Consider the following 56,442-nt stretch of genomic DNA (forward strand, 5'->3'; position numbering starts at 1 on the left):
GGCACCGAGCTTGCACGGTTATGGCGCTATCGACGCGGGGCAGATGGGCCCGCTATCGGTGCCCGCACCGGTGGCGCTTCAGGGGCGCGGGTCACTGATGCCATTTCTGGTAAAGTGATATTAATATGATAAAGTACTCAGTATGTGATAACGTGCAGCCTGAAGTTGATTGTACAGGCATGTGGTCGAACGCGGCTGCGTGCGTTGGGATTGCCCCGCTTGGGGTGAGTTGTGTGGCGCGGTGTGCGCATTTGTGTTTTGTGGTTGTTCAACAAACGAGGAGTTTTCATCATGGCAATCCAAGTTCTGACCCAAGAAGAAATCTGCGAAGTAGCCGGTGGCCTGTCCGTCAGTGTTGACGCCAGCCCCGCTCTGACCCTGGATCTGGTGCTGTCGCCCACCGGCCTGCTGAGCCTGGTCGGTTCCCTGCTGACCGGCGTGCTGAGCCTGGTCACCGGCCTGCTCTGCAATCTGAAGCTGGGCTGCTAATTCAGCGCCTGTGAGGAGGCTGGGAGCAGGGTAGCGCTTCCGGCCTCCTTTTTTGTTTTCATTAAAACGGTGATAATAAAAAAACAACAGCCTGACCGGTGTAGGCCGGGCGGAAACTGACTGATATGGCCGATCAACCACTTTTCCGGTCCGCCGCCCTCGGCGCTCACAAAACCCAATGGTTGGGCGAGATCGTTCTGATACGCCCGTTCTCATACACCGTCCTGACCGGCGTCGCGGTGTTCCTGGCGTTCGTGGTCATCGCGTTCATGGCCTGGGGAACCTACACCAAGCGCAGCACCGTGGTCGGCCAACTGCTGCCGGATGTCGGCCTGGTCAAGGTCTACGTGCCGCAGGTCGGGGTCGTCCAGGAAAAGCGCGTTTCCGAGGGGCAGCAGGTCAACAAGGGCGATGTCCTGTACGTGCTGTCGAGCGAGCGGCAAAGCGGGATGCTCGGTTCCATACAGGCGTCCATCAGCCGGCAGGTCGAGTCGCGCCGGGATTCGCTGCGGGAAGAGATCGACAAGACCCGCCGCCTGCAGGAGGAGGAGCGCGAATCGCTCGTCCACCGCATCGAGGGCATCGATTCCGAGGTGCGCAAGCTCGACAATCTGCTCGAGAGCCAGCGCAGCCGGGTGGCGCTCAGCAAGGATACCGTCGCCCGCTACCAGGGTCTGCTGGACCAGGACTATATTTCCCGCGAACAACTGCAGCAGAAGCAGGAGGAACTGCTCGACCAGCAGACCCGTCTGCAGAGCGCCGAACGCGAGCGGATCAGCGTCATGCGCGAACTCGAGCTGCGCAAGAACGAACTTTCCGGACTTGCCTACAAACACCAGAACCAGCTGGCCCAGTTGCAGCGCGGCGTGTCCTCCGTAGATCAGGAATTGGCCGAGAGCGAGGGCAAGCGCCAGGTCTATATCACGGCCCCCGAGTCGGGCACGGTGACCGCGGTCGTCGCCGAGGTCGGCCAGGCCGTCGACGGCAGCCGTCCGCTGCTCAGCATCGTGCCGGTCGGCGCCAAGCTGCAGGCCCAGCTCTATGCGCCCAGCCGTGCCGTCGGCTTCGTCCATCTCGGCGACCAGGTGCTGTTGCGCTATCAGGCCTACCCGTATCAGAAGTTCGGTCACGCCCGCGGCAAGGTCGTCAGCGTCGCCAAGACCGCCCTGCCGACCAATGAAATCTCCAACCTGGGCGGCAATGCCGGCGGTGGCCAGGGTCAGCAGAGCGAACCGGTCTACCGGATCACCGTCGAGTTGGCGTCGCAGACCATCCAGGCGTACGGTAAGGCGCAGCCTCTGCAGGCCGGCATGTTGCTCGATGCGGATATCCTGCAGGACAAGCGGCGCCTGTACGAATGGGTGCTCGAACCCCTATACAGCCTGACCGGCAAGCTTTGATTTCGCTCACCGACCCAGCCCGGGGCAACACACGAACAACCGCGAGCACGTATGTCCTTCCTTGACAATCTATCCTTTGGCTTCGGCCGCAAGCTGCCGCTGATCCTGCAGACCGAAGCGGCCGAATGCGGCCTGGCCTCGCTGGCCATGGTGGCCGGCTACCACGGCTTCCGCACCGATCTCGCCAGCATGCGGCGCCTGTTCCTGGTGTCGATCAAGGGGACGACGCTGGGCCACCTGATCGGCATGGCCAACGCGATGCAGATGGCCACGCGGCCGGTGAAGCTCGAACTGGAGGACATGGCCCAGCTCAGGATGCCCTGCATCCTGCACTGGAACTTCAACCATTTCGTCGTCCTCAAGGAAGTCAACACCAAGGGCATCGTCATCCACGACCCGGCCTTCGGCATCCGCAAGCTGAACTGGGAGGAGGTGTCCGATTCCTTCACCGGCGTGGCGCTGGAGTTGTGGCCGAACACGGGCTTCAAGGCGGCCACGTTCAAGCAGCACATCAAGCTGCGCGAGCTGATGGGCAACGTCACCGGCCTGTACAAGTCGTTCGGGCAGGTGCTCCTGCTCGCCTTGTCGCTGGAAGTGTTCGCCTTGGTGTCGCCGTTCTTCCTGCAGTGGGTGATCGACAACGTCATCGTCACGGCGGACCGCGATCTGCTCACCACGCTGGCGCTCGGCTTCGGCCTGCTCATGCTCATGCAACAGGGCGTTTCCACCTTGCGCTCATGGGTGATCATGTACATGGCGACCACCCTGAACATACAGTGGCGCGCGAACGTGTTCACGCACCTGGTCAGCCTGCCGGTGCAGTACTTCGAGAAACGCCATATCGGCGACGTGGTGTCCCGTTTCAGCTCGGTCGACATCATCCAGCGCACCCTCACGACCTCTTTCGTCGAGGCCATCCTGGATGGCGTCATGACGGTCCTGACCCTGGTCATGATGTTCATCTACAGTCCGACCCTGGCCTGGATCGCGGTTGCCGCGATGGCCCTCTACGGCGTCGGGCGCTGGGGTTGGTACCGGCCGTTGCGCAATGCGACCGAGGAACAGATCATCCACGCGGCCAAGCAGCAGAGCCATTTCCTGGAGACGATCCGCGGGGTCAAGACCATCAAGCTGTTCCAGCGTCAGGACGAGCGGCGCTCGACTTGGCTGACGCTGCTGGTCGACCAGATCAACGCCGACCTGCGTACCCAGAAGCTGCACGTCCTGTACCGCCTGATGAACGGGGTCCTGTTCGGCCTCGAACGCGTCATCATCATCTGGTTCGGGGCCTCGCTGATCCTGGACGGCGAATTCACGGTCGGCGTGCTGATGGCCTTCCTCGCCTACAAGGACCAGTTCGACATGCGGGTCAGCGGCCTGATCGACAAGGTGGTCGAGGTCAAGATGCTGCGCCTGCAGGGCGAGCGCCTGGCCGACATCGTGCTCGCCGAGCCGGAGGATACCCATCGGCCGCTGCCGGCGATCGGCGAGGCCGATCTGCAGCCGAGCATCGACATCGTCGAACTCCGTTACCGCTACGCCGACCAGGAGCCATGGGTGCTGGACGGCGTCAACTTCCATATCGACGCCGGCGAATCGGTCGCGATCGTCGGCCCCTCGGGCTGCGGCAAGTCGACCCTGATCAACGCGATGCTGGGCATCCGGCCGCCCAACTCGGGCGATGTCATGATCGGCGGCACCAGCGTCAGCCAGATCGGCCTGGACACCCTGCGCCAGATGGTCGGCACCGTGATGCAGGACGACAACCTGTTCGCCGGTTCGATCGCCGACAACATCAGTTTCTTCGACCACAAGGCCGACCAGGCCTGGGTCGAGGAATGCGCCAAGATGGCGGCGATCCACGAGGAGATCATGGCCATGCCCATGGCCTACAGCACCCTCATCGGCGACATGGGTACGGCCCTGTCGGGCGGCCAGAAGCAGCGCATACTGCTCGCCCGCGCGCTCTACAAGCGGCCCAGCATCCTGTTCCTCGATGAAGCCACCAGCCACCTCGACCTGGCGCGTGAGACCATGGTCAACACGGCCATCAAGGCACTCAAGGTCACCCGCGTGATCGTCGCCCACCGTCCGGAAACCATCGCCTCGGCCGACCGGGTGATCGAGATGAGCGGTGGCAAGGTGGTCGTCGACAAGAAGGTCTAGGATGCCCCGATTCAACCGGGTTCGAGATTGCGACATGAAGGGTGCGCTGGCCGTCGCGGCGTTCACGATTGCCATCACCGGCGCCCCGCGCGCGCTGGCCGAAGGCTTCGACCCGTTCTCGGTGCACCTGCAGGTGTCCAAGTTCTGGGCCACCGCGAAAGGCACCGAGGAGCCGCTGGTCGATCCCTGCCAGTTCGATGCCGTCGGCGCCCGCGTCGGGCTCGTCGAGGTGGTCGAGCGGGCGCTCTGCCACAATCCCAAGACCCGGTATGCGTGGGCGAACGCCAAGGCCCAGGCGGGCGTGCTGGGGGTGCGTGAAGCGGCCTACCTGCCGACGATCAGCGCCGGTCTGGCGGTCGCCAAGCAGGACAACAAGACTGAATACGCGGATATTACCGGTTACCCCTATTCAGCCTTCAATACCGAGGCCAAGCCCAAGGTCCGCTCCGGTACGCTCAAGATGTCCTGGGTGCTGACCGACTTCGGCCTGCGCAGCTCCAACGTCTCCCAGGCCCGGGCCCTGCTCGATGCGGCCAACGCGACCCACGACGCGACCCTGCAGACCGCCTTCGTGGAGGCGGCCCAGAGCTACTTCGACACCTTGACCGCGATGGCCAGCCTGGAGGCCAAGCGGGAGGTTGAGAACGCCGCGCGGGAGAGCTTCCTGGCGGCCGAGGCCAAGTACAAGGCCGGCGTCGGCGGCCTCACCGACAAGCTGCAGGCGAGTACCGCCTACGGCCAGGCCAAGCTGGAGCGGGTGGGGGCGGAAGGCGACCTGAAGAACGCCAAGGGCAGCCTGGCCAGCGCCATGGGCCTCGAGGTCACCACCGACTTCGACCTGGTGCGCCCGGCCGACGAGTTGCCGGACACCACCTTCATCAAGCCGATCGACGAGCTCATCGCCGAGGCGCGCAAGGTCCATCCGGCGCTGAGCGCGGCCCAAGCGGAGGTCAAGGCGGCCCAGGCCAACGTCGAGGCGACCCGCGCGGAAGGCCGGCCGACGGTCACCCTGGCGTCCGAGTTCAGCAAGGGCGAGCAGCTCAACCAGCCGCCGTCGATCGGCTATCCGCCGACCGACATCACGAGTACCAACTTCAGCGTCGGCGTGCAGGTCAACATCCCGCTGTTCGAGGGCTTCGGCCGCACCTACCGGGTGCGCACGGCGCAGAGCCAGGTCGAGGCCAAGCAGGCGGACTACGCCCGCATCGAGCAGGAAGTGCTGCTCGACGTCTGGCGCAACTACCAGGTGTTCACGGCCGAGAACGAGGGCCTCAAGACCGCCGACGAGCTGGTCAAGAATGCCCGCGACTCCTACAAGATCGCCCGCGGCCGCTACAAGGCCGGGGTCGGCAACATCGTCGAGCTGCTCAACGTGCAGAGCGCCATGGCCAAGGCCGAACAGCAGCGCATCAAGTCGATCTCCAACTGGCATAGCGCCCGCCTGAAGGTCGCCGCCAGCGTCGGCCGCATCGGCATGTGGGCGATCGCCGGTCTGGCCGGCGACGGCGCCGGCAAGCCCTGATCCGGCGCCTCCCCCTCCGCGCCGGGGGCGCCCGCGCGGCCATGCCCGGCCGGGAGCGGCCAGACTATAGTTCTAGGGTAGCCACCGTCACTCGAGAGCAAGCATGGAAGACGTGCTCAAGCGCCTGCTGGACACGGAAACCCGGGCCGAGGCCATCATCACCGCCGCCGAGGCCGAGCGTAAGCGCCTGATCGACGCCGCCATGGAAGAGGCGCGCGGCAACGAGGCGCGCTTCCAGGCCGAGACCGCCGGACGCCGGCAGCCGATCATGCAGGAGGCGGAAGACCGGGCCGGGCAGCTGGTCGCCGACCTGACGCGCAAGTTCGAGGCTCGCCAGCGCGCCCTGCGCGAGCAGGCCGACCGCAACGAGACGGAAGCCATCGCCGCGGCCCTGGCCACCCTGCTCGATCCGGAGGCCTGATGCACGTCTACCTCGATACCCGGGTCAGCCTGTTCCGGTCGCGCCTGTGGCCGGCCGCGCAGGTCGCCGGGCTCATCGACGCCGCCGACGCGGAACTGCCCGGGCTGCTCGAGCAGGGCGGCCTCGCCCTCCTGGCCGGCGGCTACGCCGACGACGATCCGCGCTCGCTGGAGGCGCGCATCGTCGCCATCCTGCTCGACGAGACGCGCATCCTGCTGCGCCCGTTGGCCGGCCCGGCCCGCCAGTTCCTGGTCTATTGGACCGAGCGCTTCGAGGTCTCCAACGTCAAGTCGCTGATCCGCGCCAAGATGGCCGGCGACAGTGCCGCCGCCACGGCCGCCTGCCTGCTCGACCTCGGCTACTTCGCCCACCTCGACGCCGATGCCCTGATGCGCGCCGAGGACGTCACCGAACTGATGCGGCGCCTGGAACGCACCGACTACGCCGAGATCGTCCGCAACGCCCGCCAGGCCTTCGAGGAAAGCCACGACCCCTTCATCCTCGATGCGACCCTGGACCGGGCTTACTTCGACGGCCTGGTCCGGCGTGCCCGGGCCATCGAGGCGACGACCGGGCCTGGCCTGGCACGCCTGATGGCCGACCTCGTCGACCGCACCAACCTGGTCTGGCTGCTGCGCTACCGCTTCAACTACGGCCTGCCGCCGGCCCAGGTCTATTACCTGCTGCTGACGCCCGGCTACCGCCTGACACCCACCCTCCTGCGTCGTCTGGTCGGCGCCGAGGACATCGCCGGCGTACTGGCCGGCCTGCCCGACGAACTGGCGGCGCCGCTGGCCGGCGCCACGGCCATCCCGGAGATCGCCGACCGCCTGGAACGGCGGGCGCTGGAGCGCGCCTGGGCCGAGTTCTCCCGGCGCGGCGAAGCGCTGGCGCGCGCCCTGGCCTACCTGATCCTGCGCGAGGCCGGCCTGCGCGACCTGCGCGGCATCCTGCGCGGGCGCCGGCTGGGCCTGGCCCGGCAGGACATCCGCCTGGCGGCGGGAGTGGCCTGATGTTCCGCGCCAGCCCCATGCTTCGCATCGAACTGCTCTGCCTGGCCAGCGAGAGCCAGGAGATGGCCCTGCTGCTGGCGCGCCAGGGCGACTTCGGGCCGGCCGGGCCGGCCGGGGGGGCCGGAGCGGAGCGATACCGGGAGCTGTACCTGGAAGCCTGCGCGCGCCTGGACAAGATCATGGAGTACTGCGGCCAGCACGATACGGCACCCATCCCCGACGATGCCATCGCCCCCAACGAACGCGAGTTGGCCGGCATCAACCACCGCCTGCAAGCGATCTGGCAGGCCTGCTCCGGCTGCCACGAGCAGGAAGTGCGCATGGCGGAGGAAAAGTCGCGTCTGGAGATGTTGCGCGAGACCTACGCCCGCCTGGCCGCCCTGGACGTCGATCCGGCCCGTCTGCTCCGGCGCGACGGTCTTCTGGACAGCCGCCTGGGCCAGATACCGGTCGCCAACCTCAAGCGCCTGAGCGAGGCACTCTCGGTGGCCGGCTACTTGTTGACCGAGTTCGACCGGGCCGGCGACCAGGCCTTCGTCGTGGTCGCCGGCCCGCGTAGCGACGAAGGCCCGGCCGCCGATCGCCTGGGCGGGCTCCTGGCCCATGCCGGCTGGCGCGACCTGCCGGTGCCCCCGGAACTTCGCACCGACCCCTCGGTGGCGGCCGAGTACCTGGCCGCCGAGGGCCGCCGCCTGGAAGGCCGGGTCGCCGACCACTGCGAGCTGCGCGAGCGCCATTGGCTGCAGCACGCCGCCTGGCTGCGCCAGGCCCGCGTCCTCCTGGCCTTGGCCCGGCCGCTGGCCGAGTCGGCCCTGGTCGGCCTGTCCGGGAAAGGCCAGCTGGTGATCTTCTCGGGCTGGGTGCCCAAGCGTGCCCTGGCCGGGCTGCGGGCCGCCCTGGAGGTGCGCTTCCACGGCCGCTACCTGCTCACCAGCCACGAACCGGGGCCGGCGGATGCCGGCAAGGTCCCGTCGCTGCTCAGCTACCCGGCTTGGCTGCGGCCGTTCACGGCCCTGACCCGTGGCTATGGCGTGCCGCGCTACGGGGAGTTCGACCCGGCCCTGTTCGTGGCCGCCTGCTACGTCCTGCTGTTCGGTGCCATGTTCGGCGACGTCGGCCACGGTGCCGTCCTGCTGGTGGCCGGACTGGCCTTGCGCGGCGGCCTTGCCCGGCTGCGCTGGATCGTTGCCGCGGCCGGCCTGGCCTCGGTGGGGTTCGGCGTCCTTTATGGCAGCGTATTCGGCTACGAAGGCCTCATCGAACCGGTCTGGCAGTCGCCCCTGCACGATCCGGTACGCCTGCTCAAGCTGGCGGTCGGCTTCGGCGTCGGCTTCATCGCCGCCACCCTGCTGATCAACGCCTACAATCGATTGCGTGGCCACCGTTGGGGCGCCGCCTGCCTGGCCGGCGACGGCCTCGCCGGCCTGCTGTTCTATCTCGCCGCCATCGTCGGCTTGAACGGCTGGCTGGCCGGTACCGGCTTCGGCCTCGGCCCCGGCCTGCTCGCGGCGGCGGCCATGCTGGCGATGGCGGTGTGGACCGGCCTGGAAACCGCCGGCACGGTTGGCGAACGCCTGGTGGTCGTCCTGGTCGAGAGCCTGGAGTCGGCGACCAAGCTGTTCGCCAACACGCTGTCCTTCCTGCGCGTGGCGGCCTTCAGCCTCAACCACGTGGCCCTCGCCCTAGCGGTGTTCACCATCGCCGGCGGCCTGGGTACGCTCGGCCATGGCGTCGCGGTGGTACTGGGCAACGTCGTCATCGTCGTGCTGGAGGGCGGCATCGTCGCCATCCAGGCCCTGCGCCTGATGTATTACGAAGGCTTTTCCCGGTTCTTCGCCGGCGACGGCGTCGAGTTTCGGCCGTTGCGCCTGGTGGCGCCTGAAACGAGGAGTGGAACATGAGCATACTGGTTGCCCTGATGGGCCTGTGCGTGGCCGGCCTGATCGTCACGGGGGTGTATCTGGAACTCGCCCACAAGGCGCCGCCGGACTGGCTGAAGGGCGGCGTGCTCGCCAACCTGGCGCTCTTCGCCCTGGCCCTGGCGGGCCTGCTCTTCCTCGGCGTCGACCAGGTGATGGCGCAGGAGGCGGCCGCCCCGGCGCGCGAGATCACGGTCGGCTACGGCCTGGCCCTGCTCGGCATCGGCCTGCCGACCGGGCTGGCGGCCATCGCCGCCGGCATCGCCCTGGGGCCGGTCGGCTCCGCGGCCCTGGCGGTGATCGCCGAGAAGCCCGAGATGTTCGGCCGCACGCTGGTCTACCTGGGCCTGGCCGAAGGCGTGGCGATCTACGGCCTGGTGATGTCCATCCTGATGCTGGGCAAGCTATGAGCGACGCCGCCCGCCTGGTGATGCTGGGCAGCGCCGGCCTGGCCGAGGGTTTCAGCCTGATCGGCGCCGAGGTGCACGCCGATGCCGATCCGGCCCGGGTCGAGGCCGTGCTGGCCGACCTGTGGGCCTCGGGCGACGCCGCCCTAGTGCTGCTCGAAGCCCATCTGGCGCGTTCGGAGGGCGAGTGGCTGCGCCGCCTGCGCAACGAGGGCGGCCGCATCGTGGTCACCGAACTGCCGCCCCTGGCGGCGCCCGACAACTACGCGCCGGTGGTCGACGAGGTGGTGCAGGCGGTGCTCGGCCCGGAGGCCCTGCGCTGCCAGACCTGAGGGCAGGGCGACGGGAAACGCGACCATGGACGACGAAAGCCGCATCAGCCAGCTGGAAAAAGCCCTGCTCGACCAGGCCGAGACCCTCGCGCGGGAGCGCCTGGACAACGCCGAGGCGACCCGGCGCCACCTGCTCGACGAGGCCGGCCAGCGCCTGGCCGAGGCCGAGGCGCGCGAGCGCCAGGTGGTGCGCGCCTCGGCCGACCGCCTGGTGCGGCGCCGCGTCCAGGCCGCCGAGGGGCGCCTGACCGCGGACCTGGATCGCCTGCGCTGGGCGCTCACCCAGGCGGCGATCAGCAACGTGCGTCTGGCCCTGCTCGACCTGACCCAGGACCGCGCGCGCTACCTGGGCGTGCTGGCCGGCTTCCTCTCGGCCGCCGCGGCGCGGCTGCCGGCGGGCGACCTGGTCGCCGAGGTCAACAGCGCCGACCTCAACATGCTGGCGCCCGGCTGGGTCGACCTGTGCGCGCGCGCCGCGCCCGGGCGGTCCGTCGAACTGGCCGACCACGGCCGCGACAGCCTGGGCGGCGTGTCGGTCCGCCTGGCCGACAACCGGGCCCGCCTGGACCAGACCTTCGAGGCGCGCCTGGACCGCCTGGACGAGGCCCTGGCCGCCGCCGTCATGGCGCGCATGTTCGCCGGTCCGCCGGAGTTGGGAGGGCTATGAGCTCTTTTCAGTGGCAAAGGCACCCCGCGTCGGGGCGGGAATCGGACGGCCGCAAGGCACTCCGGGCTGGCCAGGGTCATGCCATGGCCAAACGGCCCAATGCGGCGGACGCCGATTCGGGCCTCCCCCCGAAGGGCAAGCTGCCCACAGGCGCATTGCCATGCCGGCGGCGGCTTGTGGAGAATGACTACACGGCGCCCCCCGCGCCTTGCGCCGCAGCCAGCGGCAAACGGCGCCGGGTGGCTGCCGGGATAGGCTCAAATGGCTAAGGTCCTGGAGATCAACGGTCCGCTGGTGCGCCTGGAACTGCCCGGCGCGGTACTCGGCGAGCAGGTCAGCGTCGGCGCCCTCGGGCTGGTCGGCGAGGTCATCGGGCGCGATGGCGACACCGCCCTGGCGCAGTTGTACGAGGACAGCGCCGGCCTGGCCCCGGGCGAGGCCGCCGCCGGGCTCGGCCACCCGCTCTCGGTGGAACTCGGGCCGGGCCTGCTGGGCGGCATCTTCGACGGCATCCAGCGGCCCCTGGAGGCGGTGCGCCAGGTCAGCGGCGACCGCATCAGCCGCGGCATCCGGGTCCCCTCGCTGGCGCGCGGCCGGCGCTGGGCCTTCGCGCCGGCGCCCGACCGCAGCGCCGAGATGGTCATCAACGCCGGCGACATACTCGGCAGCGTCCAGGAGACCGCCAGCATCGCGCACCGCATCCTGGTGCCGCCGGACGTCTCCGGCGAACTGCTGGAACTCGCCCCGGCCGGCGACTACGAGGTCGACGCCACCATCGCCCGGGTGCGCAGCCACGACGGCAGCATCCGCAAGCTGACGCTCTGCCAGCGCTGGCCTGTGCGCATACCGCGGCCGTTCCGGCGCCGCGACCACGCCGTCCAGCCGCTGGTCACCGGGCAGCGCATCCTGGACACCTTCTACCCCCTGCTGAAGGGCGGCAAGGCGGCCATCCCGGGGCCGTTCGGGGCCGGCAAGACCATGCTGCAGCACCAGATCGCGCGCTGGTGCAACGCCGAGATCGTCATCTACGTCGGCTGCGGCGAGCGCGGCAACGAACTGACCGACATCCTTGAGTCGCTGCCGAAGCTGACCGACCCGCACAGCGGCCGGCCCCTCATGGAGCGCACCCTGCTGATCGCCAACACCTCCAACATGCCGGTGGTGGCGCGCGAGGCCTCGGTCTACGTCGGCATCACCATCGCCGAGTACTTCCGCGACCAGGGCTACGACGTGGTCATGGTGGCCGATTCCACCAGCCGCTGGGCCGAGGCCCTGCGCGAGGTCGCCGGCCGCCTGGGCCAGATGCCGGTCGAGGAGGGCTACCCGGCCTACCTGGGCTCGCGCCTGGCGGCCTTCTACGAACGCGCCGGCCGGGTCGAGACCCTGGCCGGGGGCAGCGGCTCGGTGACCCTGATCGGCGCCGTCAGCCCGCCCGGCGGCGACTTCTCCGAACCGGTCACCAGCCACACCAAGGAGATCATCCAGACCTTCTGGGCGCTCTCCAAGGAATTGGCCGACGCCCGCCACTACCCGGCCATCGACTGGCTGGAGAGCTTCTCCGGCTACATCGGCCAGGCCGCCCGCTGGTGGGCCGACAACGTCGACCCGGGCTGGGCGCCGGCGCGCGCCCGGGCACTCGCCATGCTGTCGGAGAGCGAGGAATTGCGCCGGATCGTCAACCTGGTCGGGGTCGATGCCCTGTCCTCCGAGCAGCGCTGGTCGCTGGAGGCGGCCGAGCTGATCAAGGAGGCCCTGCTGCAGCAGTCGGCCACCGACGAAGTGGACAGCTACGCCTCGCCGGCCAAGCAGTACCTGCTCCTCGCCGGCCTGCTCGACATCTACGACCGCGGCATGCGCCTGGTCGGCCAGGGCGTGCCGGCCCGGCGCCTGCTCGAACTCCCCGTGCTGGGCGAGGCGCGGCGCTGGAAGACCCGTTATGGCGACGCCGACATCGCCGGCCTGCGCGAGCGCGTGGCCCGGCTGGTGGAGGATTTCATGCCCCTCGAGGCGGAGTATTTCCCCGCCGGGCCGGGAGAAGGCTAGATGAAGAACCTGGAGTTCCGTACCGCCGCTTCGGCCCGGGGCGGCCTGGTGGTGATGGCCAAGGTCCCGGGCGTGGCCGCCGGCACCCGGGTGAGCCTGCGCGACCACGCCGGCCGGGGCCGCAACGGCCTGGTCATCCGGACCTCGGACGACGCCGTCCTGGTCGAGGTCTTCGAGGGCACCGACGACCTCGACCTGGAGCGGACCTGGGTGCGCTTCCTGGACGAGCCCTACAGCCTGCCGGTCTCGCGCGACATCCTGGGCCGGGTGTTCAACGGCGTCGGCCAGCCGCGCGACGGTCGCCCGCCCATCGTCTCCGGGCAGCGCCGCGACATCAACGGCGCGCCGCTCAACCCGGCCGCGCGCGCCTATCCGCGCGAGTTCATCCAGACCGGCCTGTCCGCCGTCGACGGCATGAACAGCCTGACCCGGGGCCAGAAGCTGCCGATCTTTTCCGGCGGCGGCCTGCCGCACAACCGGGTGGCCGCCCAGATCGTCCGCCAGGCCCGCCTGCTCGGCGCGGCGACGACGGAATTCGTGGTGGTGTTCGCCGCCTTCGGGGTGAGCAGCCAGGACGCCCGCTACTTCCAGGAGAGCTTCGAGGAAAGCGGCGCCCTGGAGCGCCTGGTGATGTTCCTCAACCTGGCCGACGAGCCGGTCATCGAGCGCCTGCTGACGCCGCGCGCCGCCTTCACGGCGGCCGAGTACCTGGCCTACGAGCTGGACTACCACGTCCTGGTGGTGATGACCGACATGACCGCCTACGCCGAGGCCCTGCGCGAGGTTGCCGTGCTGCGCGGCGACGTGCCGGCGCGCAAGGGCTATCCCGGCTACCTCTACTCCGACCTGGCCGAGATCTACGAGCGGGCCGGGCGCATCCGCGACCGGCGCGGCTCGATCACCCTGATCCCGGTCCTGTCCATGCCTTCGGACGACATCACCCATCCGATCCCCGACCTGACCGGCTACATCACCGAGGGCCAGATCGTCCTGTCGCGGGAGCTGCACGCCCAGGGCGTCTACCCGCCGGTGGCCGTGCTGCCGTCGCTGTCGCGCCTGATGAAGGACGGCATCGGCGGCGACTTCACCCGGCCCGACCACCCGCACGTCGCCAGCCAGTTGTTCGCCAGCTACGCGCGCGCCCTGGAGGTGCGCGGCCTGGCCGCCATCATCGGGGCCGAGGACCTGTCCGAGAGCGACCGCCGCTACCTGGCCTTCGCCGAGGCCTTCGAGCACCGCTTCGTGGGCCAGGGCGAGGACGAGGAACGCGACGTCTACGCCTCCCTGGACCTGGCCTGGGAACTGCTGTCCATGTTGCCGGCCGGCACCCTGACCCGGGTCAGCGAGGACGAGCTGGCCAAGTACCACAAGCCGGCCGAGGCGGCCCGCTGAAGCCATGAAGGCGCGCCTGCACGTCCCCCCGACCAAGAGCTCGCTGCTGCGCGTCAGCCGCCAGGCGCGCTTCCTGGAGCAGGGCCAGACCATGCTGGAGAAGAAGCGCGACCTGCTCACCCGCCTGGTCTACGACCGCCTGGGCCAGTACCGCGAACTGCGCGCCCAGACCGCCGCCGAACTGGCCGAGGCCTACCGTTGGCTGGGCATCGTGCACATGCGCATGGGCGGCCAGATGCTGCGCCAGGCCGCGGTCGGCCTGCAGCCCGTGGTGGCCATCCGCATCCTGGCGCGTTCCAGCGTCGGGGTCGAATATCCCAGCGTCACCGTCGAGCCGCTGCCCCTGCAGCCGGTCGGCCTCATGTGGACCGATCCGTCCTTCGACGAGACCCGCCTGCGCCTGCAGCGCCTGACCCTCACCCTGGCGCGCCTGGGCGAGGCGGAGAACGCCCTCTGGCGCCTGCTCGCGGCCAGCCGCAAGACCCGCATGCGGGTGAACGCCCTGCGCCACAACATCATCCCGCGCTACCACGCGACGGTCCGTTACATCCGCGCTATGCTGGAGGAGGACGAGCGCAACACATTGTTCCAGGTGAAGAAACTGGCGGAGATGGGATAGCGGCATGGCTGGCTTGACCATGAGGGCGCGTGGGGCGCTCATCCTCACCCTGGCCGGGGCGGCAGCCGGCGTCGGCGGCGCCTGGTGGTGGTACCACCGGCCGGCGGCCGGCGAGGCCGGCGTACCCGAGCCGGTACCGGTGGCGACGATCGTCGACCTCAGCCCCGTGCAACCCCTGCCGCGCAGCGTCAGCCTCGATGCCAACCAGGTGGAACTGGGCCGCCGGCTGTTCCACGACGTCCGCCTGTCGAGCGACGACACCGTGTCCTGCGCCAGCTGCCATGCCGTCGACCAGTACGGCGTCGACGGCCGCCGGGTCTCGCTCGGGGTGCGCGGCCAGGCGGGCGCAGTCAATGCCCCGACCGTCTACAACAGCGGTTTCAACTTCCGCCAGTTCTGGGACGGCCGTGCCGCCACCCTGGAGGACCAGGTCGGCGGCCCGGTCGAGAACCCGGTCGAGATGGCCTCGCACTGGCCGCAGGTATTGGCCAAGTTGCGCGCGGACGCCACCTTGCAGGAGCTGGCCCGGCGCGCCTACGGCCGCGAACTGGACGAGGCCGCGGTCAGGAGCGCCATCGCCACCTTCGAACGCGGCCTGATCACCCCGGACTCGCCGTTCGACCGTTACCTGCGCGGCGAGCTCGACGCCCTCGACGGGCCCGCCAAGCAGGGCTGGCAGCGCTTCCGCGACCTCGGCTGCATCGCCTGCCACCAGGGCGTCAACCTGGGCGGCAACATGTACGCCACCCTGGGCGCCATGGGCGACTACTTCGGCGGCCGGGTGGTGAGCCAGGCGGACTACGGCCTCTACAACCAGACCGGGCGCGAGGCCGACCGCTACAAGTTCAAGGTGCCCAGCCTGCGCAACGTCGCCGAGACGGCCCCGTATTTCCACGACGGCCGCATCGGCACGCTGGACGAGGCGGTGCAACTCATGGCCAAGCTGCAGCTGGGTCTCGACCTGGAGGCCGCCGACCGGGCGACGCTGGTGGCCTTCCTGCGCAGCCTGACCGGTACGCCGCGGGGTGGCGGATCGTGACCGTGACCCGGCGTTTCCGGCGCTATCGGGTCTGGCTGGGCTGGGCCATCGGGCTGGGCCTGCTGGTCATGCTCGCGCTGTTGTCCAGCCAGCGCGACGGCAGCCTGCGGGCCATGCAGGCCCAGGTGCCCATCCTGCTCAACCAGGAAAACGCCATGAAGGTCGCCGTCGTGCGCCTGCGCTATGGCCTGGACAGCAACTACGACCTGCTCAACCACTACTTCCAGGTGATCGACGGCCACCTGCGCGTCCTAGTCAGCCAGGCCGACGGCCAGGACGCCGCCACCGAGGTCGACGAATACGGCCGCATCGTGCGCCGGGAGATCGACCTGGGGGAGTCGTTCAAGTACCAGAACGCGGTGGTGCGCAATTCCCTGCGCTACCTGCAGTCCGAGTCGGTGCGCGTGGTCGACGCCGTGCCGCGCGATCGGGCCGGCCGCGCGCTGCACCGCGCCCTCAACCAGCTCGCCAACACGGTGGTGCTGATGTCGCTCGGCAACGACGCCAGCCTGCATGCCGAGGCGGAGGCGGCCCTGGCCGAGGTCGATGCCCTGCGCGCGGGGCTGGATGAACGCACGCGCGCGACCACCGAACGCCTGATGCGCCACGTCCACCTGCTGGTCGAGACGCTGCCGCAGCTGGACCGCACCACCCGCAACCTGCTCGACTCGGGCAGCCGGCGCAAGCTGGAGGCCATCGACGCCCACCTGCGCCAGGTCTACGATGCCGAGTCCCGGCGTGCCGGTTTCTACCGCGTCATCCTGGTCTTCCTGGCCACCGGCCTGTTCGTCGCCTTCGCCGTGCTGGCCGCGCGCTACCTGGACAACGTGCGCCAAGTGGCCGGGCAGCGCCGCTTCCTGCAGAGCCTGACCGACAACGTCGGGGTCGGCGTGGTCGTCGCCGGTGGCGACGACCGTTTGACCTTCGCCAACCCGCATGCCGAGACCTTGCTGGGCTACGAGACGGGTGGCCTGGCCGGAGTGCACCTGCACGATTCGGTCCACGTCGGCAAGGACGGCGAGCGGGTGCTGTGCCAGGACTGCCGGGCCATGGCGACCACCCTGCAGGGGCGCAGTTTCGTCGGCGAGGTCCACTTCAGGCGCCGCGACGGCGCCGTCATCCCGGTCCTGCTGCACGCCGCGACGTTCAACGACGGCGACCGCCAGGCCGTGGTGCTGGCCTTCCAGGACATGAGCGAGATCCACGAGGCGCGCCGCCAGCTGGAGCGGCTGGCCTACTACGACGCCCTTACCGGCCTGCCCAACCGCACCCTGCTGCAGGACCGGGTCGATCAGGCCCTGGCCCAGGCGCGCCGGCAGGAAAAGGCGGTGGCCTTCTTCATGCTCGACCTGGACAACTTCAAGGGCGTCAACGACAGCCTGGGGCACGCCGTCGGCGACGAACTGCTCTGTCAGGTGGCGCTGCGCATCCGGGCGTCGCTGCGCGAGACCGACACCTCGGCCCGCCTGGGCGGCGACGAGTTCGCCGTCCTGATTCCGGATGCCATCAGCGCCGAGGATGCCGCCCGCCTGGCCGGCAAGCTGATCCGGGCGATCGGCCAGCCTTACCACCTGAGCGGCTACGACCTGGTGTGCGGGGTCAGCATCGGGATCACCTTCTTCCCGGAGGACGCCGCCAACTGCGACCAGCTCATGCGCAACGCCGACGCCGCCATGTTCCGGGCCAAGGAATCCGGCACCAACCGGTTCCAGTTCTACACCGAGGACATGGGTGCCGGCGCCATGGAACGCCTGCAGCTCGAGAGCCATCTGCGCCATGCCCTGGCGCGCGGCGAGCTGGCGGTGCACTTCCAGCCGCAATGCCGGGCCGACGGCAGCGTGGCGGGGGCCGAGGCCCTGCTGCGCTGGAACTCGCCGCGCTTCGGCATGGTGCCGCCGGTGCGCTTCATCCCGATCGCCGAGCGCAGCGGCCTGATCGTCGAGATCGGCGAGTGGGTGCTGCGCGAGGCCTGCCGCCAGGGCCAACGCTGGCGCAACGGCCCGGCGCCCGAGTTCCGGGTCGCCGTCAACCTGTCGGTGGCCCAGTTCCGCCAGGCCGACCTGGTCGCCCGGGTCGCCGACATCCTGGCCGAGACCGGCTTCCCGGCCACGGCCCTGGAACTGGAGATCACCGAGAGCATGCTCATGGAGGAGGTCCAGAGCAGCCTCGAGACCCTGGCCTCGCTCAAGGCACTCGGCTGCATGCTGGCGATCGACGACTTCGGTACCGGCTATTCCTCGCTCGCCTACCTGAAGCGCTTCGAGCTGGACGTCCTGAAGATCGACAAGTCCTTCGTCGACGGCCTCGGCAACGACGGCAACGACAGCGCGGTGGTGCACGCCATCGTCGGCATGGCGCGCAGCCTCGGCCTGGCCATGGTCGCCGAGGGGGTGGAGAGCCACGACCAGTACGACGAGCTGGTCGCCTTCGGCGGCGAAGACATCCTCCTGCAGGGCTACCTGCTGGGCTATCCGATGCCCGCCGACGAACTCGACCACAGGCTGGCGTCCCCGACCGGATAGGGTATTCTTACTGATTTATGACGGCCGTGTCCGGAATGACCTCCATCAGCGAACTCAAAGTCATCGACATCATGAGCCGGGAAATCCGCCACGTGGCGCCCGACTGCCTGTTGTCGGAGGCGGCCCGGCAGATGGCGGACGGCCGGATTTCCTCGTTGCTGGTGCTGTCGGAAGGCCACCTGGCCGGCATCCTGACCGAACACGACGTGGTCCGCTTCATGCACGACCGGGTCGCCGCCGACACCCCGGTGTCCCGGCTCATGAGCGCGCCGGTGCTGACCGCTTCCGCCGATCTCGACTTCGCCAGCGCCTATACCCTGGCCATGAGCCGGCACGTCCGCCACCTGGTGGTCACCGGCGCGGCCGGCGAGGTCGTCGGCATGGTCAGCGAGACCGACTTCCGCAGCCACCTGGGCCTGCGCCTGCTGCGCCAGCTCGACAACCTGACCGCCATCATGGAGCGCGAGATGCCGCTCCTGACCGAGGACGCCAGCCTGGACGAGGGCCTCAAGCTGATGGTCCACAAGGGCGCCTCCTACGTCCTCGTGGTGGATGCCGGGCGCCACCCGCTCGGCATCGTCACCGAGCGCGACATGCCGTCGCTGCTGTCCCGGGCCACCCCGGCGACCGAACTGCCGATGCGGACCGTGATGCACGGCCCGGTCCAGGTGGTCGACCGCCGGGCCAGCTTCACCGAGGCGGCCGGCCGCATGTTCGACCACCATCTGCGCCACCTCGCCGTGGTCGACGAAACGGGCGCGATCATCGGCATGCTGACCCAGCACCGGCTCCTGGAGCAGATCGGCTTCACCCTGGTCGAGGACGCCTGGCGCAACCTGGTCGCCTCCCAGGAGGCCCTGCTGCGCAGCGAGGAGAACCTCAACCGTGCCCAGGCGGTGGCGCGCACCGGCAGCTGGTACCTGAACATCCAGGCCGGTCGCCTGGAATGGTCGGCCGAGACCTACCGCATGTTCGGCGTCGAGCCCGATATGCCGATGACCCTGGACGACCTGATCCGGCGCATCCTCCCGGACGACCGCGAGCCCGTCCTGGTGGCCTGGGACGGCGCCCTGCACGGCGAGCCGTTCGACGTCGAGCACCGCATCCTGGTCGACGGCGAGGTGCGCTGGGTGCAGGAACGCGCCGAGCTGAGCTTCGACCCGGACGGCCGTCCGCTCTTCGCGGTCGGCACCGTGCAGGACGTCACCGACCTGCGCCTGGCCCGCCAGCAGGTCGAGTTCATGGCCCACCACGACGCCCTGACCCGGCTGCCCAACCGCATCCTGGCGCGCGACCGCTTCGAGCAGGCGGTCACCATGGCGGCGCGCGAGGGCCGCAAGGTGGCGCTGCTGTTCCTCGACCTGGACAACTTCAAGACCATCAACGACACCCTCGGCCACCAGGCCGGCGACCATCTCCTGCAGCAGGTCGTCGGCCGCCTGGCGGAGGCGGTGCGCGGCAGCGACACCATCAGCCGCCAGGGCGGCGACGAGTTCCTGGTCATCCTGACCGCGCTGCCGGACGAGAACGGCGCCGACGCCGTGGCCCAGCACATACTCGAGGACCTGGCCCGGCCGTTCGTGGTCGACGGTCATGAACTGCACACCTCGGCGAGCATCGGCATCAGCGTCTACCCGGACGACGGCGCCGAGTTCGACACCCTGCTCAAGCGCGCCGACATGGCCATGTATTCGGCCAAGGAGTTCGGTCGCGCCACCTATCGTTTCTTCACCGAGGAGATGAACCGGCACGCCTTCGAGCGCCTGCAGATGCAGAACCGCTTGCGCCATGCCCTCGACGAGAGCGAGTTCCTGCTCCATTACCAGCCCCAGGTCGACCTCAAGAGTGGCCGCCTGCTCGGTGTCGAGGCGCTGCTGCGCTGGCAGAGCAAGGAACTCGGCATGGTGGCGCCGGGCCGCTTCGTCCCGGTCGCCGAGGAGAGCGGCCTGATCATGCCGATCGGCACCTGGGTCCTGCGCGAGGCCTGCCGGCAGGCGCGCGCCTGGCGCGACGAGCTGGGCCTCGCCATACCGGTGGGGGTCAACCTGTCGGCCCTGCAGTTCCGACGCGGCAGCCTGGTCGCGACCGTGGCCGAGGTCCTCGACGAGACCGGCCTGGAACCGGGCCTCCTGGAGCTGGAATTGACCGAGACCATGCTGCTGCACGACACCGAGGCGGTGCGCGCGGCCATGGACCGCATCCGCGCCCTCGGCGTGCAGATGTCGATCGACGACTTCGGCACCGGCTACTCCTCGCTCAGCTACCTGAAGCGCCTGCCGGTGACGCGCCTGAAGATCGACCAGTCCTTCGTGCGCGACATGATCGCCGACGACGACGACGGCTCCATCGTGCGCGCCATCATCCAGATGGCCCACAGTCTCAAGCTGACCGTGATCGCGGAGGGCGTGGAGACCGCCGAGCAGGGCGCCTGGCTGGCGCGCGAGGGCTGCGACCAGGCCCAGGGTTACCATTACGGCCGGCCCATGCCGGCCGAGGCGGTGGCGGCGCGGTTCGCCCGCAGGGGCGAGACCGCGCGCGCCGCCGCCGGCTGAATCGGCACGGCCCCGTCCGCGCCAGCCAACGATTTCGACCGAGAGGAGATGAACATGCAGCGCAGCGCACTCGCCCTGATCCTGTCCCTGTTGCCGGCCGCCGCGGCGGCCGCCGAACTGCCGGTGATCGTCAAGATTCCGCGCCTGACCGTCGAGGCGTCGGAGAAGATCGCCCAGGCCGCCATCGCCGCCTGCCGGGCCCAGGGCATCCAGATCGGCGTCACCGTGGTCGACCGCAGCGGCGACCCCATGGTCTTCATGCGCGACACCCTGGCGCCCCGGGTGAGCATCGAGATCAGCCGCCAGAAGGCCTACACGGCGGTGAACTTCAACGCCCCCTTGTCCAGCCTGGAGGACCGCTTCACCAAGCCGTTCTCGGTCGGCAAGGTGGACGGCCTGGTGTTCTCGGCCGGCGGCGTGCCGATCGAGGCGGCCGGCAACATCGTCGGCGCGGTCGGCGTCTCCGGCGCCGCGACCGGGGAGCAGGACGAGGCCTGCGCCAAGGCCGGCCTCGACGCCGTGCGCATGGACCTGGAGATGGCCGGGCCCTGAGGCGCGGGCCGGCGGTCGCCCGGGCGCGCCTTAGCGACTAGTATGAGTTAGGCAGTTCCGGCCCGGCCGGGCCGGGACCGCCCGACCCGCTCGAATAAGAAAGGCCTACATCATGTTCGAAGCCGCCGAACTCGGTCACAAGATCGACAAGAAGACCTTCAACGCCGAGGCGCCCAAGGTCCGCGAAGGTCTCCTGGAGGCCCAGTACGCCCTCATGGACAAGCCGGACTTCCCGGTCATCATCCTCGTGTCCGGGGTCGACGGCGCCGGCAAGAGCGATGCCGTCAACCTCCTCAACGCCTGGATGGACCCGCGCCACATCCAGACCCACGGCTTCGGCCCGATGAGCGAGGAGGAGGCGATGCACCCGCCCATGTGGCGCTACTGGCGCCGCCTGCCGCCCAAGGGCAAGGCCGGCATCTTCTTCGGTTCCTGGTACAACGCCCCGATCAACGGCCGCGTCCTCGGCGGCCTCAACGACCACGACCTGGAGGCCGCCATCGCCCGCATCGTGCGCTTCGAGCGCATGCTGGTCGAGGAGGGCGCGCTGCTGCTCAAGTTCTGGTTCCATCTTTCCAAGACCGCCCAGAAGAAGCGCCTCATGGCCCTGGAAGCGAACCCGCGCACGCGCTGGCGGGTGACCAAGGACGACTGGAACCGCTTCGGCCACTACGACGAATACCGCTCGGTGTCCGAGCGCACCTTGCGCGAGACCAGCACCGGCGAGGCGCCCTGGCTGGTGATCGAGGGCACCGACGAGAACTACCGCAGCCTGACCGTGACCAAGCACCTGCTCGCCACCATTCAGGACCGCCTGGCCCAGCCCGACCGGCCGCACCGGCGCCTGCACGGCGCCCCGTTCCCGGACCCGATCGACAACCTGCGCATCCTCGACGCCCTCGACCTGGGCAAGAAGATCGCCAGCAAGAAGGACTACGACAAGGAACTGGAGAAGTGGCAGGGCCGCCTGGCCAAGGCGTTCCGCAGCCGCAAGCTGCGCGACCATTCGGTGGTGGCCGTGTTCGAAGGCATGGACGCGGCCGGCAAGGGCGGCGCCATCCGGCGCATCACCGCCGGCCTGGACGCCCGCAAGTACGACATCATCCCGATCGCCGCGCCGACCGAGGAGGAACGCGCCCAGCCCTACCTGTGGCGGTTCTGGCGCCATCTGCCGCGCAACGGCAAACTGGCCGTGTTCGACCGCTCCTGGTACGGCCGCGTGCTGGTCGAGCGGGTGGAGGGCTTCTGCAGCCAGCCGGCCTGGCGGCGCGCCTACCAGGAGATCAACGACTTCGAGGAGCAACTGGTCGAGTCCGGCGTCATCATCGCCAAGTTCTGGCTCACCATCAGCCAGGACGAGCAGTTGCGCCGCTTCAAGGAACGCGAGCAGATCGCCTTCAAGCGTTTCAAGATCACCGAGGAGGACTGGCGCAACCGCGACAAGTGGGACGACTACGTGCGCGCCGCCAGCGACATGATCGAGCGTACCGGCACCGAACTGGCGCCCTGGACGATGGTCGAGGCCGAGGACAAGAACTACGCCCGCATCAAGGTGCTGCGCACCCTGGTGGAGACCATCGAGCAGGCCCTCTAGGGGCGGAGACTAGTCGCCGCGCCAGATCTCGACCCGGTTGCGGCCGTTGTGCTTGGCCGTGAGCAGGGCCGTGTCGGCGCGCGCGATGCTGTCCTCCACCGGCTGGCCGTCTGCGACCTCGGCGATGCCGAACGAGGCGGTCACGTGCAGGCGGTGGCGGCCGGGCAGCATGATCGGCATCTTCTCCAGGCCGGAGCGGATGCGCTCGATCACCTGGGCGGCATCGTCCGCCGGGGTGGCCGGCAGGCAGAGCAGGAATTCCTCGCCGCCGTAGCGGAACACCATGTCGTACTTGCGCAGGACGCCGCCGACGAAGCGCATGCCCTGTTTGAGCACGGTATCGCCGGCCGGATGGCCATACTGGTCGTTGATGCGCTTGAAATGGTCGAAGTCGATCAGGCACAGGCTGCACGGCCGTTCGATGCGCTGGGCGCGTTCCTGCTCGGCCTGCAGGCGGTTGATCATGCCGCGCCGGCTGTAGCAGCCGGTCAGCGGGTCGGTGGTGAGCAGGTCGCCGATGACGTCGAGCTGCAGGTGGCGCAGCTTGTTGTTGAGCTTGAGGGCGAGATCGACGCAGGCGTCGTGCTGTTCCACGGACGGCCGGCGCCCCGCGCGCAGGCCGTCGACGACCTCACGGGCATGGGCGTGCAGCGCCTGCTGGATCTCGGCCATGTCCTGGAACGGCGGATGCCCGGTGAGCGGGTGCGGGCTGTCGCGGTAGTACCACTGGCCGAACGGGGATTTCAGGTAGGCGTCGTCGCAGGCCTGGAACTCCTCGATGCCGACGCCGCAGGCGACGAGACGGCTGAACTGCTTGAACCAGCCAAGGTGCGCCGCGATGACGTTTTCCAGCTCTTCGGTGAGTTTCTGGGTCTTTTCGCGATCGAGTGGGAACGGCATGGCTGATGAAATCCGGACTGGCTAGCGCAATAACGGCCTGGGAGAGGCCATCTTTAGGGGCGCGCGCGATTATCCGCTGAAGCCGGACTCCGTTACACCTGTAGTCTAAGTAGGATTGCCTAACAGCGATGAATAATCGGCCATGTGGTGTGCGGCCGTCGCATAATGCGCCACAAATAAAGATCAGGGAGGGCCGACGGCCATGAGATCACGAGGGTATGCCGGCGTCAGGCCGGCGGCGGGCCGGGCGTCGTTACTGTGCGCCAGCTTGTTGGGGCTGGCAGCTTGTGGCACCGGCGGGCCGCGCTACGGTGCGGAGGATTACCGCGCCGCGAAGAACGAGTGTGTCAGACAGGCCCAGACTGAGCGTCAGGCAGGGCAGGCAGACTGGTTTTCACGCTGGTTCGACTGTGCCCGGGAAAGGGTGATGCCGATCGAGATCGCTTTGCATCCCGGCCACGAAGCGGAGGTTCGCCAGGTCTACGAGGAACTCACCGAGCTGGCGCTGCAGGTCGACGCAGGCGAACTGCCACTGGCTGGTTTCGGCGCGCGCTTGGAGGCAACCAAGGAACGTACTTTCGAGGTCCGCTGCCTGGTTCGGGTCGAGAGCCCCGATGGCCGCGGGCGTTGCTTGGACTACCTGCCCGCCGTCCAGATGGGCGGCGTTCCAAGGCGCTACTGAGCACGCCCCGCCGGGTTTGCCGGTGCCGGACCGGTGGCCCAGTTCGCGTCCAGCCTTTGGCACGAAGCCATGGTGCCGTCGGCAGCCTCGCCGCGGTCGTCCGGCCCGGTTGGCCGTCGTCCCGGAAGGCGTATGTGCATGGACCCGTCTCGTCGTTCGCCGCAAGCCCGCCGGTGCGCGTTTTTCCGTCCGCCGGCCGGATTTGCTCCGCCGGTTGTTCAAGCGAATCGAGTCCGCGCCGGGGTGAGGCTGAGCGGCGCATTCGTTGCATTTGAAAGGCGTTTCGGGGACGCGCTGGGGTCCGACTTTGCGCTAGGTTCAAGGCCGAAACGGCACCGAGCGGTTTCCCGCGGGCGTCCGCTGGCGGGTAGTTCGTGGCGTGACGAATTGCGCATTCAGAGCGACCGGTCCCAACCTTCCCGGCAGTTCGTTCGCTGGCTCCGCGGGCGCATCGGCTTGCCCGTCACTCATGGAACGTGCGCTCGGCCGACCCGCTCGGCGACGTCGGCCTGAATGCCGTGCGCCGGCTTCGCTGATCTTCGGGGCCTTGTCGCAGGCGGAAGGGAAGGGGATCGTATTGCACGGATCAACGAACTTGGCGCTATAACGGCGAAATGGCCCCAATTTCAACATCATCTGCAGCCGGCGCAACGATAGGGCAAGCGGGGCCGTATTAGCCGACTTGCCCTGGCGGATGCACCCAGACTAAGGATGAAATTCGCATGATCGACGAAACCGACCTGATCGCGGCGCGTCTGGTGGACGCCCATCGCCGGCATATCCGCATCGAGGCCGTCCCGGACAGCGGGCCGGCCGACGCCAACCAGGCCTACGCCGTGCAGCGGGCCGTCTGGCGGGCGCTTGCCGGCGCGCAACGGCCGAGCGCCTGGAAGATCGGTGCGGCCGCGCCGGATGCCGAGCCATTCGCCGCCCCGGTCTTGCCGGAACGTCTCGGGTATTCGCCCGCGCGCCTGCCCGCGAGACTGTTCGCCGGCCTGGCCGTCGAGGCCGAGGTCGCCTTGCGTTTCGGCCGTCCCCTGCCGGCCCGGGCGGAACCCTATTCGCGCGCGGAAATCCTGGCCGCAGTGGCCAGTGCCCATGTCGCCATGGAAATCGTCGACAGCCGTCTCGCCGACGCCAAGGCGGCCGGGCCGCTGTGGCGGCTGGCCGACAACCAGGTCAATGGTGCCCTGGTCGTCGGCTCGGCCATTCCGGGCTGGCGGGCGCTGGACTGGTCGGCGGCGCGCAACGTCCGGCTTGAGGCAGATGGCCGGCAACTGGACCGCGGGCCGGGACGTCCTCCCCTGGGAGAACTCTTCCTCTGCCTGCCCTGGTGGATCGCCCACGTGGGTGGCATTTGCGAGGGTGATATCGTGACCACGGGGGCCTGGACCGGCGCACATCCCGTCGGCCCGGCAGGGCGATTGATGGTGGAGATTGAGTCTTTAGGGGCGGCGGTGGTCGAGCTTGTGTAAGAGTCCAGTGTGCCGCCGTCTTGTCGGTACGTCGTACGGCAAGACCGGGGACCGTTTTGCAGGGCAGGACGGAACACAACCGCGCATGCCGGCAGGGGGTACCTTGTACTCAGCAACAACAGAGCACGCTTGATCGGCGAACCCAACGGCGCAAGAATGCGGACAAAAGGACAAACAATAATGGGGAAGGGAATACACCGCATGCAAAGACACTACCAGATATGGCAATGCCTACATCTGGATATATCCAGATATGGATACAAGATGCCCATATATGGTCGTAAACGGCCATATTCGGAAATGTTCCTAGATATGGAAGTGGTGTATACATTACGTTGGGCGTCTTAGTCATGGAATCAATCCTCCACGTCCTTATTGCGCTGCTTGCTGCCATTGCAGCGTTTCCCATAGCGGCGAAGGCCAGAGCAGAACAAAAGAAGGCAGAGATCGAATACCAGATCGCTATAAACAAACTCGCTGCCACGAATCCACAAAATGCCAGCGAAAGCCACACATCAAACGACCTCCACTTCAATTCAAACTCCAATAATTTCAGCCGCTCATTCGGGCTGCTGGCTGTGTTGCTTTCCACTGGCTACCTCGCTTTCCTTACGTTCGTCATTGGTTCCGATCCCGTCACGATCGGTGGTGTTGCATCGGTCGCGCAAAGTCTCGTCTTGTTCATGAGCGGGGCCTATCTAATGGTGCGCAGGTAGTTGCTCATGGCCACGCCCAACATTACGTTCCAGGGGATTCGCTACAGCGGGCTTCGCCCGCTTCCGCTCTCCCCTGAACTTCGACGTTAGAGCGGAGCGCGAGTAGAGAAACCGGGAGGCCGAATCAAAATGCAAACGACATTGCCCTGTTTCGCCGTTGCAAGCCCTCGTTCGGGCAGTCGGGCGTCGGTGGCCTTCGTGGCGGTGACTGAATCTTCAAAGGTGCCGCGCGGGCGAACAAAAGTGGCCCGAGTGAAAGCCGAGTGCGCCGCGCGGCGTGCGCCTTCGTTCCAGGTTGTTGAAGGCAAGTGTCGTGCCTTCGGCCACCGAGTTGAGGTTGAAGCTCCCAAGGTCGGTGGCCTTGGCGAGCGTGGTTGTGTTGGGGTGCAGGCGTCCGCACTCTGCCCGGGCGTCTCAGCCCTAACATTCCGCTCAAGCGGGACGCCTGCCGGCAAGCCGGCAGGCGCCCCTTAGCTGGCACGTTAGAGCACGTGGACGCACTCTCGATTTTCGCCAGACAAGTTCGCAACCGCTCTGCTGAGAATGAGCGCGTTATGAAGGTTCTCGCGCGTATGGGCGCAGCCGGACAAATGATCGCCGTGCTACGCCAAGAACTTGACTCAACGGTGAGAGTCGTCTACCTCCTTGCCCAGGAAGAGCCAAGAAGAACTGAGCTCATTGAGGCATCGGTTTCTGGCGTCAGGTGGAAAAAGGCAAACTCAAAGGCTCCTGTCACTGACAAAGAAATGGTTGATCTTGGAAATACCCTTGAGGGTTGGTGTAGGTCTGTTTACAAGTTCGGCTGCGCCTTCATACATCTTTCCAACATGCATGACTACAACGACCGAGACCCTTTAAGCCTCATCTCAAATGAGGAGAGAGAGGAAATAATTAGACATTGTCGCGCTTATCACGGTGGACCAAATAACGCCACCCCAACATTTTCGGATTTAATTCCGTATATTCCGAAAGCGTTTTTCAAGGTGTCAGCAAACCTTGATTGTTATCTTGAGTCACTTGAACGTGGAGATAATCTTGATCATGTGCTCTAACAAGCGCTTCGAGTGGGACGCTCCAACAGCCGGCTTCGCCGCCTGTTTCCGCGCCCCTCAAGCTAGACGTTATGTTCCTTCAACCACGCTTCAGGGGTAACTATGACCGAAGTTATTGAGCATTCTGACAATGGCAAGCCCGAGGTTGAAGTTGTAAAAGTCGGCGAATCAGGCTCGGCAGTATCCGTGAAGGTGTATCAGGATGTATATCATCAAGTAACAGGTAAAACAGAACAAATCAGAAAGCGTTACTCTGAAAACTTATTGATAGAATACCCAGAGGTCGAGCAACTTCATTACAAAATAAAACAACTGTGCGATGTTCATAATATTGTTGCCTGTAATGAGAGCGTATCAATTTTCCACGAAAAAGAGCGAAAAGAACAATTTACTTCATTCGCAAGGTTTAAGGCCTACAATGCTAACGCCGCAAGCCCATCGCTAAATATTGTTCTTAAATACAACTTCTCAATAATTCCCGCCGGCCTTCAGAAACCTCAAGAATATGTAGTAACCGCCATGCTAAGTTCGCGCGTGGCAATGTATAAAAAGATCGAAGAAGATGCTCCGGCATTTATGCGTGGGCAGCTCGTAGGTTTCGTAGCAATAAATACAGCAGAAATAAATGTAGATTATGCTGATTACGTTATCGCGAGAGGGTTCGTTGAGGCGTTTGACGAGTGGGTAAAAGGGTGCAAGAAAACCCCGGAAATAAAGTGGCTAAGCAACATACAAAAATGGAGCCACGTCATTCCTTCAACTGTCAGACTGATAGTTGCCGCACTGATTTCTTATTTCGCCTTTGAAAACGTTCACAGCATTTTTTCCGACAACCAAACCACGGTTCAGCTGGCTAAATTCATAGTTATATATATTGGTGGTGGCTATATATCAATCGCTGCCGCAGGAGCGGCTGGGGGGTTGATAGAACATTCTATTGATAGTTATCCCATTCTTTCATATCTAAAGCTCAATAGAGGCGACAACAATCTTATTGACGAATTCAACGGCAGACGCAGGCTTGTTCTAACAAAATTCTTAGTGGGTGCCATATTTACCGTTGTTTTAGGTATTTTGTCAGCCAAGTTGGAACGCTTCTTGTGAAACATAACATGGCGTATATGGACTCCCCCCAAAGGCAAGGAAACTGATCGATAGGGGTGGCCGGGAGGAAACGCATGCAGTCGTATATCCGGCATCGTGAGTGGGTTCTTGATGACCCGTGCCGACATGGAATCTGCCCACGGTGCGCCAATCGCTACAAGCGGCTGCAAGTGAGCCGGCAGTGTTATCGGCGTCAGTCCGTGTGGGTGCGACCTCTTTAGCCATGATGAGCGGTCAGTCTCTGAGCAAAGGCGGGGTGGGAAACGGTGTTTTCTCCTTGCTGAACCTAGGCGGCGATAGCTGTCATGTCCCGGACGATTGACGACCCGTTTATGGAAGAGGTCTGGGTTTGAAGCCTGCCAATTCTTCATGGCCTGAAGGGGGCTGATATGACCCAAAGCCATCTGCGGGAGATGATGGTTGTACAGCCAGGCGTAGCGCAAGAGCGTGGTCTCCAATTCCTCTCCGGAACGGAAGTGGTGTGTGCGCAGTACATCGGCGATACGCCCGTTGAAGCGCTCGACCATGCCGTTGGTTTGCGGGTGCTTGGGCTGGGTCAGCCGGTGCTCGATACCCAGTTCCGCGCAGAGTTGGTCGAAGGCGTGTTCCCCCGTCGGGGTGCGCTCACCGGCGGTGATGAAGCGGTCGGTGAACTCCTTGCCGTTGTCGGTCAGCAGGGTCCGGATGTGGAAGGGTGCGGCCTTGGCCAGGGCCGCCAGGAAGCGCTTGGCGTTGGCGGCGGTCTTGGCAGCATACACGGCGATGAACACCCAGCGGGTGGCCCGGTCGATGGCCACGAACAGGTAGCGCCGTTTGTCCTCGTCGGCCATCTGCGGCAGGTACTTCACGTCGACATGGACGAAACCGGGGACATACGCCTTGAAGGGCCTGGTCTTGGGCTTGCCCGCCTCGACCGGCTCGCGCTTCGAGACACCATGCCGCTTGAGCATACGATGCAGGGCGGAGCGGGTGATCGTGGCATGAATGAACTCGTGCACGACGGCCAGGAGGTCGTCCAGGGACAGGTCGAGGGTCTTCCTCAAGACCAGGACGATGGCTTCCTGCTCGGCGCTGAGCGTCGTTTGCAGACGATGCGCGGTATGGGAGCGATCCTCGACCGAATCGCGGTGTTTCCAGCGCGCGATGGTCTCCACCGTGACGCCCAAGCGCTTGGCCAGAACCGCCATGGGTTCGTCGCTGGCCTGGATCATGGCCCGGCTCTTCGGGGTCGTGGTGGCGTTCTTGTGCAGCCTCACTTGCATCGCTTCAACTCCTGGAGAATGTCCCGCGCCAACAGTAAACCACGCCGGCGGGAGACAAGGGAATCATCCAGGACACAACAGATAGCGAACGCGGTACGTTCGATTTTCTTGTTCAGCCGACCGACCGGTTGCCCGTAGGGCGCGGCATCCCGGAGCACAGCAAAGCAGATGCGGGCCAACTTGTTGGCCAGGGCGCAGGCGGCCTTGTTGTGGTTGGCCCGGGACTGCACTTCAAGCGCCCAGGTGCGCAAGCCATCCAGGCTTCGGCTCGCTTGGCGGGCCACATAGGCCGCGCGCAGTACCGCCCGGGCACCGTGGGTCAGCAGCATGCGCAGGTAGCGGTCACCTTTCTTCGAGATACGGCCCAGTGTCCGGCTGTTGCCGGACGAGAACTCCCTGGGCGTGAGGCCGAACCACGAGGCGAAGTGGCGGGCATCCTGGAAGTGCGACACCGAACCGCCGGTGGCCGCCACCAGGGCGGTGGCCGTCAGCAGACCGATGCCTGGCACGGTGAGCAAATGGATGCAGGCCGGACTGTGCCGCGCCACCTCGGTCAGTTCCCGTTCCAGTTGGGCGATGCGCTGCTCCAGCAGGCGGATTTCCTCGATGAGCAGGGTCATCGAACCCCGGATCAGGCCAGGGATGCGCACCTGGGGATCGGCCAGCGCCCGGCTGATCGCCTCGATGCCTGTGCGCGAACCCTGCGGGATGGCAAGGCCGAATTCCCGGCAGAAGCCGCGCAGGGCGTTGATGCGGGCGGTTCGGGTGCTCATCCAGAGGGAACGGATGCGGTGCAGTCCCTGCAAGGCCTGTTGTTCCTCGGACTTCAGGCGCACCGGCACGATGTCGGAAGCGCGTGCGGCTTCGAGCAGGGCGCGGGCGTCGGCGGCATCGGTCTTGTTGCGTTTCACGTAGGCGCGGACATAGGCGGCGGGCAGCAACAAGACCCGAATGCCCAGGCCGGCCAGGCGCCGGCCCCAATAGTGGGCGGAGCCGCAGGCCTCCATGATGACCGTGTCCACGTCCCGGTTGTCGAAGAAGCGCTCGAACTGGGTGCGGGTGAGGCGATGGGATTCGACCACCTTCCAGGCGGCATCGGCGACGGCGAGTTGGAAGACGGATTTGGCCAGATCAACGGCCACGGTAGTAGCATTCATGGCGGACTCCTTTCGTCGAAATCTGATCCCCAGGCCCGGGTAGATCATTGGTGCTTAGACACCGCGAAAAGGCGGGGGGAGTCCATCCCATCACTCAAGCGGGACGCCCAACAGCCGGCTTCGCCGGCTCTTGGTCGCCCCTTAGGGACACGCTGAACAAATCAGCTTTCCGGCAGAATTCATGATGCAGAAACCCAGAACTTCAAATGGCGCGTCAGACAGGGCGGAACTCCGCGCCGACTGCGGGTTATTTGCTCGGTTTCGCGGTTCTGAGAAGGCCACTTTCCGGGTCCTCGCCATTTCAGGACACACCTTGGGTGTGAAACGCGAGCAATCGCCGCTTGGCGATCAGCAGATTGGCCAAGCCAAGCAGCGTGAACAACTGCGCCGTGTTCTTGGCCAGTCCCTTGTACCGAACCTTCCTCAGGCCAAGCACGTTCTTCACAACGTGGAAAGGGTGTTCGACCTTCGCGCGGATGCTCGCCTTGATCCGCTCGATCTGCTCATCCAGACGCCCCACCTCGGTGGCCGACAAGGCCTTGCGCTTGCCTGGCCGCATGGCTACATGCCAACGGGCATCAGTGCGCTTCTCGTCTCGTTTCTCAATGCCCTGATATCCGGCATCCGCAAAGACCAGACGCTCTTCGCCATGCAGCAAGGCATGGCCTTGTGTTACATCGTTGACGTTGGCCGACGTGGTGACCAAGGTATGGACCAGGCCCAAGCCCGCATCGGCCCCAATGTGCATCTTCATGCCGAAGTGCCACTGGTTGCCCCTCTTGGTCTGGCGCATCTCCGGATCGCGCTGGCCGCTCTGGTTCTTGGTCGAGGACGGCGCGGCGATGATCGTGGCATCCACCACCGTCCCTTCCTTCAGCATCAACCCCTTGGCAGCCAGGTGGCCGTTGATGGTGGCGAAAATGCGTGCCGTCAGCTTGTGGGTTTCCAGCAACCGGCGGAACTTGAGCAACGTCGTGGCGTCCGGTGCGGCTTCCCGCGCCAGGTCGATGCGAACGAAGCCCCGGATCGCCTGGCTGTCGTAGATGGCGTCTTCGGCACCCTCATCCGACAGGCCAAAACATTGCTGGGCGATGTACATGCGCAGCATCCGCTCCAGGCCAATTGGCGGACGTCCACGCCCTTCTCCCTTGGGATAGAACGGCTCGATCTCCGCTACCAACGCCGCCCAGGGCGTTACCGCCTCGATCTCGCCGAGCAGTCGATCCCGGCGCGTCACCTTCGGCTTGGCCGCGTACTCCAGGTCAGAAAAGCTGCGCTGCATCGTCCTCTTCCCATCAACCCTCAATGCTCGAATTCTCGCAAACCTTCATGGCTTCGGGCCGTGAATAAATCAGCGTGTCCTTAAGAAGAAACATATTGTTCCGAAAATTGTCACGCAAAGGGTGAGAAATGCCAGAACTGTCGGTTAAGGGCGTTAATCCTAAAATAGGCCATATTCTGGAAATCGAATTTACTGATGGGCACAAAGAAAATGTAGACTTTGCACCATTTATTTTCTCTAGCAATCATCCAGATTATGAAAAATACAAATCCGTAGATGAATTTCTAAAATTTGAGATTGTCGATGGGAATTTGAATTGGGATGATTACACCATGATATTTCCTATAGAGGATTTGTATCGTAATAGGTTGGTGAAGTAGGTGTAACGAGCGCTTCGAGTGGGACGCTCCAACAGCCGGCCCCGCCGTTTGTTTCCGCGCCCCTCAAGCTAAGCGTTAACGCGATGCGTTTCCTACTCACGAGCCTTTTTCTCATGGTGGCTCAAGCTGTTTGGGCCGAGCCAACGGTCACGCTTGTCCGTGTACTAAAAACCGACAACAAATTGCAGTTATTGGCAAAAGAAAAGGTGGTTCGTGAGTTCCACGTCGTATTCGGGGCAAACCCAAAGGGCCACAAGAGGCAGGAAGGTGATGAGCGAACGCCAGAGGGTTCATACACGCTCGATTACAAGAACGCCGACAGCGCTTTCTACAAAGCCATTCACATTTCATATCCAAACGCCAAGGACATCGCCTCGGCGAAAGCACGTGGCGTCAATCCGGGCGGGCAGGTAATGATTCATGGCCAGAAAAATGGTCTAGGTTGGCTTTCGCCGATCAGCCAACATCTCAACTGGACAAACGGTTGCGTGGCGCTTTCCAACGCGGACATGGATGTCGTTTGGGCGCTGGTCAAGGTGGGAACGCCGATAGAGATCCTGCCATAGGCCTTCCCGCGAGCGCGTCGAGTCGGCCGTGCCGACATCCGGTTCGGCCCGCGGTTGTCGTGCGGTACCAACCGTACGTCGGCAACGGTGCGTGCGGCGACCTCATCTGCGTTGCGGCGGTACGGGGGGGTACGGGGCCACACCGCGCGGGAGGGAACTCCTCCCGGGAGGCCTGGGAAAGTTGGCCACCTGGGCCCGCGACCACGGCGTCGCCGGCACGATCGTTCTCCTGGCGCGGAGCCTGCGCGCCGGGGGCATCGTCGGCGTCGGCGAGCGCTAAGTTGGCCTGTCCGCGTCCCGAGCGGCCCCTCTCGGCGGCGTGAAGAAGCGCGCCTTCAGTTCGTCCAGGCCCAGCGTCTCCAACAGCTCGTTCAGTCGTTCCGCCTGCCGGGGCATCGGCTTGCCCTTGCGGGTGGCGATGATCAGCTCGTTCTTCATGGAATGCTCCCAGCCGACCAGTTCGGTGACGTTGACCTGGTAGCCGTGCGCCTCCAATTGCAGGCAGCGCAGGACGTTGGTCAGGTGGCTGCCGAACTCGCGCGTGTGGATGGGGTGGCGCCAGATCTCGGCCAGCACCTCGCGCTTGACGGCCGCGCCCTTGTTCTTGCGCAGGACGGCGGCCACCTCGGCCTGGCAGCAGGGGACCAGGACGATGTAGCGGGCCTGCTTGGCGAGCGCGAAGCGGATGGCGTCGTCGGTGGCGGTGTTGCACGCATGCAGGGCGGTGACGACGTCGACGCGCGCCGGCAGGCGGTCGCTGGCGATCGACTCGGCCACCGACAGGTTCAGGAAGGACATGCCGGCGAAGCCCAGGCGGGCGGCCAGTTCCTCGGACCGGGCGACCAGTTCCGGGCGGGTCTCGATGCCGTAGATGTGCGGGTTGCCGTCGAGCCCCTTGAAGAACAGGTCGTACAGGATGAAGCCGAGGTAGGACTTGCCGGCGCCGTGGTCGACCAGGCTGAGGTCGGGATGCTCGCCGCGCACGTCCTGCAGGAGCGGCTCGATGAACTGGTACAGGTGATACACCTGCTTGAGCTTGCGCCGGCTGTCCTGGTTGATGCGCCCGTCGCGGGTCAGGATGTGCAGTTCCTTGAGCAGTTCGACGGACTGGCCGGGGCGGATTTCCGGCATCAGCTGGACGGGGGTGCCGGGTATCTTGGCGGGCATGGCGGTGGCTGAGGTTCAAACAGGCGTTACTTTACCGCGCCGGCGCCGGTCGGGCGTGCGTCAGCGCGCGGCGCCGCGCAACGCCTCGATGCGTTCGCGGCTGGCCGGGTGCGACGACAGGTAGTCGAGGGCGCTGCCGTCGCTGGCCACGGCGTCCCGGTGGGCCGCCTCCAGGCGGACCAGCATGTCGCCCAGGCGGGCCGCCGGGATGCCGTTGCGGCGCAGCATGTTGGCGGCGTAGGCGTCCGCCTCGCGCTCGTGGTCGCGCGAATAGCCGGCTTCCAGCAGCATGGTCGGCAGACCGGCCGCGAAGCTGCTGACGTCGCCCATGTACCAGGCGACGACCAGGCCGACGATGGAGCTCTGGATCAGCATGCGCAGGCTGTGCCGGCCCTCGACGTGGCCCAGCTCGTGGGCCAGGACGGCGAGCACCTCCTGGTCGTTGCCGGCCAGGGTGACCAGCTGGTCGGTGACCACGATAGTGCCGTCGGGCAGGGTGAAGGCGTTGGCGCCGACCCGGCCGCCGTCGCGGTAGACGATGTGATAGGCGGGCCGCCGGCCGTCCGGGGTGGCCAGGGCGGCGAACTCGGCCACCAGTGCCTGCCGGCGCGCCGCCGGCAGCTTGCTGGGCGCGAACAGGGAGCGGTCGAGCAGGGTCAGGGTGCTGCCGCCCACCTGGTTGACCAGCCGCTCCGGCAGTTCGTAGGCCAGCCAGGTGGAGGCCGCCGGCAGGCCCCAGCGGTAGCCGGCCAGGACGGCCGCCACCGAGAGGACGATGGCGAGCAGGGCCCAGCGCCAGCGTGCCTGCATGTGCACGACCCAGCCGTCGCGGTGGCCGCTGGCGCCGAGCAGGGCGGCGAAGCCGGCCTGGTCGCGGACCTCGCAATGGGCGCCGTCCGGGAATTTCACCAGCCGGGGCGTGGCGCCCATCGGCTCGGATACGCGCAGGCCGGCGAGCGGCTCGATGCGCTCGACGTCCCCACCGCTGACCGCCAGGCGGTCGCCCGCCAGGCGCAGCTCGACACGGTGGACGCGGGCGCTGCGGCCGTCGTAGTAGTCGGCGGCGACGACGGCGTCAGAACGAGATGTCGACATCGAAGACCTCGGCGGTCTCCTCGCCGGTGGCGGCGACCGCACTGGCCTGGCCGGCGACGAACTCGTCCAGGTCGGTCTGCGCCGCCAGGGCCATGTGCTCCAGGCGGTAGCGGGCCAGGCGGATGTCGGCGAACGGCTTGAACAGGCCGACCGTGAGCAGGATGGCCAGGAAGTTGGTGAGGTAGATGGCGAGCAGGTCGCGCGCCCGCACGTCGCTGCGCAGGCCGTGCGGCCCCAGGGCGGTGCCGTTCCAGACCAGGTTCTGCATGCGTGCGGCGAACCACGGTCCGACGAACAGCATGGCCAGCAGATAGGCGGCCAGGAAGCCGAGGGCGAGCATGCCGATCAGGCCGGCGCGCTGTTCGCGGCTGAGGTAGGGGTTGTCGAGCAGGGCGAACAGGCCCAGGCCGCTGGCCGCCGCGATGGCCAGGCCGATGGCGACGGCGAGCATCAGGATCAGCTTGCCGTAGATCGCGTAGAAGCCGCCGACGCCGGCCGTGAAGCTGAACGGCGTGGTGCCGTAGCGGCTGTTGCCGTGCTGCCAGGCCTTGATGCGCTGGTGCACGAACGGGAACAGCAGGCCGAGGGTCATGTAGCCGAGGATCGGCCAGGCCAGGAAGACGCCGTAGGCGCCGCCGGTCGTGCCGGCGAAGCGGAAGCGCAGGCCGCGGTAGCTGCTGTTGGCCAGCTTGAAGCAGAGCGAGCGCTGCAACAGCCAGGGCAGCACGGCCAGGAGCAGGATCAGGGCGCCCAGGCCGATGAGGGGATCGGTACGCGCGGCGACGTTGTAGGCCACGAACAGGCCGACGCCGATCAGGCGGCCCTTGAGGATCGCCAACGGGTCGCCGTGGTAGTCGAAGCCGCTGCCCGCCAGGCTGGTGTTGCGGTAGAAGTATTGCAGCCGGCGCACCTTGGCCCAGGCGGAGTAGATGCCCAGGGTGACGATGGTCAGGGCGACGTTGACGATCCAGATGCGGAAATATTCCCCGCCCTGGCCGGTGAAGGTGAACGAATGGGTTTGCGGCGCCTGGTTGTCCATGTCGATGAGGTCCCTGTCTGTTTTTGTCGGATTGCGTTCAGCCGGTGTCTGCGGCCGGGCGCAGGCATGCGGGATGCAGGTGTCCATATATCAGATTGCCGGCGTTCTGTCCCGCGCGGCCGCGTTCAGCGCGCCGGCCCGCGCCAGGTGGGTTCGGCGCGGCCGGCGCGCCGGTTGAGGGTACGGGCGAGGACGAAGAAAAGGTCGGACAGGCGGTTCAGGTACTTGCCGGGCCCGGTCGCCAGGAGCTCGACCGCGGCCAGGGCGGTCAGGCGGCGCTCGGCGCGCCGGCACACCGAACGGCAGACGTGGGCGAGGGCGGCGGGCCGGCCACCGCCGGGCAGGACGAATTCGGCCAGCGGCGGCAGCTCGGCGTTGAAGGTGGCGACGGCCGCCTCGATGCGGCCCAGATGGCCGTCGCCGACCTGCGGCCGCTCGGGCAGGGCGAGTTCGCCGCCGAGGTCGAAGAGGTCGTTCTGGATCGCCGCCAGCAGGGCCGCGAGGTCGTCGTCCAGGGCTTCCGCGGCGAGCAGGCCGACGAAGCTGTTCAGTTCGTCCACGGCGCCGAGCGCCTCGATGCGCGGGTCGTGTTTCGGCACCCGGCGGCCGTCGGCCAGGCCGGTGCTGCCGTCGTCGCCGGTGCGGGTGACGATGCGGTCGAGGCGGTCGCTCATCTCGATTTCTCCTCCAGGCAGGCCAGGTAGGCGGCGCCGTCGGGCGGGGCGCCGTAGCGCTGGCTGGTCCAGATCATCTCGGCCAGGCAATCCATGACCTCGTGCTGGGCGCGGTGCTCGTCGCCGAGCTTGTGGGCGAGCTTGAGGTAGAGCGCGCGGACGCCCTCGGGCTGGTCGATGGACAGCTGTTCGCCGATCGACAGGTGCATCATCAGGTGCAGGAACGGGTTGGTCTCGCCCTGTTCCGGGAGCCAGTCGCGCGCCAGGCCGGCGTCCGGGTCGGCGAGCAGGGCGTGGTACTCCGGATGGCGCAGGATATGGTCGGCCGCCATCGCCTCCAGGTCGGTGAGGACGGCCCGGTCGCGGTGTTTGCGCCAGGCCTCGAAGAGGAACTGGCGGGCCTGGTCGCGGCTGGGGTTGAACATCAGGCGGCTCCCGGGTAGTGCAGGGCGAGGACGGTGGCATATTGGAGCAGCCGGTTGCCGCCGTCCAGGTGGCTGAATTCGCCGTTGCCGTAGAAGCCGAGCAGGGGCATGCCCGGGAAGCGGCGGGTGATCGCCTCGAGGTCGCGGTCGACGCCGCCGTAGAAATAGGGACCGCGGCTCATGCAGGCGAAGCACAGGCCGAAGGCCGGGTCGCGCGGGGCGTCGAAGATGCAGCGGTCGAGCATCAGGCGCATGTCGCGTTCCGCCGCCAGGGGCTGGCGGATGGCCCAGAACAGGCGGTCGCCGCCGCGCACCCGGCCGGACAGCGCCACCGAACGGTCGGCGGTGTGCGTCGACAGGATGGGCAGCAGGTGGTAGCGGCCCTCGGCGATGGCGTTCTCGGTCTCGCCGTACAGGATGCCGGCCATGACCAGGTGCAGGGGGAACTGGCGCGAATCGCCGGCGTCGAGGGGCAGCACGCGGGCGAGGACGTCGAGGGCCGGCTGGCCGCCGAGCAGGTGGACGTTCTGGCCGATCGCCCGCTCGACCGGGTGCGGCTCGGTGAGCGGCTGGATGCCGCGCGAGGTGTCGACCCGGAAATGGCCGCCCTCGAAGGCCAGCTCGCAGCGCCGGCCGGACGCCAGGCGCCCGGCCGACCAGACCGTGTAGGGCCCCTGCCCGGAGGCATCCCCGGAGACGGCGCCGAAACGCCGGCCGGGCAGGTCCAGCCAGCGGGTGTCGACGGCGTTGGGCGCCGCCATGGCCAGGCGCCAGTCGTCCTCGGCGCGGGCGGCGCGCAGGCCGGCGCCGTCGCCGAACACCATGGCCGCGGCGGCCGGGACGTCGAGCAGCCATTCCTCCTCGGTGAACAGGCCGATCGAGGTGCAGCCCGCCACCTGCAGGCAGTTCGCCGCCCGCGAGGCGGCCGTGACGGCGGCCTGCGGCTGGCTGGCGAAATCCGAGCTGAGGAAGAGGAGGACGCCCTGCGCGATGTCGAGCCCGGCCCGGTCCATGGCGGTGGCGACCGCCTCGGTGGCCAGGTCGGGCGAGGCGACGATGCCCTTGGCCAGCCCGCTGGCGACCTTCATGCGGTGGCCCGCGCGGTCTTGTCCTTGTATTCGCACAGGTCGGCGATGACGCAGTCCGGGCAGTCCGGCCGGCGCGCCTTGCAGACGTAGCGGCCGTGCAGGATGAGCCAGTGGTGGGCGTCCTGCCGGAACTCCGCCGGGGTGTTCCGGAGCAGCCTTTCCTCGACCGCCAGGACGCTCTTGCCGGGCGCCAGCCCGGTCCGGTTGGCGACCCGGAAGATGTGCGTGTCGACCGCGATGGTGGGCTGGCCGAAGGCCGTGTTGAGTACCACGTTGGCGGTCTTGCGGCCGACCCCGGGCAGGGCCTCCAGGGCCTCCCGGTCGGCCGGCACCTCGCCGTCGTGGCGTTCCAGGAGCAGGCGCGACAGTGCGATGACGTTCTTGGCCTTGGTCTGGTAGAGGCCGATGCGCCGGATGTGCTCCTTCAGGCCGGCCTCGCCCAGGGCGAGCATGGCGGCCGGCGTGCCGGCGGCCGGGAACAGCGTGGTCGTGGCCAGGTTGACGCTCTTGTCGGTGGCCTGGGCCGAGAGGACGACGGCGACCAGGAGCTGGTAGGGGGTCGCGTAGGCCAGCTCGGTGGTCGGGTGCGGGTTGCCGGCGCGCAAGCGCTCGAATATCTGGCGGCGCTTGGCGCTGTTCATGCCGGCGCGGCCCTTACACCGTCTGGCCGAGCGGGCCGCCGGCGTTGGCCCGGCGGGCCTGGATGTCCATGACCCAGTTGCGCGCCGCGATGAGCAGGCCGAGGCCGATGAAGGCGCCGGGCGGCAGGATGGCGAGCAGCAGGCCCTGGTAGTTGGGGATGACGTGGATCACCCAATCCTTGGCGACCGGCCCGAAGGCGAGGTCGAGGCCGGACAGCAGGGTGCCCTTGCCGGCGATCTCGCGCATGGCGCCGAGGACCACCAGCACCAGGGTGAGCCCGAGCCCCATCATGACGGCGTCGAGCACGGAATGCAGGGTGCTGCGCTTGGAGGCGAAGGCCTCGACCCGGGCCAGGACGATGCAGTTGGTGGTGATCAGCGGGAGGAAGACGCCGAGCACCACGTACAGGGCCAGGACGTAGGCGTGCATGAGCAGCTCGACCACGGTGACCAGGGCGGCGATGATGAGGACGAAGAGCGGGATGCGCGCGGCGTGCGGGATGTAGCCGCGCACCACGGCGACGGCGCCGCTCGCCACGGCCATCACCAGGGTGGTGGCGAGGCCCAGGGAGAGGGCGTTGACGACGTTGCTGCTGATCGCCAGGAGCGGACACAGGCCGAGCAGTTGGACGATGCCGGGGTTCTGCTTCCACAGGCCGTTGGCGATGATTTCACGGGCTTCCGGGCTCATGGCGTGGTCTCCGGTGACGGCCCGGCCGGGCCGGGCGCGGGCGGCGCGAGCAGTTCGTCGCGATGCGCCGCGAAGTATTCCAGGGCCTTGCGCACGGCCTTGACCATGGCACGCGGCGTGATGGTGGCGCCGGCCATGTAGTCGAACTGGCCGCCGTCCTTGCGCACCTTCCAGTACAGGGGCTGCGGGTTGCTCAGCGACTTGCCGTCGAAGTTGCGTATCCAGGGGCTCTTGCCGATCTCGATGTAGTCGCCCAGGCCCGGGGTCTCGCGGTGTCCGGTGACGCGCACGCCGGAGACGCGGCCGTCCGGCAGGATGCCGACCAGGAAGCGGATCTCGCCCGAGTAGCCGTCCGGGGCGGCCGCCTCCAGGACCACCGCGACGGCGGCCCCGTGCCGGCTGGCCAGGTAGGCCTGGCCGGGAAACTTGAGGCCGAGCAGGGCGTCGGCGGGCAGCGGCCGGGCATCCTTGACCGGGTCGTTGTCGAAGCCGCCGGCCGGCAGGGTCTGGGCGACCAGCTTCATCTTGGCGCTGCGCTCGCTCTGCTCGATGGCCGGGCGGGTGATCTTGAAGGTGCCGGAGAGCAGGGCGGCGCCGACCCCGGAGAACACCAGGAGGGCGGCCGCCGTGGTCAGTATCTGGTTGCGGAATTCCTTCATCTGCCCACCTTGCCGCCCTTGGCGTGGCCGTACACGCGCGGTTGCGTGTAGGCGTCGATGAAGGGCGCCGCGACGTTCATGATCAGGACCGCGAAGGCGACGCCGTCCGGGTAGCCGCCGTAGCTGCGGATGACGATGGCCAGGAAGCCGGCCAGGCCGGCGAAGATCAGCTTGCCCCTGGGCGTACCGCAGCCGCTCACCGGGTCGGTGGCGATGAAGAAGGCGCCGAGCATCGCGCTGGCCGTGAACAGGTGGAAGACGGGGCCCATGTTGTGGCCGGGGTCGATCTTCTGCAGCACGGCCGAGGTGACGATCACCGCGGCCAGGAAGGCGACCGGCACGTGCCAGGTGATCAGGCGCCTGGCCATCAGGTAGAGACCGCCGACCAGGTACATCAGCGCCACCCATTCCAGGCCGGTGCCGGACAGGCGTCCGAATACCGGGTTGCCGAGGATGTCGCGCTTGGCCACGCCCGCGCGCAGCAGGGTCTTCACGGTGTCGAGCGGGCTGGCCATGGTGTAGGCGTCGACGCTGACCGAGCCCTGGCCGGCGAACACCAGGTCGAAGGCCTCGGACAGGCTGGGCAGGTGGTTGACCAGGTGGGCCGGACCGGGCCACTGGGTCATGTAGTTGGGGAAGCTGACGATGAGGACGGCATAGCCGACCATGGCCGGGTTGAACGGGTTCTGGCCGAGGCCGCCGTACAGGTGCTTGGCGACCAGGATGGCGAACAGGATGCCGACCGCGTACAGCCACCAGGGCGCCAGGGGCGGTACCGAAAGGGCGAACAGCCAGGCCGTCACCAGGGCGGAGCCGTCGCTGATCATGGTGCCGAAGGCGCCGCCGCGCATGAGCAGGGCGAAGCCCTCGAAGAACAGCGCGAAGAAGCCGCACACCAGCAGGCTGACCAGGATGCCCGGGCCGAAGAACCAGGCGTGCGCGAGGGTGCCCGGGATCAAGGCGATCATCACCTCGATCATGGTGCGGCGCACCGAATTCTGTTCGCGTTGGACGAATGGGGAACCGATCATGTCTTGTCAGCCACGGTTTGTTCGGTGCCGGCCTGCGCCCGGCGTGCCTCGATGGCGTCGACCTCGGCCTGCTGGGCCGCGCTCAGGTGGTCCGTGTTGGCGGGCGGCGGGGCGGCCTCCTTGGCCTTCTTGGCACGCTCGATGGCGGCCTCCAGGAGGGCCTTCTTGCGCGCCGCCTCGGGGTCGTCCGCGGCGACCGCGCCGGCCTCCAGGCGTTCGCCCGCCTTCTTGCCCAGGCGCTCGGCCTTCTCCTGTTTCTCCCGTTCCAGGCGGAAGCTGCGGAACTCGTGCCGCTCGCGCGCCGTCTCGGCGGCCCGCTGTTCGCGTCCGCGCGCCAGCAGCTCGCTCTTGGCGAAGCGGTAGTAGTCGACCAGCGGGATATGGCTGGGGCAGACGTAGCTGCAGCAGCCGCATTCGATGCAGTCGGCCAGGTTGTAGGCCTTGGCCTTGTCGAGGTCCTTGGCCTTGGCGTACAGATACATCTCGTACGGCTGCAGGCGCACCGGGCAGGCCAGGGCGCACTGGCCGCAGCGGATGCAGGGCATGGCGCGCGGCCGGGGCGGGAACAGGGCGTCGCTGGTGACGATGATGCAGTTGACCCCCTTGGTCACCGGCGCGCGCGTGTCCTCGAGGTCGAAACCCATGAGCGGACCGCCGACCAGCTGGCCGGTGGCACCCGGCAGTTCGCCGCCGGCGAGTTGCAGGAGTTCCTCGATCGGGGTGCCGACGCGGACCTCGTAGTTGCCCGGCCGGGCGACGTGGCCGGTCACGGTGACGACCCGCGATACCAGGGCCTCGCCCAGTTCCGCCGCGCGCCAGAGGGCGTAGGAGGTGGCGACGTTGAAGACCTGGATGCCGATGTCGGTGGACAGCTTGCCGGCGGGGATCTCCAGGCCGGTGAGCAACTCGATGAGCTGCTTGGCGCCGCCGCTCGGGTACTTGGTCGGCACCACGACGACCTTGGCGCCGGTGCCGGCGCAGGCGGCGCGCATGGCGGCGATCGCCTCCGGCTTGTTGTCCTCGATGCCGACCAGGACCTCGCGGGCACCGAGCAGGTGGCGGGCGATCTCGACGCCGGCCATGATCTCGCCGGCGCGCTCGCGCATCAGGCGGTCGTCGCAGGTGATCCAGGGTTCGCACTCGGCGCCGTTGATGATCAGGGTTTCGATGCCGGCGGCCGGCTCCAGCTTGATGTGGCTCGGGAACACGGCGCCGCCGAGGCCGACCAGGCCCATGTCCTCGAGCTCCTCGCACACGGCCTCCGGGGCCAGGTTGCGCCAGTCCAGCCGGCTGGCCGGGACGGCCTCGTCGCGGCCGTCGGACTCGATGACGACGCACCGGTCGGTCAGGCCGGACGGATGCGGGATGGGATAGGACTCGACCCCGACCACGCGGCCCGAGGTCGGCGCGTGCACCGTGGCCGAGATGCGGCCGTCCAGGCAGCCGATGGCCTGGCCCTTGAGGACGTGTTCGCCGGGCAGCACCAGCGGCTTGGCCGGATTGCCGGCGTGCTGGCGCATGGGTACCCGGTAGCGGGCCGAGAGCGGCGCCGGGACGATCGCCGCGGTGTTCGATTCCGCCTTGTGATCGGCCGGGTGCAGACCGCCCGGGAAGGAGAAGATCGGTTGCGTCATGCCGCCTTGGCTTCCTCGTGGATGGGGAACACCGGGTAGCGCCATTTCCAGTTGCCGACGCTCTCGTGGATGACTTCCATGTGGATGCAGTCGACCGGGCAGGGGGCGAGGCATAGTTCGCAGCCGGTGCAGGCGTTGGCGACGATGGTGTGCATCTGCTTGGAGGCGCCGATGATGGCATCGACCGGGCAGGCCTGGATGCACAGGGTGCAGCCGATGCAGGTGTTCTCGTCGATCACCGCGACCGACTTCGGCTTCGGCTCCTTGCCGGCGCCGAGCGGCTTGAACTCCACCCCGAGCAGGTCGGCCAACTGGCGGACGCCGTGCTCGCCGCCGGGCGGACACAGGTTGATGTCGGCCTCGTGCTTGGCGATTGCCTCGGCGTAGGGCCGGCAGCCGGGGAAGCCGCACTGGCCGCACTGGGTCTGCGGCAGGATCTTGTCGATCTTCTCGACCAGGGGGTCCTCGGCGACCCGGAAACGCACCTCGGCCCAGCCGAGCACGATGCCCAACATCAGCCCGATGCCGGCCATGACCAGGATCGCCATGATCATTTGATCAGACCCGCAAAGCCCATGAAGGCCAGGCTCATCAGGCCGGCCGTGACCATCGCGATGCTGGCGCCCCGGAACGGCTTGGGTACGTCGGCCGCCTCCAGTCGTTCGCGCATGGCGGCGAACAGGATGAGCACCAGGGTGAAGCCGAAGGCGCCGCCGAGACCGAACAGCAGCGATTCGACGAAGTTGTGGCGCTCCTGCACGTTGAGCAGCGGGATGCCGAGCACGGCGCAGTTGGTGGTGATCAGCGGCAGGTAGATGCCGAGCACCCGGAACAGCACCGGCGAGGTCTTCTTGATGAACATCTCGGTGAAGCCGACGATGCCGGCGATCACGACGATGAAGGACAGGGTGCGCAGGTAGAACAGGTCGTTGCCGAGCAGATAGGTGTCGATCAGGTAGCTGGCACCCGAGGCGAGGGTGAGCACGAAGGTGGTCGCCGCGCCCATGCCGATGGCGGTTTCCAGCTTCTTGGAGACGCCCATGAACGGGCACAGTCCCAGTATCTTCGTCATCACGATGTTGTTGACGAACACCGTGCCGATCAGGATGAGTATGTAGTGGTCCATCGTGCGAACTGTCTAGTTTCGAGATTATCCGCTACCCCGGGTGTGCCAGACAACCCGAAAAGACCCGGCGCGGCTAGCGCGGCGTCAAATCGGATTCAGGCATGGCCGGGTGCGGAATAAGCGATGGTGGTCGTTGCCCCGGGCCGGGCGGCCGCGCGCCGGCGCGGCGCCGGTCGCGGCCTAGTCGGCGTCCGGCTCCAGCAGGTCGTGGCTGCCGTCGCAGAACGGCGGCGTCGAGGTGTACTTGCAGCCGCACAGGTAGACCTGGCTTTTCTCGGTCAGGGTCATCTGCACCGGGTTGAAGCCGGTGCCCTGGTGGGAACCGTCGCAGAACGGTTGCGTCTTGGAATGGCCGCAGGCGCACCACCAGTATTCGCCCGCTTCCAGTTCCATCGGGTAGGGGCCGTTCTGGGCGATGACGGGGTCGGTCATGGGGTTCTCCGGAGAGCGTTGGGATGCGCCATTATGGCCTAAACCCGATAAAAAAGATCAAGTAAATAAGGCGTCCTGCCAGGGCGTCGCCGGCAGGCCCAGATCGCCGGCCAGGCCGGGGTGGCAGATGCGTCCGCCGGCGACGTTGAGACCGGCCGCGAAGCCGGGATCGGCGGCCAGGGCGGCCCCCGGGCCAAGGCCCGCGAGCCGTTCCAGGTAGGCCAGGGTGGCGGCCTCCAGGGCCAGGGTGCTGGTGTGGGCGACGGCCCCCGGCATGTTGGCGACGCCGTAGTGGACGACGCCTTCCTCGACGAAGAAGGGGGCGTCGTGGCGCGTCACCCGCGAGGTCTCGGCGATGCCGCCCTGGTCGATGGCGACGTCGACCAGGGCGGCCCCCCGGCGCATCCGGCGCACCAGATCGCGCGTGATCAGCTTGGGCGCCCGGCGGCCATGCAGGTACACGGCGCCGACCACGAGGTCGGCGCGGGCGGTCTGCTCGGCGACGGTGCCGGGGTCGGACAGGAGCGTCTCGACGCGGCCCGGGTAGCGGGCGCGCACGCTGGCCAGGCGCTCCGGGTCGCGGTCGAGGAGGACCACTTCGGCACCCACGCCGACGGCGATATGGGCCGCGTTGGCGCCCACCTCGCCGGCCCCGACGACGAGCACCCGGCCGGGGGCCACGGCGTCCACCCCGGCGAGCAGGACGCCGCGCCCGCCATGGGTCATCTCGAGTGCCTGCATGCCGACCTGGACCGCCATGCGGCCGGCGACGCGCGACATCGGGGCCAGCAGCGGGGTGCGGCCGACGGCGTCCTCGACCGTCTCGAAGGCGATCGCCGTCACGCCCCGGGCGACCAGGGCATGCGCCAGTTCCGGCACCGCGGCCAGGTGCAGGTAGCAGAACAGGACCTGGCCCCGGCGCAGGAGCGGGATCTCCCCGGCGAGCGGTTCCTTGACCTTGAACACCAGGTCGGCCGCGTACACCGCCGCGGCCGAGCCGGCCAACTCGGCGCCGGCGTCCCGGTAGTCGGCGTCGCCGTAGCCGATCGCCGCACCGGCACCGCTCTCCACGACCACGGCATGGCCGGAGCCGACCAGGCGGGCGGCGCCGGCCGGGGTGAGGGCGACGCGGTGTTCCTGGGGCTTGATCTCCTTGGGCACGCCGATGCGCATGGCAGCTCCTTCAGGTCTGCGCGGCCGAGAACAGGCGGTAGCGGCCACCGCCGTCCTCCTTGGCCCGGTACATGGCGAAGTCGGCGCAGCGCAGCAGCTCCTGGACCTCCTCGCTGTCCTCGGGGAACAGGGCGATGCCGATGCTGCACCGGCAGTTGATCTCGTGCCCGGCGGGCAGCGCGAACGGCTTGCCCATCTGGCGCAGGATGTCCTCGGCGACCGCCTCCACCTCGGCGACGCCGCCCAGGTTTTCCACCAGGACCGTGAACTCGTCGCCGCCCCGGCGCGACAGGGTGTCGGACTTGCGCAGGCGCGCGCCCAGGCGGCGGCCGATCGCCTCGAGCAACTCGTCGCCCGCCTGGTGGCCCAGGTTGTCGTTGATCGCCTTGAAGCCGTCGAGGTCGAAATAGAGCACCGCCAGGCGTTCGCCGCGCCGCGTCGCCAGGCGGATGGCGTGGTCGAGGCGCTCCTCGAAGAGCAGGCGGTTGGCCAGGCCGGTCAGCGGGTCGTGGTAGGCCAGCCAATGCAGGCGTTCGTCGGACTGCTTGGTGTGGGTGATGTCCGAGCACAGGGAGATGTAGCCGGTCACCCGGCCGCGTTCGTCGCGCAAGGTGTTGATGGTCTGCCAGCTCGGGTACACCTCGCCGTTGCGGCGCCGGTTCCAGATCTCGCCCTGCCAGTGGCCGTGCTGCTCGAGTTCCCGCCACAGGTTGGCGAAGAAGGCCGGGTCGTGGCGTCCGGAGCCGAGCAGGGCCGGGCTCTGGCCGAGCAGCTCCAGCTCGCTGTAGCCGCTGATCGCCACGAAGGCGGGGTTGGCGGCCAGGATGCAGGGCTGGGCGTCGGTGACCAGGATGCCTTCCTGGGTGTACTCGAATACCGTGGCAGCCTGGCGCAGCTTCACCTCGGCCTGCTTGGCGGCGGTGATGTCGAGGACCACGCCGTCGAGCCAGTTCACCTTGCCGGCGAGGTCGTAGTGGGCGCGGCCGTGGTCGAGCAGCCAGCGCACCTGGCCGTTGTCGCGGACGATGCGGTACTCGAGCACGTAGGGTTGCCCGGAGGTCAGGCAGGCGTCGATCTCGCGCTCGATCTTGGCGCGGTCGTCGGCATGCACGAGGTCGGCGAAATGGTGCCGCCCGGCCATGAAGTCGGCCGCCGGCAGGCCGCAGATGTCCTGCACGTGCTCGCTGACGTACAGGGCGCTCCAGCGGGCGTCGGCGGCCCGCCGGTAGACCGCGCCGGGCACGTTGGTGACCAGGGTGCGGAAGGATTCCTCGCGCCCGGCCAGTTCGTTGCGGGCCCGGCGCAGGGCCCGGTTGGCGCGCAGGGTCACGAACAGGGCCAGGCTGACGACCAGGAGGACGCCGCCGACGACGATCGCGACGGTGCGGCCGTAGCGCAGCATGACGTCGTGGAGGGTGATCGGCAGCTCCTGGTAGGGGCCCAGGCGGGCCCGGTAGAAGAGGTCGTTGATCGACTGGTAGGACAGCGGGATGTTCCAGCCGACCAGGCCGGCGGCGCGCGCGGCCGGGTCGTCGGCCGACATGCCGAGCAGGGCGATGAGCACCTTGCGGGTGACCTCGTCGGGGGTGCCTTCGACCCGGGCGATCGGCCACTCGGGATACAGGCGGGTGCTCAGCAGGTAGGGGAAGCCGGCCTCCTGGCGCGCGTTGATGACGTGCAGGTCGTCGAGCCGGATGCGCCCGGTCAGGGCCATGTGCTCGAGCAGGTCGGTGCGCACGAAGCCGGCGTCGGCGTAGCCGGCCAGGATGCCGAACACCACCTTCTCGTGGTTGCGGGTCTCCTCGATCGAGGCGGTGTCGGTGCGCAGGTCGATGCCCTGGGCCAGGCCCTCGCCCAGGTGCACCTGCCAGCCGCCCAGGCTGGAGTAGTCGGGGATGAGCAGGCGCTTGCCGCGCAGGTCGGCGTAGGTGCGCAGGTCGGTGCGGTTGGCGCGGGCGATGGCCACCCCGCCGAAGCGGTCGAGCGTGCCGGTGGGACCGATCATCAGGCGGGTGGCGATGCGGTTGGCGGTCCCGGCGATGGCCATCTCGGTGTAGTTGCCGGGATTGGTGATGACGAAGTGGATGTCGCGCTTCCGGGCCGATTCGGCAAGCTGCTGCCAGGTCATCGGCGCCAGTTCGAAGCGCAGCGGGGCGAGGTGGCGGTTGAGGTAGTCGACATGGCCGCTCCATTCGGCCACGGCGGCCTCCTGCCCGCGGTAGGCGAGCACGCCGATACGGTATACCTCGGCCGCCCAGGCGGGGGCCAGGCTGGCCAGCCAGAGCGCGGCCAGGCAGATCAGGCGGGCGGCGGTTCGCTCCATTTCGGTGTCTCCCCTCTTGGGCGCCAACGCTTGAGCCGCAGCGAGTTGCTCACCACGGACACCGACGACAGGGCCATGGCGGCCCCGGCGATGACCGGGTTGAGGTAACCGAGGGCCGCGAGCGGCAGCGCCAATACGTTATAGAAGAAGGCGAAGAACAGGTTCTGGCGGATTTTGCTCATGACCGCGCGCGACAGCTCGATGGCATCGGCGACGGTGGCGAGGTCGTTGTGCATCAGGGTGATGTCGGCCGCCGCCATGGCGATGTCGGCGCCGGAACTCATGGCGAAGCCGATGTCGGCGCCGGCCAGGGCCGGGGCGTCGTTGATGCCGTCGCCGGCCATGGCGACGATGCGTCCGTCCGCCTTCAGGGCGGCCACGGCGGCGGCCTTGTCCTGCGGCTTGACCCCGGCGCGCCAGTCGGCGATGCCGGCCGCGCCGGCGATGGCGGCGGCGGTGCCCTCGCGGTCGCCGGTCAGCATGACCGGCCGGATGCCGGCCGCCTTGAGGCGGGCGATGGCGGCCACCGAGGTCGGCCGCAGGCGGTCGGCGCAGGCGAAGCGGGCCAGCACGGCGCCGTTCTCGCTCAGTTCCACCCAGGTCGCGCTGCGCTCGCCGGCGCCCGGGTCGGCGGCCATGCCGGCCAGCCGGAGCGCGCGCCCGGCCACCGTGCCGGTGACCCCCTCGCCGGGCAGGTTGACGAAGTCGGCGACCGGCGCCGGGGCGATGCCGCGCGCCTGGGCGGCGGCCAGGATGGCGCGCGCGATCGGGTGCTCGCTGCCCTGTTCGAGGCTGGCCGCGAGGCCGAGCAGGGCGTCGTCGTCCGGTTGCATGGCCACCAGGGCAGGCTTGCCCTCGGTCAGGGTGCCGGTCTTGTCGACGGCCAGGACGTCGATGCGCTCGGCCTTCTCCAGTACCTCGGCGGCGCGCACCAGGATGCCCAGCTGGGCGCCGCGCCCGAGCCCGACCATGACCGCGGTCGGGGTGGCGAGGCCGAGCGCGCAGGGGCAGGCGATGACCAGCACGGCGACGGCCGGGATCAGGCTCTGGCTGAAGCTGCCCGTGGCCAGCCACCAGCCGGCCAGGGTGAGCAGGGCGAGGCCGATCACCGCCGGCACGAAGATGCCGGAGATGCGGTCGGCCAGCTTCTGGATCGGCGCCTTGGAGCCCTGGGCGGCCTCGGTCAGGCGGACGATCTCCATCAACTGGGTGTGGCTGCCGACGCCCTCGGCGCGTACCACCAGGAGGCCGTCCAGGTTCTGGCTGCCGGCCCAGGCGCGCGCGCCCGGCGTCTTTGCGACGGGGAGGCTTTCGCCGGTGAGCAGGCTCTCGTCGACGCCCGAGCGGCCGTCCTCGACCGTGCCGTCGACCGGGACGCGCTCGCCGGCGCGCACCTGGACGCGTTCACCGGCTTTGAGGCTGGCGACGTCCGCCTCGACGAACTCGCCGCCGCGCTCGACCCGGACGGTGCGCGGCTGCAGGCCGATCAACTGCTCGATGGCGGAGGAGGTGCGGCTCTTGGCGCGCGCCTCGAGCAGCTTGCCCAGGCGCACCAGGGTGACCACGGCGGCGCTGGCCTCGAAGTAGAGGTGGCCGTGCGGGTCGAGCAGCAGGGTGGCCAGGCTGAAGAAATAGGCCGCGCTGGTGCCCAAGGCGACCAGGACGTCCATGTTGGCGCCGCCGCCGCGGAGCGACTTCCAGGCGCCGTCGTAGAAACGCCAGCCGGACCAGAACTGCACCGGGGTGGCGAGCAGCCATTGCGCCCAGCCGGACAGCCAGACGTGGTGGGCATCGCTGCCCAGCATGGCCACCATCTCGCCCAGCAGCGGCAGGGTGAACAGCGCCGAGATGACGAACGCGCGCACCTCGCCCCGGTAGGCCTCGGCCTTGCGCGCCTTCTCGGCGGCGCGCCGCTCCTCGGTGGCCGGGGTGGCCGTGAAGCCGGCCTTGGCGACCGCGGCGACCAGGCCGTCCTCGTCGATCAGGCCGGGCTGGTAGCGCACCCGGGCGGTCTCGGTGGCCAGGTTGACGCGCGCCTCGACCGAGGGCAGGGCGTTCAGGACCCGCTCGAGGCGCGCCGAGCAGGCCGCGCAGGTCATCCCGGCGATGGCCAGGTCGAGGCTCGTGGAGGGCACCGCGAAGCCGGTCTTGGCCACCTGGGCCAGGATCGCCGCCGGCGCGGTCTGGGCCGGGTCGAAGCTGAGCTGGGCGGTTTCCGTCGCCAAGTTGACCTTGGCCTCGACGCCGGGCAGGCGGTTCAGGTTGTTTTCCAGGCGCGTCGAACAGGCGGCGCAGGTCATGCCGGCGATGGGCAGGGAGATGTGTTTGCTTGCCATGATCCGGCGACTCTATACGCGCCGCAGGGTTCCGTCACCCGGGCCGGGCCGCCAGCCAGGCGGTCAGGGCGGCCAGGGGCAGCGGGTGGGAGATCAGGTAGCCCTGGCCGATCTGGCAGCCGGACTCGCGCAGGAAGGCCATCTGTTCCTCGGTCTCGATGCCCTCCGCCACCACCTTCAGGCCGAAGGTACGCGACATGGTCAGGACGGCCCGGACGATGGTGCTGTCCTCCATGTCGCGCGGCACGTCGCGTACGAAGCTGCGGTCGATCTTGAGGTGGTCGACCGGCAGTTGCTTGAGGTAGGCGAGCGACGAGTAGCCGGTGCCGAAGTCGTCGATGGCGGCGCCCACGCCCATGGCGGACAGGCTGTCGAGGACCGAGGCGACCCGGGTGATGTCCTCCATCATGGTGCTCTCGGTGATCTCCAGTTCCAGGCTTGCGGCCGGCAGGCCGGTCTCGGCCAGGGCCAGGACCACCTGCTCGACGAAGTCGAGCTGCTTGAGCTCGATGGCCGAGATGTTGACCGCCAGCTTGAGGTCGCCGTGGCCGGCGCGGCGCAGGTCGGCGATGTCCTGGCAGGCGGTGGCCAGGACCCAGCGTCCGATGGCCACGATCAGCCCGGTCTCCTCGGCCAGCGGGATGAATTCCAGCGGCGCCACCGGGTGGCCGTCCTGGCGCCAGCGGATCAGGGCCTCGACCCCCACCACCCGGCCGCTGGCGAGTTCCACCTGGGGCTGGTATTCCAGGCTGAAGGCCTGGTTCTGGATGGCCAGGCGCAGGGCGGTCTCGCGCGCCACCTGGAGGGCGGCGCTGGCGGCCATGTCCTCGTTGAAGAAGCGGAAGCAATGACGGCCATCCGCCTTGGCCCGATACATCGCCGTATCGGCGTTCTTCAGCAGACTGGCCATGTCCTCGCCGTCCTTCGGGCTGAGGCCGATGCCGATGCTGGCGCCGACGTACCATTCGCGGTCCTCCAGGAGCACCGGCGCGGCCAGGGCGGCGAGCACCTTCTCGGCCACCCGCTCGGCGTCGCCGGGGCCGTGGATGTCCTCGAGCAGGACGGCGAACTCGTCGCCGCCCAGGCGGGCCACGGTGTCGCTGGCGCGCACGCACTCGGTCAGGCGGCCGGCGATGACGGTGAGCAACTGGTCGCCGGCGGCGTGGCCGACCGTGTCGTTGATGCGCTTGAAGCGGTCCAGGTCGATGAACAGCAGGGCGTGCCGGCCCTGGTTGCGACCGGCACGCTGGATGGCGTGGCCGACCCGGTCGGCGAGCAGGCGCCGGTTGGGCAGGTGGGTCAGGGGGTCGTAGTGGGCCAGCTGTTCCAGGCGCGAGGAGAACAGCTTGCGGTCGGTGATGTCCTGGAACATGAAGATGTAGCTGAGGTGCTCGCCGGCGGCGCCGTCGATCGCCGAGGCGCTCTGCCAGACCGCGAAGACGTCGCCGTTCTTGCGTTGCAGCCAGGCCTCGCCGACCCAGCCGCCCTCGGCGCGCAGCTGCCGCCACATGCCGTTGCCGCCTTCGCTCGGCTCGCTCTCCGAGGCCAGGATGGCGATCGGGCGGCCGATCACCTCGTCGGCCGCGAAGCCGGTGATGCCGGTGAACATCGGATTGACGCGCAGGATGCGGCCCTGCACGTCGGTGATGGCGATGCCCTGCAGGCTGTCGTCGAAGACCTTGGCCGAGAGTTCCAGCTCCGACAGTTCCACCTCGCGGCGGGCCAGTTGCCGGTGCAGGTGACGCACCGCGAGGGCGATGCCGGCGATGCCGAACAGCCAGATGGTGAAATGGGAGGCGGCCGCGGTGCCGGCGATGCCGCCCGCCGAGGCGTGCTCGTAGATCGGGTTCAGGTTGAGGTACAGGGAGGCGGCGATGGCCACGGTCCAGGCGGCCACGACGATGCGGGTCATGCGCCGGAGCAGGCGGCCGTCGTGCGGCCGCCCCATGGCAACCCCGCCCAGGCCGGTCTGGGCGGGCGGGGGCACGGCGGGGGCGGCGGTTTCGGTGGACGGGGGCATGCGCGGCGGCCGGTTTCGGAACACTCAATTAACGTCCCGAAACCGGCTTTCTTTAAGGCCGGCCGGCGGCCCGCGCGGCTATTTCACGTAGCCCCACTCGCGCAGGCGCGACACGGCGTACTGGGCTTCCTGGCCGCCCGAGACGGCGCGGGCGTAGCGGTAGTAGAGGTCGGCCGCCTGCTTGCGGTCCTGCATGTGGTCGTAGGCGACCGCGCGCAGGAAAGTGGTGTTCGGGTTGCCGGGCAGGCGGCGCTCGTAGGCGTCGAAGAACTGCAGCGCCGCGTCGGCCTGGTTGAGGGCCAGCTTGGTCACCCCGGACAGCTGCAGCGCCTGGCCTTCGCTCGGGTACACGGCGCGGGCCTGGGCCAGGTAGGGCTCGGCCTCGCGCGCCTTCTTCTGGGCCAGCTTGGCCTTGGCCATGAGCACGTTGGCGGCGTAATCGCCCGGCGCCAGACCGAGCGCGCGGCCGAACGGCGTCTCGGCCTGGGCGGCCTGGTTCCTGGCCAGCAGGCCCTCGCCTTCCTGGAGGGCGGTGACGACCGGCTTCAGGCGGCGCAGGTCGGCCGTGTTGTCCAGGTAGCGTTGCCGCTGCAGGGGCCGGCTGCGCTGGCTGGCGTACTGGCTGCGGGCACGCTGGACGGCGGTTTGGTAGCGCTCGTCGCTCATCGGGTGGGAGGCGAACATGGTCTCCAGGAGGCCCGGCTTGGCACGCGCCTCGCTCTGCAGCAAGGCCATCAGGTTGGCCATGCCGTCGGGGTTGTAGCCGGCCCGGGCCATGTATTCCATGCCCAGGGCGTCGGCCTCGCGTTCGTTGTCGCGACTGTACTTGGCGAGCAGCGCGCTGGAACCGATCTGGCCGGCCAGCTGCACCACGGGCTGGTACTGCTGGCTGCCCGAAGCGGCCACCGAGGCGAGCACCACGCCGCCCTGGACCAGCATCGACTTGCCGGCCTGCTCGGCGGCGTGACGGGCATTGACGTGGCCGATCTCGTGGCCGAGCAGGCCGGCCAGTTCGTCCTCGCTCTGCAGTTCGATCAGGATGCCGCGCGTGGCGGCGATGCTGCCGCCCGGGAAGGTGTAGGCGTTGACGTGGTTGGCGTTCAGGGCGCGCGCCGAATAGGGCAGGTTGGGCCGATGCGACCGGCGCCAGAGGCCGGCGCCGACGTCGTCGACGTAGCGGTTCAGGCGCTCGTCCTGGCAGGCGCCGTAGTCGGCCGAAAACTGCTGCGGCGACTGCTGCCGGTCCAGGCTGACCTCCTGTTCCTCGGTCAGGCCGACCAGGGTCTTGCGGCCGGTGACCGGGTCGGTGGCGCAGGCGGCCAGGAGGGGCGGCAAGGCGACGGCGGCGCCGGCCAGGCCGACCAGGCGCAGGAAGGCACGCCGGCCGGGATCGTTGTCTTCGTTGAAATTCACTTGGTTCTCCCGGTTCAGGTCTTCGGCCGGCTGTGGGTATGGTTGTGGCCGGTCGCCTCGACGTCCACCGGGACCAGGTTGAGCTGGGCGTGGCGGACGCCCCGTTCCGCCGCCATCTGGTCGGCGAAGGCGCGCACCTCCAGGGTGTGGCCGCGCAGGATCAGCGTCTCCAGGCAGTTGTCGTGGTCCAGGTGCACGTGCATCGACGACACCACCAGGTCGTGGGCGTGGTGCTGCATGTCGGTCAGGCGCTCGGACAGCTGGCGTTCGTGGTGGTCGTAGATATAGGACAGCGAGGCGACGCAGTGGGGCGCCTCGTCGCGGTCCAGGCGGTCGCGCTCGAGCTCGCTGCGCAGCATGTCGCGCACCGCTTCCGAGCGGTTGGCGTAGCCGCGCCGGCGGATCAGGCCGTCGAATTCGCTGGCCAGGGATTCGTCGAGTGAGATGGTGAAGCGTTCCATGGCGTATCTCGCTTGGTTGTCCCGGTCCGGTGCCGCCCTCAGGCCGGCGCCGCCTCCCGGAAGGTGGTGATGGTCATGGTCTGGTTGTGCAGTTCGCAGCGGGCCGTCGCGACGTGCGGGGAGATCTCGCCGTAGGAATAGAAGCCGGCCAGGGCGGGTTTGGGCCCGAGCACCTCGCGCACCGCCTCGACCTCTTCCTCGACGCGCTGCTTGAGCACCAGCTTGCGGCCGACGCAGCTGATCAGCACGGCCAGTTCGGCCGCCGCCCCGGCGAGCGGTGCGCCGGCATGCTCGGCGGCCCCGGCGGCGCCGTCGACCAGGCGCTCGAAGTTGGCCTTCATCAGGCGTACGTACATCCCCTCCGGCATGTCGCCCGCGAAGGTCATCGACTGCGCCGCCTCGTCGACCGCCAGGACGGTGCGCACGGGGCCGGTGTTCTGGTCCGGGCCGGCGCTCAGCGCCAGGGGGAAGAGCAGGGCGGTGGCGGGCAGGCCGGCGGCGTGGCCGCCCAGGTATTTCTTGTACAGGCCGAGGGCGGATTGGCCGTCCAGTTCGTAGAGCACGTTGCCCTGCGCCTTGGTGATCAGGCGGTCGGGGCCGAACGGGTCCCAGCCGCCCAGCGAGCCGAAGCCCACCTGCAGGGCGCTGCCGTAGAGGCCGAGGGCGGCGATCCGGTTCGCCTCCGGCGCGCCGTCCGCAACCACCAGGGTACGCTGGAAGCGGGCGCCGTCGCCGGACAGCCCGCCGGTCACCTCGATGCCGGGCGGCAGGACCGACTTCAGGCCTTCGACCAGTTCGGTGCCGTTGACGGCGAGGCCGTCGGAGAGCAGGAACACGTGCCGGAGGTCGCTGCCGAGCAGTTCGCCGGCCAATTGCGCGCCCGCCGGCCGGCTGTCCGCCGCACTCGCCACGGCCCGGGTGGCGAGGCGCAGGCGGGTATCGGCGAAGGTCACGGCGGTGACCGCGAGGCTGTCGTCGTAGACGCGCGTGTCCAGTATCTCGCCGGCGGTCGAGCAACCGAGCAGGATGGCGGCCGGGTAGAAGGCGCGCAGCTCGGCCAGGCGCTCGCCGGTCAGCACGTCGGTGCCGCCGAAGATCAGCACCAGGCCGGCGTCGGCCCGGGCCGGGGCGCGGTTCCAGCCGGCCGTGCCGGTCCAGTGCAGTTGCTCGGTTCTCATCGTCGTGTCCTCGCGGGCGTGGCGTGGCGGCGCTCAGCGGGCGCCGGGGATCAGGGTTTCGTAGCTGGCGAATTCCTTCTCGATGGCCGGCAGGGCGGCGGCGATGCGTGGCCAATCGAGATCGAGGCATTCGAGCACGCCGGCGTCGAGCGGGCTCGCCAAAGCATAGGGATCGCGGGCGAGGTCGAGGCCATGGGCGAGGACCTCGGCCAGGTGGGTCAGGCCGGCATAGCGTCCCGCCGCGTCGGCCGGCGGCTGATGGTGGGCGGCCACGGCGACCTGAATCTCGGGCGCGAAATGCCAGTGCCGGGCGAGCGCCTCGCCGGCGTCCATGTGGCTGACGCCGAGCACCGCCAGCTCGGCGTCGACCAGGAAGCCGTCGTGCGCCTCGCGCCAGGCGACCACGGCCTCGTATTCCTTGCTGCAGGTCACCACCAGCAGGAGCCGGCCGATGTCGTGCAGGAGGCCGGCCGTGAAGCCGGTTTCCGGATCGAGGCCGGCGGGGCCGGCCAGCTTGCGGCAGCAGACGCCGCAACCCAGGCTGTGGCGCCAGAAGCTCGACTGGTCGAACCAGGCCAGGGTCGGCGCGGTGAAGAATTCGGTCAGGGCGG

50 protein-coding genes and 1 pseudogene (1 of these 51 cut by a window edge) are annotated in these 56,442 nt (G+C 68.1%); 25 read left to right on the forward strand and 26 right to left on the reverse strand.

Annotated features, from left to right (window positions below; all coding sequences use genetic code 11):
* The first annotated feature begins 291 nt into the window (after positions 1-291).
* The 18 genes from EZJ19_RS03520 to pap all read left to right on the forward strand — a co-directional run bounded on the left by EZJ19_RS03520 (position 292) and on the right by pap (position 22,649).
* Positions 292-489, forward strand: a complete 198-nt coding sequence (locus EZJ19_RS03520; RefSeq protein WP_131444909.1) for a hypothetical protein — start codon at positions 292-294, stop codon at positions 487-489.
* A gap of 182 nt (positions 490-671) precedes the next feature.
* Positions 672-1,889 (forward strand): HlyD family secretion protein, encoded by a 1,218-nt coding sequence (locus tag EZJ19_RS03525; RefSeq protein ID WP_240754634.1) that lies wholly within the window; start codon positions 672-674, stop codon positions 1,887-1,889.
* Positions 1,890-1,940: 51 nt separating this feature from the next.
* Positions 1,941-4,055 carry a peptidase domain-containing ABC transporter gene (locus EZJ19_RS03530; protein ID WP_131444911.1) on the forward strand — a complete coding sequence of 705 codons (2,115 nt, stop codon included), beginning with the start codon at positions 1,941-1,943 and terminating at the stop codon, positions 4,053-4,055.
* 34 nt (positions 4,056-4,089) lie between these two features.
* The gene (locus EZJ19_RS03535) at positions 4,090-5,577 is read left to right on the forward strand and encodes a TolC family protein (RefSeq protein ID WP_165873447.1); all 1,488 of its coding nucleotides are present in this window, start codon (positions 4,090-4,092) and stop codon (positions 5,575-5,577) included.
* 103 nt (positions 5,578-5,680) lie between these two features.
* Positions 5,681-5,998, forward strand: a complete 318-nt coding sequence (locus EZJ19_RS03540; RefSeq protein ID WP_131444913.1) for an ATPase — start codon at positions 5,681-5,683, stop codon at positions 5,996-5,998.
* Positions 5,998-7,011, forward strand: coding sequence for a V0D/AC39 family V-type ATPase subunit (locus EZJ19_RS03545; protein ID WP_131444914.1), 1,014 nt, complete (start codon positions 5,998-6,000; stop codon positions 7,009-7,011). The genes EZJ19_RS03540 and EZJ19_RS03545 overlap by 1 nt, the downstream gene beginning before the upstream one ends.
* Positions 7,011-8,912 carry a V-type ATP synthase subunit I gene (locus EZJ19_RS03550; protein ID WP_131444915.1) on the forward strand — a complete coding sequence of 634 codons (1,902 nt, stop codon included), beginning with the start codon at positions 7,011-7,013 and terminating at the stop codon, positions 8,910-8,912. Before EZJ19_RS03545 ends, EZJ19_RS03550 begins: the two co-directional genes overlap by 1 nt.
* Entirely contained in the window at positions 8,909-9,340 is a 432-nt protein-coding gene (locus EZJ19_RS03555; protein ID WP_131444916.1) for an ATP synthase subunit C, read from the forward strand. The genes EZJ19_RS03550 and EZJ19_RS03555 overlap by 4 nt, the downstream gene beginning before the upstream one ends.
* Entirely contained in the window at positions 9,337-9,669 is a 333-nt protein-coding gene (locus EZJ19_RS03560) for a V-type ATP synthase subunit F (RefSeq protein ID WP_131444917.1), read from the forward strand. The genes EZJ19_RS03555 and EZJ19_RS03560 overlap by 4 nt, the downstream gene beginning before the upstream one ends.
* Positions 9,670-9,694: 25 nt before the next feature.
* The gene (locus tag EZJ19_RS03565; protein WP_131444918.1) at positions 9,695-10,336 is read left to right on the forward strand and encodes a V-type ATP synthase subunit E; all 642 of its coding nucleotides are present in this window, start codon (positions 9,695-9,697) and stop codon (positions 10,334-10,336) included.
* A gap of 261 nt (positions 10,337-10,597) precedes the next feature.
* Positions 10,598-12,379, forward strand: a complete 1,782-nt coding sequence (locus tag EZJ19_RS03570) for a V-type ATP synthase subunit A (RefSeq protein WP_131444919.1) — start codon at positions 10,598-10,600, stop codon at positions 12,377-12,379.
* Positions 12,380-13,771, forward strand: a complete 1,392-nt coding sequence (locus EZJ19_RS03575) for a V-type ATP synthase subunit B (RefSeq protein ID WP_131444920.1) — start codon at positions 12,380-12,382, stop codon at positions 13,769-13,771.
* Between the two features lie 4 nt (positions 13,772-13,775).
* Positions 13,776-14,390 carry a V-type ATP synthase subunit D gene (locus EZJ19_RS03580; protein ID WP_131444921.1) on the forward strand — a complete coding sequence of 205 codons (615 nt, stop codon included), beginning with the start codon at positions 13,776-13,778 and terminating at the stop codon, positions 14,388-14,390.
* 4 nt (positions 14,391-14,394) lie between these two features.
* On the forward strand, positions 14,395-15,429 hold the full coding sequence (locus tag EZJ19_RS03585) for a cytochrome-c peroxidase (protein ID WP_131444922.1): 1,035 nt from the start codon (positions 14,395-14,397) through the stop codon (positions 15,427-15,429).
* Between the two features lie 2 nt (positions 15,430-15,431).
* Complete coding sequence (locus tag EZJ19_RS03590; RefSeq protein ID WP_131444923.1) at positions 15,432-17,951, forward strand: EAL domain-containing protein; 2,520 nt, start codon at positions 15,432-15,434, stop codon at positions 17,949-17,951.
* 35 nt (positions 17,952-17,986) lie between these two features.
* Positions 17,987-20,503 (forward strand): EAL domain-containing protein, encoded by a 2,517-nt coding sequence (locus tag EZJ19_RS03595; protein WP_165873448.1) that lies wholly within the window; start codon positions 17,987-17,989, stop codon positions 20,501-20,503.
* 54 nt (positions 20,504-20,557) lie between these two features.
* Positions 20,558-21,055, forward strand: coding sequence for a GlcG/HbpS family heme-binding protein (locus tag EZJ19_RS03600; protein WP_240754635.1), 498 nt, complete (start codon positions 20,558-20,560; stop codon positions 21,053-21,055).
* A gap of 112 nt (positions 21,056-21,167) precedes the next feature.
* Complete coding sequence (gene pap / locus EZJ19_RS03605) at positions 21,168-22,649, forward strand: polyphosphate:AMP phosphotransferase (RefSeq protein ID WP_131444926.1); 1,482 nt, start codon at positions 21,168-21,170, stop codon at positions 22,647-22,649.
* A 9-nt stretch (positions 22,650-22,658) separates the two neighbouring features.
* On the opposite strand, the gene EZJ19_RS03610 is transcribed toward pap, so the two are convergent.
* Positions 22,659-23,549: a diguanylate cyclase gene (locus EZJ19_RS03610; protein ID WP_131444927.1), complete on the reverse strand. Its 891-nt coding sequence runs from the start codon at positions 23,547-23,549 to the stop codon at positions 22,659-22,661.
* Between the two features lie 427 nt (positions 23,550-23,976).
* Between EZJ19_RS03610 and EZJ19_RS03615 the strand changes: the two genes are divergently transcribed.
* From EZJ19_RS03615 to EZJ19_RS03635, 5 genes are all read left to right on the forward strand, one after another.
* Positions 23,977-24,231 carry a hypothetical protein gene (locus EZJ19_RS03615; protein WP_131444928.1) on the forward strand — a complete coding sequence of 85 codons (255 nt, stop codon included), beginning with the start codon at positions 23,977-23,979 and terminating at the stop codon, positions 24,229-24,231.
* 722 nt (positions 24,232-24,953) lie between these two features.
* Complete coding sequence (locus EZJ19_RS03620; protein ID WP_131444929.1) at positions 24,954-25,706, forward strand: 2-keto-4-pentenoate hydratase; 753 nt, start codon at positions 24,954-24,956, stop codon at positions 25,704-25,706.
* 350 nt (positions 25,707-26,056) lie between these two features.
* Positions 26,057-26,422, forward strand: coding sequence for a hypothetical protein (locus EZJ19_RS03625; protein ID WP_131444930.1), 366 nt, complete (start codon positions 26,057-26,059; stop codon positions 26,420-26,422).
* Between the two features lie 491 nt (positions 26,423-26,913).
* The gene (locus tag EZJ19_RS03630; protein ID WP_131444931.1) at positions 26,914-27,474 is read left to right on the forward strand and encodes a hypothetical protein; all 561 of its coding nucleotides are present in this window, start codon (positions 26,914-26,916) and stop codon (positions 27,472-27,474) included.
* 102 nt (positions 27,475-27,576) lie between these two features.
* The gene (locus EZJ19_RS03635) at positions 27,577-28,578 is read left to right on the forward strand and encodes a hypothetical protein (protein ID WP_131444932.1); all 1,002 of its coding nucleotides are present in this window, start codon (positions 27,577-27,579) and stop codon (positions 28,576-28,578) included.
* A 302-nt stretch (positions 28,579-28,880) separates the two neighbouring features.
* On the opposite strand, the pseudogene EZJ19_RS03640 reads toward EZJ19_RS03635, so the two are convergent.
* From EZJ19_RS03640 to EZJ19_RS03650, 3 genes and pseudogenes are all read right to left on the reverse strand, one after another.
* Positions 28,881-29,840: pseudogene (locus tag EZJ19_RS03640) on the reverse strand (IS481 family transposase); the annotation flags it as partial.
* A complete protein-coding gene (locus EZJ19_RS03645; protein ID WP_240754636.1) occupies positions 29,831-30,997 on the reverse strand; it encodes an IS110 family RNA-guided transposase in 1,167 nt (388 codons plus the stop codon). The gene EZJ19_RS03645 and the pseudogene EZJ19_RS03640, both read right to left, overlap by 10 nt.
* 301 nt (positions 30,998-31,298) lie before the next feature.
* Positions 31,299-32,279 carry an IS5 family transposase gene (locus EZJ19_RS03650; protein WP_131444933.1) on the reverse strand — a complete coding sequence of 327 codons (981 nt, stop codon included), beginning with the start codon at positions 32,277-32,279 and terminating at the stop codon, positions 31,299-31,301.
* Positions 32,280-32,407: 128 nt separating this feature from the next.
* Between EZJ19_RS03650 and EZJ19_RS03655 the strand changes: the two genes are divergently transcribed.
* A complete protein-coding gene (locus EZJ19_RS03655; protein WP_131444934.1) occupies positions 32,408-32,659 on the forward strand; it encodes a DUF2442 domain-containing protein in 252 nt (83 codons plus the stop codon).
* A gap of 83 nt (positions 32,660-32,742) precedes the next feature.
* Complete coding sequence (locus tag EZJ19_RS03660; protein ID WP_131444935.1) at positions 32,743-33,225, forward strand: L,D-transpeptidase family protein; 483 nt, start codon at positions 32,743-32,745, stop codon at positions 33,223-33,225.
* A gap of 276 nt (positions 33,226-33,501) precedes the next feature.
* On the opposite strand, the gene EZJ19_RS03665 is transcribed toward EZJ19_RS03660, so the two are convergent.
* From EZJ19_RS03665 to EZJ19_RS03770, 22 genes are all read right to left on the reverse strand, one after another.
* A complete protein-coding gene (locus tag EZJ19_RS03665) occupies positions 33,502-34,392 on the reverse strand; it encodes a class I SAM-dependent methyltransferase (RefSeq protein WP_131444936.1) in 891 nt (296 codons plus the stop codon).
* Between the two features lie 60 nt (positions 34,393-34,452).
* Positions 34,453-35,487, reverse strand: a complete 1,035-nt coding sequence (locus EZJ19_RS03670; RefSeq protein ID WP_131444937.1) for a M48 family metallopeptidase — start codon at positions 35,485-35,487, stop codon at positions 34,453-34,455.
* Complete coding sequence (locus EZJ19_RS03675; protein WP_131444938.1) at positions 35,468-36,613, reverse strand: YjgN family protein; 1,146 nt, start codon at positions 36,611-36,613, stop codon at positions 35,468-35,470. The genes EZJ19_RS03670 and EZJ19_RS03675 overlap by 20 nt, the downstream gene beginning before the upstream one ends.
* A gap of 38 nt (positions 36,614-36,651) precedes the next feature.
* On the reverse strand, positions 36,652-37,200 hold the full coding sequence (locus EZJ19_RS03680) for a cob(I)yrinic acid a,c-diamide adenosyltransferase (protein WP_131444939.1): 549 nt from the start codon (positions 37,198-37,200) through the stop codon (positions 36,652-36,654).
* Entirely contained in the window at positions 37,197-37,625 is a 429-nt protein-coding gene (locus tag EZJ19_RS03685; RefSeq protein ID WP_131444940.1) for a DUF1841 family protein, read from the reverse strand. Before EZJ19_RS03685 ends, EZJ19_RS03680 begins: the two co-directional genes overlap by 4 nt.
* Positions 37,625-38,713, reverse strand: coding sequence for an FIST C-terminal domain-containing protein (locus tag EZJ19_RS03690; RefSeq protein ID WP_131444941.1), 1,089 nt, complete (start codon positions 38,711-38,713; stop codon positions 37,625-37,627). Before EZJ19_RS03690 ends, EZJ19_RS03685 begins: the two co-directional genes overlap by 1 nt.
* Complete coding sequence (gene nth, locus EZJ19_RS03695; protein WP_131444942.1) at positions 38,710-39,354, reverse strand: endonuclease III; 645 nt, start codon at positions 39,352-39,354, stop codon at positions 38,710-38,712. Before nth ends, EZJ19_RS03690 begins: the two co-directional genes overlap by 4 nt.
* 13 nt (positions 39,355-39,367) lie before the next feature.
* Positions 39,368-40,045 (reverse strand): electron transport complex subunit E, encoded by a 678-nt coding sequence (locus EZJ19_RS03700; RefSeq protein WP_131444943.1) that lies wholly within the window; start codon positions 40,043-40,045, stop codon positions 39,368-39,370.
* Entirely contained in the window at positions 40,042-40,704 is a 663-nt protein-coding gene (gene rsxG / locus EZJ19_RS03705) for an electron transport complex subunit RsxG (RefSeq protein ID WP_131444944.1), read from the reverse strand. The genes EZJ19_RS03700 and rsxG overlap by 4 nt, the downstream gene beginning before the upstream one ends.
* Positions 40,701-41,735: an RnfABCDGE type electron transport complex subunit D gene (locus EZJ19_RS03710; protein WP_206199306.1), complete on the reverse strand. Its 1,035-nt coding sequence runs from the start codon at positions 41,733-41,735 to the stop codon at positions 40,701-40,703. The genes rsxG and EZJ19_RS03710 overlap by 4 nt, the downstream gene beginning before the upstream one ends.
* Positions 41,732-43,369 (reverse strand): electron transport complex subunit RsxC, encoded by a 1,638-nt coding sequence (gene rsxC / locus EZJ19_RS03715; RefSeq protein WP_131444945.1) that lies wholly within the window; start codon positions 43,367-43,369, stop codon positions 41,732-41,734. Before rsxC ends, EZJ19_RS03710 begins: the two co-directional genes overlap by 4 nt.
* Positions 43,366-43,923 (reverse strand): electron transport complex subunit RsxB, encoded by a 558-nt coding sequence (gene rsxB, locus EZJ19_RS03720; protein ID WP_131444946.1) that lies wholly within the window; start codon positions 43,921-43,923, stop codon positions 43,366-43,368. Before rsxB ends, rsxC begins: the two co-directional genes overlap by 4 nt.
* On the reverse strand, positions 43,920-44,495 hold the full coding sequence (gene rsxA / locus EZJ19_RS03725) for an electron transport complex subunit RsxA (protein ID WP_131444947.1): 576 nt from the start codon (positions 44,493-44,495) through the stop codon (positions 43,920-43,922). Before rsxA ends, rsxB begins: the two co-directional genes overlap by 4 nt.
* 180 nt (positions 44,496-44,675) lie before the next feature.
* Positions 44,676-44,927 (reverse strand): CDGSH iron-sulfur domain-containing protein, encoded by a 252-nt coding sequence (locus EZJ19_RS03730; protein WP_131444948.1) that lies wholly within the window; start codon positions 44,925-44,927, stop codon positions 44,676-44,678.
* Between the two features lie 57 nt (positions 44,928-44,984).
* On the reverse strand, positions 44,985-46,100 hold the full coding sequence (ald, locus tag EZJ19_RS03735; RefSeq protein WP_131444949.1) for an alanine dehydrogenase: 1,116 nt from the start codon (positions 46,098-46,100) through the stop codon (positions 44,985-44,987).
* A 10-nt stretch (positions 46,101-46,110) separates the two neighbouring features.
* Positions 46,111-48,423 (reverse strand): diguanylate cyclase domain-containing protein, encoded by a 2,313-nt coding sequence (locus EZJ19_RS03740; protein WP_131444950.1) that lies wholly within the window; start codon positions 48,421-48,423, stop codon positions 46,111-46,113.
* On the reverse strand, positions 48,399-50,759 hold the full coding sequence (locus EZJ19_RS03745) for a heavy metal translocating P-type ATPase (RefSeq protein WP_131444951.1): 2,361 nt from the start codon (positions 50,757-50,759) through the stop codon (positions 48,399-48,401). The genes EZJ19_RS03740 and EZJ19_RS03745 overlap by 25 nt, the downstream gene beginning before the upstream one ends.
* A 34-nt stretch (positions 50,760-50,793) precedes the next feature.
* Entirely contained in the window at positions 50,794-52,779 is a 1,986-nt protein-coding gene (locus tag EZJ19_RS03750) for a putative bifunctional diguanylate cyclase/phosphodiesterase (protein WP_131444952.1), read from the reverse strand.
* A gap of 78 nt (positions 52,780-52,857) precedes the next feature.
* On the reverse strand, positions 52,858-54,192 hold the full coding sequence (locus tag EZJ19_RS03755; protein ID WP_131444953.1) for a M48 family metalloprotease: 1,335 nt from the start codon (positions 54,190-54,192) through the stop codon (positions 52,858-52,860).
* Positions 54,193-54,206: 14 nt separating this feature from the next.
* Positions 54,207-54,653, reverse strand: a complete 447-nt coding sequence (gene nikR, locus EZJ19_RS03760; protein WP_131444954.1) for a nickel-responsive transcriptional regulator NikR — start codon at positions 54,651-54,653, stop codon at positions 54,207-54,209.
* 38 nt (positions 54,654-54,691) lie between these two features.
* Positions 54,692-55,831, reverse strand: a complete 1,140-nt coding sequence (locus EZJ19_RS03765) for an FIST signal transduction protein (protein ID WP_131444955.1) — start codon at positions 55,829-55,831, stop codon at positions 54,692-54,694.
* 33 nt (positions 55,832-55,864) lie between these two features.
* A protein-coding gene (locus EZJ19_RS03770; protein ID WP_131444956.1) for an HDOD domain-containing protein crosses the window boundary here: on the reverse strand, positions 55,865-56,442 show its 3' portion. 271 nt of this gene lie beyond the right edge of the window; only the last 578 of its 849 coding nucleotides appear in the window; its start codon lies beyond the right edge, outside the window; its stop codon occupies positions 55,865-55,867.

The sequence above is a fragment of the Parasulfuritortus cantonensis genome, from assembly GCF_004337445.1.
GTDB classification, from domain to species: domain Bacteria; phylum Pseudomonadota; class Gammaproteobacteria; order Burkholderiales; family Thiobacillaceae; genus Parasulfuritortus; species Parasulfuritortus cantonensis.

Bases quoted from the DNA above. Each gene is read 5' to 3' on its own strand.
- EZJ19_RS03520 (WP_131444909.1), top strand. From the start codon at position 292: ATGGCAATCCAAGTTCTGACCCAAGAAGAAATCTGCGAAGTAGCCGGT.
- EZJ19_RS03530 (WP_131444911.1), top strand. From the start codon at position 1,941: ATGTCCTTCCTTGACAATCTATCCTTTGGCTTCGGCCGCAAGCTGCCG.
- EZJ19_RS03535 (WP_165873447.1), top strand. From the start codon at position 4,090: ATGAAGGGTGCGCTGGCCGTCGCGGCGTTCACGATTGCCATCACCGGC.
- EZJ19_RS03540 (WP_131444913.1), top strand. From the start codon at position 5,681: ATGGAAGACGTGCTCAAGCGCCTGCTGGACACGGAAACCCGGGCCGAG.
- EZJ19_RS03545 (WP_131444914.1), top strand. From the start codon at position 5,998: ATGCACGTCTACCTCGATACCCGGGTCAGCCTGTTCCGGTCGCGCCTG.
- EZJ19_RS03550 (WP_131444915.1), top strand. From the start codon at position 7,011: ATGTTCCGCGCCAGCCCCATGCTTCGCATCGAACTGCTCTGCCTGGCC.
- EZJ19_RS03555 (WP_131444916.1), top strand. From the start codon at position 8,909: ATGAGCATACTGGTTGCCCTGATGGGCCTGTGCGTGGCCGGCCTGATC.
- EZJ19_RS03560 (WP_131444917.1), top strand. From the start codon at position 9,337: ATGAGCGACGCCGCCCGCCTGGTGATGCTGGGCAGCGCCGGCCTGGCC.
- EZJ19_RS03565 (WP_131444918.1), top strand. From the start codon at position 9,695: ATGGACGACGAAAGCCGCATCAGCCAGCTGGAAAAAGCCCTGCTCGAC.
- EZJ19_RS03570 (WP_131444919.1), top strand. From the start codon at position 10,598: ATGGCTAAGGTCCTGGAGATCAACGGTCCGCTGGTGCGCCTGGAACTG.
- EZJ19_RS03575 (WP_131444920.1), top strand. From the start codon at position 12,380: ATGAAGAACCTGGAGTTCCGTACCGCCGCTTCGGCCCGGGGCGGCCTG.
- EZJ19_RS03580 (WP_131444921.1), top strand. From the start codon at position 13,776: ATGAAGGCGCGCCTGCACGTCCCCCCGACCAAGAGCTCGCTGCTGCGC.
- EZJ19_RS03585 (WP_131444922.1), top strand. From the start codon at position 14,395: ATGGCTGGCTTGACCATGAGGGCGCGTGGGGCGCTCATCCTCACCCTG.
- EZJ19_RS03595 (WP_165873448.1), top strand. From the start codon at position 17,987: ATGACCTCCATCAGCGAACTCAAAGTCATCGACATCATGAGCCGGGAA.
- EZJ19_RS03600 (WP_240754635.1), top strand. From the start codon at position 20,558: ATGCAGCGCAGCGCACTCGCCCTGATCCTGTCCCTGTTGCCGGCCGCC.
- pap (WP_131444926.1), top strand. From the start codon at position 21,168: ATGTTCGAAGCCGCCGAACTCGGTCACAAGATCGACAAGAAGACCTTC.
- EZJ19_RS03610 (WP_131444927.1), bottom strand. From the start codon at position 23,549: ATGCCGTTCCCACTCGATCGCGAAAAGACCCAGAAACTCACCGAAGAG.
- EZJ19_RS03615 (WP_131444928.1), top strand. From the start codon at position 23,977: ATGCCGATCGAGATCGCTTTGCATCCCGGCCACGAAGCGGAGGTTCGC.
- EZJ19_RS03620 (WP_131444929.1), top strand. From the start codon at position 24,954: ATGATCGACGAAACCGACCTGATCGCGGCGCGTCTGGTGGACGCCCAT.
- EZJ19_RS03625 (WP_131444930.1), top strand. From the start codon at position 26,057: ATGGAATCAATCCTCCACGTCCTTATTGCGCTGCTTGCTGCCATTGCA.
- EZJ19_RS03635 (WP_131444932.1), top strand. From the start codon at position 27,577: ATGACCGAAGTTATTGAGCATTCTGACAATGGCAAGCCCGAGGTTGAA.
- EZJ19_RS03645 (WP_240754636.1), bottom strand. From the start codon at position 30,997: ATGAATGCTACTACCGTGGCCGTTGATCTGGCCAAATCCGTCTTCCAA.
- EZJ19_RS03650 (WP_131444933.1), bottom strand. From the start codon at position 32,279: ATGCAGCGCAGCTTTTCTGACCTGGAGTACGCGGCCAAGCCGAAGGTG.
- EZJ19_RS03655 (WP_131444934.1), top strand. From the start codon at position 32,408: ATGCCAGAACTGTCGGTTAAGGGCGTTAATCCTAAAATAGGCCATATT.
- EZJ19_RS03660 (WP_131444935.1), top strand. From the start codon at position 32,743: ATGCGTTTCCTACTCACGAGCCTTTTTCTCATGGTGGCTCAAGCTGTT.
- EZJ19_RS03665 (WP_131444936.1), bottom strand. From the start codon at position 34,392: ATGCCCGCCAAGATACCCGGCACCCCCGTCCAGCTGATGCCGGAAATC.
- EZJ19_RS03670 (WP_131444937.1), bottom strand. From the start codon at position 35,487: ATGTCGACATCTCGTTCTGACGCCGTCGTCGCCGCCGACTACTACGAC.
- EZJ19_RS03675 (WP_131444938.1), bottom strand. From the start codon at position 36,613: ATGGACACCTGCATCCCGCATGCCTGCGCCCGGCCGCAGACACCGGCT.
- EZJ19_RS03680 (WP_131444939.1), bottom strand. From the start codon at position 37,200: ATGAGCGACCGCCTCGACCGCATCGTCACCCGCACCGGCGACGACGGC.
- EZJ19_RS03685 (WP_131444940.1), bottom strand. From the start codon at position 37,625: ATGTTCAACCCCAGCCGCGACCAGGCCCGCCAGTTCCTCTTCGAGGCC.
- EZJ19_RS03690 (WP_131444941.1), bottom strand. From the start codon at position 38,713: ATGAAGGTCGCCAGCGGGCTGGCCAAGGGCATCGTCGCCTCGCCCGAC.
- nth (WP_131444942.1), bottom strand. From the start codon at position 39,354: ATGAACAGCGCCAAGCGCCGCCAGATATTCGAGCGCTTGCGCGCCGGC.
- EZJ19_RS03700 (WP_131444943.1), bottom strand. From the start codon at position 40,045: ATGAGCCCGGAAGCCCGTGAAATCATCGCCAACGGCCTGTGGAAGCAG.
- rsxG (WP_131444944.1), bottom strand. From the start codon at position 40,704: ATGAAGGAATTCCGCAACCAGATACTGACCACGGCGGCCGCCCTCCTG.
- EZJ19_RS03710 (WP_206199306.1), bottom strand. From the start codon at position 41,735: ATGATCGGTTCCCCATTCGTCCAACGCGAACAGAATTCGGTGCGCCGC.
- rsxC (WP_131444945.1), bottom strand. From the start codon at position 43,369: ATGACGCAACCGATCTTCTCCTTCCCGGGCGGTCTGCACCCGGCCGAT.
- rsxB (WP_131444946.1), bottom strand. From the start codon at position 43,923: ATGATCATGGCGATCCTGGTCATGGCCGGCATCGGGCTGATGTTGGGC.
- rsxA (WP_131444947.1), bottom strand. From the start codon at position 44,495: ATGGACCACTACATACTCATCCTGATCGGCACGGTGTTCGTCAACAAC.
- EZJ19_RS03730 (WP_131444948.1), bottom strand. From the start codon at position 44,927: ATGACCGACCCCGTCATCGCCCAGAACGGCCCCTACCCGATGGAACTG.
- ald (WP_131444949.1), bottom strand. From the start codon at position 46,100: ATGCGCATCGGCGTGCCCAAGGAGATCAAGCCCCAGGAACACCGCGTC.
- EZJ19_RS03740 (WP_131444950.1), bottom strand. From the start codon at position 48,423: ATGGAGCGAACCGCCGCCCGCCTGATCTGCCTGGCCGCGCTCTGGCTG.
- EZJ19_RS03745 (WP_131444951.1), bottom strand. From the start codon at position 50,759: ATGGCAAGCAAACACATCTCCCTGCCCATCGCCGGCATGACCTGCGCC.
- EZJ19_RS03750 (WP_131444952.1), bottom strand. From the start codon at position 52,779: ATGCCCCCGTCCACCGAAACCGCCGCCCCCGCCGTGCCCCCGCCCGCC.
- nikR (WP_131444954.1), bottom strand. From the start codon at position 54,653: ATGGAACGCTTCACCATCTCACTCGACGAATCCCTGGCCAGCGAATTC.
- EZJ19_RS03765 (WP_131444955.1), bottom strand. From the start codon at position 55,831: ATGAGAACCGAGCAACTGCACTGGACCGGCACGGCCGGCTGGAACCGC.